Below are 57286 nucleotides of genomic sequence, written 5' to 3'. Positions count from 1 at the left end.
GCGCGGTGTAACGGTAAGTATCAATGTTGGCTGAGCGCGTCTTATAGGGAAAAGAGGACCACTAGGAAACCCCGCGCCGGGCACATCCGGGCGTTTTCCGGAACGAAAATACGCTTATCCGTCGGCTTCGAGTGCATCTGGGCCGAGTGGCGTCGTCGACTGGCCGTCAAAATCGCCGATCCCCTCCGACAAAGCGTAGCAGGCCAGACGTATTGATTTCGGTATTTCCACCGGCCTGCCGTCCCGATTGCCTTTTTCGTAATACTGGATCATTCGCTTTTTGAGGCCCAAACGTTCTGCCGCATCTTTCTGCTTCAGTCCGAGTGTACGTCTCCAATGGCGAAACTGTTGGGGTGTCATGCCCGACGCAGAGGCTCTTGTTTTGTTTTCGGCCATATTTCGATTGTTCCAAAGGCGATAGTTTCGCGTGAGCGCATTGCGTGCTGCACGCCGACCGACCTCAGAAAAATAACCTGGGCTGCACTTTGTCAATCAAGAAGTGCACAATGTGCTCTTTTTTGTCATCCAAACGATTTGTTCGCCCAAAAGAGGCCCAAAGCGGCACACATCGCCGCTGTTCAGCTGATTTCGCGCGCCTTGGTGAGTGCCATCTGCGCGTTCTACCGCAGCTGAGCGGTTTGGCGCTGCAGTCTTCTCCAAGGGAAGTTGCTGACAGGTACAACTTGCACCAACGTAAATTGGCCAAAAAATACCAATCTGTATTAAATTGCACCAGTAATCGCGCTAAAGAAGTGGCCGGGAATTTGATATATCACGGGTTGCCTCTGCCATTTGCTACTTACTTTTGCTGATTCGCCTAGATACCATCTAAAATTGATTTGGTGACCAAAACAAAAAAATATCTGCAGCCAAAGAAAACTAAGTAGTTTTTCCGTCTCTTCCTGCCGCGACGTAAGAAAGCGTGGACAGGATTTCGCTCACATAGAAAACGTGATTTATTCGTTTCAGATTATCGATAATTAATATTGGTGTAACTATCTAACTTTAGCCCCGTGATTAATGTTTGTTGGGGCCCTAGTCTTTCTATAATTGGTCACGTTTTGTTTTTTTGTAATCTGAATTCTATGTCAAAAATTACAAATAATTCTGATTTTTACCTAGATTTTAACTGTCGAACAGGTGTATTAGTCTAGCTTGTAAGTCGTGGCCACCAGAAGGCTGGGGCTTCGTGCCGTGTGCAATGGCAATAATCGAGCGTCCGTTGTTGATGCGCTAGTGGGACCTGACGTACCGGAGGTGGGACCGGTAAATCAGGGGTGCTGCAAGCAAAGGCCGAACTCGAAACAGAAGAAAAAGATCGGGCTAAATATTATGAACAATGTCGCTACCACCATGGTCATTGTTCCGGACATAGCCGGTCCGGACAACGAACTGGTACTTGAAGATCGCTCCCTCGCGATCTCAGAAATGTCTGAGCGCTTCAACGTAACGCTCAGAACCTTGCGCTTCTACGAAGAAAAAGGGCTCTTGAACCCTGTTCGCAAAGGCGCACGCCGCTTCTACGGCACCCGGGATGTCTCCAGGATGCGCGTAATTGCCCAGGCGAAGAAAATCGGGCTGACGCTCGCCGAGATCAGGCGCGTGATCAAGCTGGTCGAGAGCAGTGCGAGCAAGCAGGATCAGTTCCGCGAATTGCAGGAAATCTGCAAGGGACAGCAGGAAATCCTCGTAGAGCAGAAACAGATGCTCGATGAGCAGGTTGCTGAAGTCGAGCAGATCCTGTCCGCTTTCGACGAACTGATCGCCTAAGCGCCGACGCAAAAAACCGCACCCCCGATTCGTGATATGGACCGGGGGTGTTGGTGTCTGTGTGTCCGTGAAATCAAAACATGACCAGGCGTGAGCCGGTCCGGCATCCACTCACTTGCCGAATCTTTCCGTCACCGAGTTTTGCCGTCATCGCGCCGTGCTGAAACCTTCCGTCCGGCGGTGAGCAGACAGCGTCAGGCTGACCTTGAGGCCTGCATCATATCCGTGAAACGCTTGAACAGATAGTGACTGTCGCGCGGTCCCGGAGACGCTTCGGGGTGGTACTGAACGGAGAAGACCGGCTTGTCCTTGATGGCCAGTCCGCAGTTGGATCCGTCGAACAGCGAGACATGGGTCTGTTGCACATTCTCCGGTAGGCTCTCGGCATCCACCGCGAAACCGTGGTTCATCGAGGTGATTTCCACTTTGCCTGTCGTATGGTCAAAGACCGGGTGATTGGCTCCGTGGTGGCCCTGGTGCATCTTGACGGTGTTGCCGCCAAGTGCCAGCGCCAGCATCTGGTGGCCAAGGCAGATGCCGAATGTCGGCACGCCCTTGTCAACGACTTCCCGGATCATGGCGACCGAGTATTCGCCCGTCGCTTCAGGATCCCCCGGACCATTCGACAAGAACACGCCATCCGGTTCATGGGCCAGCACATCGCTTGCAGTCGCGGTTGCCGGCAGAACGGTCACATTGCAGCCGGCTTCGGAAAGAAGGCGCAGAATGTTCCGCTTGATGCCGAAGTCTATCGCGACGACCTTGTAGTCGCCGCCGCTTGCCTCGCCGAAGCCTTCATCCCATTTCCATGTTGTCTGCGACCACGGATGGGATTGTGTTGTCGATGCGTCTTTTGCGAGATCCATGCCGACCAGCCCCGGCCACTCTGCCGCTGCCGTCTTGAGCGCCGGCAAATCGAAACGACCGTCGGGCGCATGCGCGATGACCCCGTTCGGAACGCCTTTCTCGCGGATCAGCGCCGTCAGGGCGCGGGTGTCGACACCGCAAATTCCGATCAGGTTGCGCGATTTCAGCCATGCATCGAGATGCCGGGCCGATCTGTAGTTCGCCGGATCCGTGATCGAGGCCGCCAGCACAACACCGCGAATTCCGCTTGATGCGGCCATGTTGACCGTTTCAATGTCCTCGTCATTCGCGCCGACATTTCCTATATGCGGAAATGTGAACGTGATGATCTGACCCGAATAAGAAGGGTCGGTCAGGATCTCCTGATAACCGGTCATCGCGGTGTTAAAGCAAATCTCACCAACGGCTTGGCCGGTGGCACCGAGACCCTGCCCCTCAATCACGCTGCCGTCCGAAAGCACAAGCAGGGCGGTCGCCGGGGTCTCAGACCATGCGTCTGCAGTCGTCATGTCTTGTATCCAAAGTCTGTTGGTGACATCATGCGCTGCAGGATAGGCGTCTGTGGCAGGCAAAGTTGCATGCAAATAGCCGTCTGCATCAAGCGCGGGACTCTATGGGAAGCGACCGGGATCGTCAATATTGATCCTTTGAAAAAAGATCGTTAAAATTCAATAGCTTGACTGAGCGTTGTGGAAGGGCGTCAATCCGCCCGAGGGCTCAGTGCGGCAGGGATAGGGTGAACCATGCGCGACGAATTGCGCGAAAGAATCGGTTCTGCGCTCAAATTGGCGCAGGAAGACGGCGACAAGCGCAGATGCGCAACACTTCGCCTGATCCAGACAGCCGTCAAGGACAGAGAAGCGGCCGCACGCGACAACGGCAAGGACGGTGTCGGTGAGACCCAAGTCATCGAGATCCTTCAGAAAATGATCCGTCAACGCGAGACATCGGCCGAGGAGTTCGAGACCAGCGGGCAGCTCGATCTTGCGGAGCAGGAACGGGTCGAGCAGCAGATCATCCGTGAATTTCTGCCCGTTCAACTGAGCGATGAGGAAATCCGGTCGCTGTGCGAGGAGACCGTCAAGGATATCGACGCGCACGGCCTGCGGGATATCGGGCGCTGCATGAGCGAACTGAAAAGCCGCTACCCGGGCAAGATGGATTTCGTTCAGGCTTCGTGCTTCGTGAAGGAAATGCTGCGAAGCGAGGCGAACGGATACCACGCGTCCAAGGGCGGAGACGATGTCGCCGAAAACTGACGGGTTCGCCGTTCACCGGAAAACCTGTTCCCGAAACGGGTCGGTTTTCAAACGGCCATCAACAGGTTTGCCGAATATGGGCACTTCAGTGCAGTGGCACTGGCGCTGCCGGTAAACTCATTCTATCTTTGCTGACCGGTCCGGCGGTGGTTCAAGCAACCGCCGGGTTTGTCTTGCCACACAGTTGATCCTTCGTTCTGCTCATGCGATTTGAACCGCGTCTTCTCGATGAAATCCGTGCCCGGCTGACGCTCTCGGACATAGTCGCAAGGCGCGTAACCTGGGATCGCCGCAAAACACAGCCCGGCAAGGGTGATTATTGGGCCTGCTGCCCGTTCCACCAGGAAAAGAGCCCGAGCTTTCACGTCGATGACCGGCGCAACCGTTACAAGTGTTTCGGCTGTGGTGCCTCGGGCGATCATTTCACGTTTGTGTGCGAGACCGAGGGACTGAGTTTTCCAGAATCCGTTGAACGTCTGGCGGAGCAGGCCGGTGTCGCTTTGCCGGCGCCGGACCCCCAGGCGGCGAAACGCGAAAAGAAGCGGGCCGGGCTCGCCGATATCTGCGAGATGGCGGCACAGTTCTTCCAGAGCGAATATGCCGGGCCGCGCGGTGAACAGGCCAGAGCCTATACCGCGAAGCGGGGGCTGATGCCTCAAACGCTCAGGGAATTCCGCTTCGGCTATGCACCGGACAGCCGGAATGCGCTGAAGTCGTACCTTGCCGACAGGGACGTTCCGGAAACCGCGATGGTGGAAGCCGGGCTGGTAATCCGCCCGGATGACGGACGTCCGGGCTATGACCGGTTTCGTGGACGCCTGATGATCCCGATCCAGGACGACAGGGGCCGAGTGGTGGCGTTCGGCGGGCGAACGCTGTTGCCGGACGGCCAGCCGAAATATCTCAACTCTCCGGAAACACCCCTGTTTCACAAGGGCGTCATGCTGTTCAACGCGCATCGCGCGCGTGAGCCGGCCTTCAAGACCGGGGAAGCGGTTGTGGTGGAGGGGTATCTGGATGCCATTGCGCTCTGGCAGGCGGGGATACAGCATGTCGTTGCTTCCCTCGGCACGGCATTCACTGAGGATCAGGTTGTCCGGCTGTGGAAGTTTGCGCCCGAGCCGGTGATCTGTTTCGACGGCGATGCCGCCGGCGTTTCCGCCGCGCATCGCGCGATCGACCGGATCTTTCCGGTCCTGCGAAGCGGATATTCCTTTCAGTTCAGTTTTCTTCCCGACGGCATGGATCCTGATGACCTGGTCAAGGAAAAGGGGCTGGACGGGTTTCGGCAGGAAGTCGGTAAGGCGCAGGCCCTATTCGATGCCGTCTGGGAACGCGAGATTTCGGCTTCGCGGATTGACACACCTGAACGCAAGGCCGCGCTGGAAAAGCGCTTCGACGACCTGATCGGCACCATTCGCGATGAACGCGTCAGGCGGCGCTATCAGCTCGACCTCAAGTTCAAGCTGTCGAACCTGTTTTTCGAGCAGGCGAGACAGAACCGCCGGGACGGAAAGAAGACATCCGACAATCCCTCAGGACTTGGTCTTGCGCGAGAGCGGGTCGCCACCAGCAACGCCTTTGGCACGGAACGCCTGGTGCTCGGTATTTGCATGCGGTTTCCGCATTTGCTTGACCGGAATTTCGAGCGCTTTTCCGGGCTGCCTTTTACCAACGATCTGCACCTTCAGTTGCGCGATGTTCTTTGCAGGATTGTCGATGACCTCGAGGCAGCTCCGATCGCGCAACTGACAAGTTCGTTCGACGAACCCTTGCGCGAGATCATGAACGAAATGATGCTGGAGACGATCGGCCTGCAGGAACAGCGCAAAGCGGAATTCTCGGTACTGAACCACCGGTTCCCGCTTCTGAAATCCAATCCGCCCGAAGATTTCGTGGAGGCGGCCTACCTGCATTTTCTGGATCAGCTCGAACTCAATGCGCTTGAAGAGGAACTCTCCGGCGAACTGGCCAACGCGGACGAGCAACTGGACGAAAATTCCTGGGCACGTATTCAGGCGCTGACACAGGACCTGAGCCGGAGACGCGAGGAGTGCGCGCGCGACGAGGCGGATCTTGCCGAGCGGGCGAAGAAGATCAGGACGTCGCCCCCTGTCGCTGCTGCACAATAGCGGCTTTGGCCGAAGCGGCCGATACGTGCGCAGATGTGTCGGACCAGAAGTGAAAGCACGGTCTGAATTTTCCGAATTCGGCTCCAAACGTGTGTGAGACGCCAAAAAATTGCATTTTCCGATTGACCGGTGACGAATCACACTTGCGAATCGTGCGCGCCGAGCTAAATAGGGGTTTTGCAGCATTCGAGCGCCGGAGCCCAAGCCTGCTCGCGGTCAATAGTCTAAAAACGCTGCAGACCCGTTTGAAAACCGCTTCGGCATGCGTACGTGCGCGTGCCTCAACAAAAGGCTGTGTGCTTCGTTGATAACAAGAAATGTCAATGTCGAAATGCGCACGGTTAATTGGGACTTAAGGGACACGGTTTACAAATCTGACAAGACTGATTCCTTCGGACGCCGCCGCACGAAAATGCCGGCGCGCAAAGGGCAGGTTGGTTTGAAGCCGGAAATAGAGCGCTGCGCGACCACCGCGGTCGCGAACTGGAGCACAATATGGTAGCCAAAGCGACGCAAGCAGACGAAAACCAGGAAGCAAGCACGGACGGTCCGGACGGCCCGCTTCTCGATTTGTCGGATGCCGCCGTCAAAAAGATGATCAAGGCCGCGAAGAAACGCGGCTACGTCACTTATGACGAGCTGAACGAGGTCCTGCCTTCCGAACAGGTCTCTTCGGAGAAGATCGAAGACACGATGTCGATGCTGTCCGACATGGGCATCAATGTGATCGATTCCGATGAAGCCGAGGATGGCCCGGAAGAAGTCGATGGCGGCGAACTGGCCACGACAACCACGACCGCCGTTGCAAAGACCACCACCACCAAGGAACCTGCAGACAGGACCGATGACCCGGTGCGCATGTATCTGCGCGAGATGGGGTCTGTCGAACTGTTGTCCCGCGAAGGCGAGATCGCGATTGCCAAGCGCATCGAGGCCGGCCGCGAGGCAATGATTGCAGGTCTTTGCGAAAGCCCGCTGACGTTCCAGGCCATTATCATCTGGCGCGACGAACTCAACGAAGCCCAGGTTCTCCTGCGCGACATTATCGACCTGGAAGCGACCTATGCCGGCCCGGATGCCAAGGCCGGACCGCAGGTGGCAAACGATGATGTCGCTCCGAGCGACTCCCGCGAAGAAAAGGCACCGGAAGGCGCTTCGGAAGATACGGAGAACGAAAACGCGGAAGGCGAGGGCGAGGAAGAGGACGACGACGAGTTCGAATCCAACGTTTCCCTCTCCGCGATGGAAGCGGAGCTGAAGCCCGGCGTCCTGGAAACGTTCGACAACATTGCCGACAACTACAAGAAACTGCGCCGCCTTCAGGATCAACTGGTCGAGAACAAACTGGCCAACAAGACCCTGTCGCCCAGCCAGGAGCGCCGCTACAAGAAGCTGAAAGAAGACATCATCGTCGATGTGAAGAGCCTGTCGCTCAATCAGAACCGCATCGATGCTCTCGTTGCCCAGCTCTATGACATCAACAAGCGGCTGATGGGTTACGAAGGCCGCCTGCTGCGTCTGGCCGACAGCTACAATGTCGACCGCACCGACTTCCTGAAACAGTACCAGGGTGCCGAACTTGATCCGAACTGGCTGCGCAAGGTCGCCAACCTGTCGACGCGCGGCTGGAAGAACTTCATCGCCAAGGAAAAAGAGACCGTCCGCGAGCTGCGTCAGGATATCCAGACGCTTGCAACCGAAACCGGTCTTGAGATCACCGAATTCCGCCGCATCGTCGCCATGGTGCAAAAGGGCGAGCGCGAAGCGCGCATCGCCAAGAAGGAAATGGTCGAGGCGAACCTGCGTCTCGTGATCTCGATCGCCAAGAAATACACCAATCGCGGCCTGCAATTCCTGGATCTCATTCAGGAAGGCAATATCGGCCTGATGAAGGCGGTCGACAAATTCGAGTACCGGCGCGGTTACAAGTTCTCCACCTACGCGACTTGGTGGATCCGACAGGCCATCACCCGGTCCATCGCGGACCAGGCACGGACGATCCGTATTCCGGTGCACATGATCGAGACGATTAACAAGATCGTCCGGACGTCGCGCCAGATGCTGCATGAGATCGGCCGTGAACCGACCCCGGAAGAGCTGGCCGAAAAGCTGCAGATGCCGCTGGAAAAGGTGCGCAAGGTTCTGAAGATCGCCAAGGAGCCGATCTCGCTCGAAACGCCGATCGGTGACGAGGAAGATTCGCATCTCGGCGATTTCATTGAAGACAAGAACGCCGTGCTGCCGATCGACGCGGCGATCCAGTCGAACCTGCGTGAAACGACCACACGCGTTCTGGCTTCGCTGACGCCGCGCGAGGAGCGTGTCCTCAGAATGCGCTTCGGCATCGGCATGAATACGGACCACACGCTGGAAGAAGTCGGTCAGCAGTTCTCGGTGACCCGCGAACGTATCCGCCAGATCGAGGCAAAGGCGCTGCGCAAGCTCAAGCACCCGAGCCGGTCCCGCAAACTGCGTTCCTTCCTGGACAGCTAAGACGCTGCGCAGTTCGAGATATTTGCGAAAACCCGGCTTCGATGCCGGGTTTTTTGTTTACGATCTGGAACTCATTTGAAGAAATGGTGATTGCGGAAACTCGGTCGAGGGCTCTTTTTTGGCCATAATCGCAGATATGAACCGTCCGATGATCGAGGCGGCCAAAGAAGACCGGCAGACTTTTACCTGGGGGCTTGCGACTTCGCTCGTCCTTCACGGGGCGCTTGCGCTTGTCCTTCTGGGGGGCATTTCCGGCTATGTGACGGAACCCGGCCAGGAGCCTGTCGAGGTGGAAATCATCACGTTGCCTGCCCCAGCGGAAGAGGACGCCGCGGCAGAAGAACAAGCCGAAGATCAGCCCCAGAGCGAAGAACAACCGGAAGAGCAAGACGAGCAGGAGGAAAATCTCCCGCCTGAACCGGCACCCGAGCAAGAGGAAACCGAAGAAGAGACAGAAGAGCCGCCGCCCGAACCGGCTCCCGCGCCTGAAGAGGAAGAAACCGCGGACACCCCGCCGCCTCCCTCCATTCAGGAAGCGGTTCAGGAATTTGCCGAGGAAGACCCCGAACCGCAGGACACCGAGCTTCAGCCTCTTCAGGAACCCGTCGAGGAAGAAGTCGCGGAGACGGAAGAGACGCAGGAAACCGAAGAGACGGAGCCATTGGACGAGGCCGAGCAGATCGCCGACGCCGGAACGGAAGACAGCGATGTTGCAGAGGACGTTGCCGAGGAAGTGGCGGAAGAGGTGAATGAGGACGTGGTGACGTCCGAGCCGGCTGACGAACCCGCCATTGAAGAAGACCTTGCCGAGACCGATACGGCCGAGGCAGATGCTCCGGACGAAGAGTTGCCAGAACAAGACGTGCCTGAAGAAGAGATCGTGGCAACGGAGGAAACCACGCCGGACACACCCTTGGAGACCGAGGTTGCCGACGACTTCGATCCGCTCGCAGGTCCGGTCAGTGAAACGGAAACGGATGTCACGCCCGAACCGCAGCCGAAACCGGTGGAACTGGCCGAGGCCGGAACGGAGGCTGAGGTGAATGTCGGCGATGCGGACGAGATTGCGCCCGATGATTTCGGCACGGTTGGGCCGATTGTCAGCGCAGCGCCGCCAGCGCCCAAACCGGCGCGGCAGGTCGCCCGTGCCACGCCGTCCGCTTCGTCGTCGGCGTCATCTTCTGCCGGAACCGTGCGCCGTCCGGGCCACATCCAGGCGCGGCAGATCTATTCCGCCAACAATCCGCGCATCACCTCGAGAATGCGGGGCCTCACGGAAGGAGAACGGTTGAGCCTGCTCTGCATGACCGAGCTGGATGCACAGCTTACCGCTGTCAGCCCGGTGCCGCCGGAAGCGCTGCCGCGTGCACGCGCAAGAGGGGGAACGGTGCTGGAATACCAACGCGTTGCGTTTCGCAGCCTCGGGCGCTGGTTTGATATCGCTTTCCGGTGTGAGACGAACGCAGGCGTGACGCGGGTCGAAAGGTTCAGCTTCAAGATTGGAGAAGAGATCCCCCGGTCTCAGTGGCTCGCTCGCGGACTGTCCCAGTTTTAGTTCTGTCCCATATCGTAGACAGCGATGTTGCCGAGGGGGCCGGTCATCAGCGTCTTTTGCGACGCATATGGAAAAGGACTGAATGCGGGGCGAGTGCCCTGGTCGGTTGGCATCGCCTTGATCAGGTCGCTCGTTCCCTCGACGCCCAGGAAGTACCCTACACGGAACCAGGCACTCATCTGGATAACACCTTTTGCTTCAGGTATCCGATCGCGATCAGTATAGGGTGACCACGGAAAAACGGGCTGTACTTGCCGTACGGTCTTTTCTACCGAGAATCCCGGTTTGATTGCAGTTACAAAAGGAATGTTTACGTATTCGACCAGCGTGCCTTTTGGCACAGCAACGATCTGGCGGCTCAGAACAAGCTGCCCCTGTTCCAGAGATGCATAACACGCATCAACCAGGGGGAAAACCGCTCCATCGAATTGGTCGTGGAGAACGTCGAACAAATAGAGGGTGCTATCGGAGGTGTTGGTGACCTGGTAGGTCAACATCATGAAGATGCCGTCCTGGCGCATTTGCGCGGACAGAGTCATGTCACCGTTCTGATTTGTGATTGCCGACATTGCGTCTGCCTTTTCGTCGATAATGCAGGCGAGGCTGGCTGTCGTCAGTCCTGCCATGAAATTGCGCCGATTAATAGTATGGGCGTTGGGGCTGCTTGGGGTCCCACTCGTCCCTGATCTTGTTCTCGCTATAGGGTTCGTTGTCGTGGGGCGGAAATCCAACGGTCCTTGCTTCTTCCTTGATAACCTGAGTCTTTTTTGTCGGATCGGAGGGATCTGCCTGTCCATCATTGTCCACCTCAGTAAAATCCAATTCGCCGTTTGCAGCGTGCGAGGAGTGGATCAGCTCATGGGCAAGGCCAATTTCGGGTGGCCGGGTCATCCAGGGCTCATCCGGTCCAAGCGTGGTTGTATTTGGATTGTAGTGCACAGTCGTATCACAACCGGACCCGGGTTTACCGCTGGCATCCAATCCGCCGTTGGCATCAAAGTCGGTGACTTCGTTTCCACCGGTCGTCTCTACGATCGTGATCGTCTTGCCGGAAGTGTGGAGATCGTTGAGAAGCTTGTTTCCTGACGGGGTCTGGGCGATTTTTGCGAGTGCCTGTACGGTTTTCTCTCTAAAATCCTCGGTCCCTTCAACGACAATGGACGGCCCGACATTGGTTTTGCCAACTGGTCCGGGTCCAACTGCGCCTGCTCCGCCGCCACCGCCACCGCCACCGCCTCCGCCGGCCTGCATTCCAATCAGAACTCGGGGATAGCCGGTTACGAGTGTACCGGCTTTGAGGGTCAGGTCGGTCATGCGTGCCGCCGGAAGGCCTTCCACGAGAACATTGAATGCACCGCTCATGATCGGGTCTCCGCCGATCGGCGGTGGGGGGCCAAGGCAAAGGCACAAGTCCGTCATACGCGCCTGGGGCGACTTGCCGGTCCAGACGGTCCAGGCGCACTTCCAGACGATCGGCAATGGAACACCGAAGCAACTCGGGCAGGAATGCGTGTCAACTAACAGGCGGGATGCAGGAAACTTCATCGTCAAACCAGCTCTTTAAAAAATCATGCCGAAAGTGTCAGCTGATTGCCGGTTTTCGTCAATGTCGCTACGTCACACTTTGCCGGAATTCCTTGCCAGAAAGCCCACAGGTACGGATGACGTGAGCCAGACGCCGTTTTCTGTCCGGTAAAAGAGGTGCCCCTCGGCGACCATTCTTTCGGCATCGACCAGCAGGACAACAGGCTTGCCGTGCCTTTTGCCAACCTTGAGTGCCGTATCGGGATTGCCGGACAGATGCACATGATGACGCCGCATCGGTTTCAATCCTTCGTCCAGGATCGAAGAGAGAAAGCGTTCCGCAGTTCCGTGAAATAGCGTGTGCGGCGGGGTGACGGGTGCCAATTCAAGGTCGATCTGAACGGAGTGCCCTTGTCGCGCTCGAATTGAACTGCCGTCTTGAGAAAGTTCAAAGCGTTGCTTGTCGTTTGAAGCGACGACCTGGCCGAGCCGGGCGGCGTTGCAAGACATGCCCTTCGTTTCGAGTGCTTTCAAAACAGCGCCGACATCTGCCCAACCCGTTTCGGACAGAACCAGGCCGGCGTCCTGCGGACAATGCCTCAGCCAGAACGACAGCTGTTTGGAGATTTTTGTGGTGTTTTGCATTTTAGGTATTTTTTCGTGCCGCCCCGGCCTTGAGCCGGGGTCTCAAGAAACATTGTAAACTGGCCCCAGTTCTAGACCGAGGCGGTGTAAAAAAAGAAATCGGCGCGGGTTGCCCCGCGCCGACCGATGTTACGCCGCGCTGTCGTCGCGCAGCTTGACAAGATCGTTCATCAAGCCTCCGGTTCCGTTGTGGACCGTCAGTCGATCCACTTTTGCGGCGATCGATTCCAGCGCTTCCAGTTCCTTCAGCCGCAGCATGACCGGATTTTCCGCCATGACCTTGGCCGTGTTCAGAAGTGAACGGGTTGCGTTGGTTTCTTCCCGGCGCCGGATCACGTTGGCTTCGGCCTCTTTTTCAGCCGTAACAACCTTGTTGAGGATCTCACGCATTTCGCCCGGCAGGATCACATCCTTCAGGACGATATCGTGGATCTCCAGACCGATCGCAGCCATGTCCGACTGGATCCGGGCGGTTGCCTCCGCGTTGACCTCGCCCTTGCGCTCGAGGATCTGATCCAGCTTCAGCGCGCCGAGTTGCTTCCGGAACACCACCTGGAGCGCCCGGTGCAGCGTGTCGGTGAAGTCCTTGACGTCCTGCGCAGCCTTGACCGGGTCAACGACGCGAAATTCCGCTGACAGGTTGATCCGGATCGTGACACGGTCAAGCGTCAGGAGTTCCTGTCCCGTAACGTCGAGGCTCTGCCGTTTCAGGTCGATAAGCTTCTGGGTCAGCGACCGTCCGGCCTTCCAGAACGCGTGCACACCTGCCTTGAGCGTCCGGGTCAGGATGCCGTCGACAAAGAACAGGGCAACGTTTCCCTCGCTCACCCGAACGATTTCAAACTGTTGCGTCTGCTTTGCATCGCCCAGCCTGCGCATCAGTTTCTGCGGCAGTTCCGGCTGTTCCTGCGTGTCGATCAATTCCCAGGTCCACGGTCCTGCAGCCGTCCAAAGAACAAGCCGTTCATCAGGACCCAGAACCTTGTGGATCTGTCCGTCCCGTTCGACAATCGCAACCTCGGCGGACCGGGTCCGCACGACGGTCAGGTGCTTTTCGGCCACGTCAGGGAGCTTATCGAAAAGTGCCTTCTCATAACCGGACCTGAACTCGGGCGATGCCAGTGACTGCCGTTCCACCACGAGCGTACCACGGCCGTTTTTCAGACTGTGTTCGCCCGGTTCGAGGATGCCCTGGATCTCACCTCTGACGAGGTGAACCGCTCGTTCGTTTTCGGAAATCACAACGCGGGTTCGCCCGCGAATTTTGTCGAGAATAGTCATCATTTCGATACTCCTTCCATGGCTCTAAGGCACTTGGCTGTCCTTTCATGTTGATGTCTGGTTTGCGGTTGGTGGTTTCCGGAACGTCCATCGGGCGATCCGGGGCGAAGAACTGAACAGGTCTGGAGACCTGAAGAGAGCACGAGGGCTCCCACCGGGTTTCCGGCCAGAGGGCCTTGCGGCGGTGAGGCGGGTAGCACCCCTTCGAAAAGGAGCACGTCCGGCAAAATCGCAGCGCAGCCATCGACGGCAACCGGGCGAGGGCGCCTGGCGTCGGCAATCCGCGCGCCATGTCCGAAGACAGGGCTACGCCTCCTGCGTCCGCAAGATCCCTTCAGATCCCTTTTTAAAAACAGCACCTGAAGCTGTCGCCCCAATGGGGCAGTTACCGGGAGTCGAACCCGAACCCACAGGGTTTGCCGGTTGGAGTGGGAATCGAACCCACGACAGTCGGGGTGAAACCCGATGCTCTAACCAAACTGAGCTATCCGTGGTACACATGACAGGACTTGAACCTGTGACCGTCGGGCAACATGCCCGATGCTCTACCTGCTGAGCTACACGCGCTGGCGACCGATATTCCAGAGCAGCATCCGTACATGAATGCGGCAGAGCCGGATCACGCGGGTGGCAAAGATAGCCGAACCATTGATATCTGCACCGGACAATTCATCGGTGGCGGGTTGATACGGCAAGTCGCTGTCAGGTTGCAAGTGGTAATTGTACGACGTTTCGCATATGATGTAATTGTGTCACTATATGTTGCTTTTTCGCAACAATCTGAATTATCTCCAGAGGCTTAGGGTACGGACCCATAAATGAAGTCAATTTGGTTTGGATCGTTTTGACCAACTGCAAGGAGCGAAAGCGCAGGAAATGTGGTTCATTTTCAAGCCTTTCGCGACGTTGAAGATGGCCAAAACGGCCAAATCCGAAGGACGGCAAAATGGCTGTATCTCGCAGCGTCACCGCGCTTGACCGGGCATAAAGCCCGCTCTGCACACGCTTCCTCACGAGATTTTGCCATTTCTGCCGCCAAATCGGCGTCATTTATGGGTCCGTACCCTAGGTGATGGACCCATAAATGAGGCCGAAATGGTTTGAGGTGGCTTGCTTCTCGTCAAGGAGCGGAAGCGCAGGAAATGCGGCGCATTTTCAAGCCTTTCGCAACGCCGAAGAGGCGCAAGCCGGTCAAATCCGAAGGACATGGAAATGGCATCACCCCGTGGCGTCAGCGTGCTTGACCGGGCAGGAAGCCCGCTCCGCACACTCTTCCTGACGTGATTTCGCCATTTCGCATGCCATTTCAGTCTCATTTATGGGTCCATCACCTAGCCCCCCGATAGGGGGCAGCGCGCTTCAGGCTGACAAGCCTTTGTAAAGAACGGGCGGTCATATCCCTTGCGTGGCGTTCGCACCGCAGGCAAACTCGCCGGTGAGTTGCAATCCAATTTGTGCGAGACGACATGCCGAACAAGCAATCCCGCTTTCTGATCGATACTTACTTCGCCGCTTTCAATGCCGGTGATACCAAGAAGATGGAGAGCCTCGTCGCCGAAGATCTCATTCACGACGTCAATCAGGGGGAGCGACGCGTCGGCAAGGACAAGTTCTGGTCCTTCAACGTGCACATGACGCGCTGCTACAAGGAACGGCTCTCTGATATTGTTCTCTTCGTCAACGAAGAAGGCGACCGCGCAGCAGCCGAGTTTATCGTGCACGGCACCTACATTGCGACCGATGAGGGGCTGCCGCCTGCCAACGGACAGACCTACGATCTTCCGGCGGGGAGCTTCTTTGAGATCCGGGACGGAAAGATCGCGCGCATCACCACCTACTACAATCTCCAGAACTGGATTGATCAGGTTGAGGGGCCGGGCGAGACCGGCACCGGCGAAGACGCCAGTGCCAGCTGAGCTTCCCTTTGTTGCCTACTCCCTGATCTCGATTGTGAGGTTGGTCAGACCGGCAAGCCGCCAGACCCGATCATCCTCGATCATTTCGACGCGCGCCTGCAGATCAAGATCTTTCAAATGCAGGTAGCCCCAGTGCTGGCCAACGGCTTCGGCGGACCATTGCGCAAGCGCTGAAAACCCGCGGCCGGCGTCGAGCGGGCGTATCTCGGTGATTTTGACGTCACGAATGTCGCCGACACGGGCCGTCATGCCCCCCGGCAATTCGATGCGGTTGGCCCGCTCAAGTTCGATTGAAACGATTTGCGCCAATCCTTCAGCCACGAATTTCGAGAGCTCGGCGTCAAATTCCTTGTCCTTGATCTCGTAGAACGCGGCGTTGGCATTCTCAAAGACGGACCGGATCGCGTTTTGGGCTTCATTTTCGCCCGGCAAGTTGGCAAACGGATTGGGAAGGGTTGCAATGAAACGGTCGGTTGTTGCGGCAGCTCCCGTGGCGAAGATGAGGGCCGCGGCAAAGCCGATGAACCTCGCCCATTTACTCGCCTTGAGAGCGAATGCGGCCGCGTTCAATGCGAAAACGGCAAGCACGATCGTGAGCAGGGGAAGCTTCATGGCCCTCTGATCGGTGACCGGAACCGTGGCAACGCCGGGTTCCTCATATCGCAACAGACGGTTCGTCCAGGTGTGAGACGGGTAGGTGACACCGAACTCGGAGGGAAACGGACCGACAGGATCTATCGAGGTTACCGGCACGGTTTCAATCCGGTCGCTGAAGAGTTGCCAGATCGTGGTGACTTCCTCAGGCATTTGTCCAACCGGGTAGGACAGGGTCACGCCGAGCACTGCGGTTGCCGGGTCCAGGGTCCGGTCATCGCCTATGACCTGAACGCCGGCGAGGGTAAGATCCAGAAATTCCGAGAAGACGGTCGCCGGTTCAGCCGGGGTGCCGTCTATGATAACAGGGTTCTTGTCTTCGAAAAAACGGCTGGCTGCCTCCAGAATGCGGCTTCGCCCGTCCTCGGTAATTCTTGCGTTTCCGTCAATGTTCACGCCGGCCCAGTCTTGCAGGTCCTGCAGTCTCAGCATGACTTCGTGCCTGACTTCCCGCGGTTCGACATAGATAAACGACATGATGGGCCAACGGTGATGGCGCGTCAGGCTCGGGTTCTCGAAAGCGGAATACCAGGGATCCTCCCAATTGATCATGAGCGTCGCCGGGCCGGTGAGCCTCCGGAAATCGATGACGGGCACGCCTTTCTGGAAGACGATAAAACCGATGTCGAGCGCGGCACGACCGCTGTCATCCAGGGGTGGAATGAAGGTGAGTGTGTTCGGTCTTTGCTCAAAGAAATAGTCGATTTCGGCGTGAAGCACCCGGCTGTTGTCGGGCGGTTCGGGCGCTTTTTGGCGCGTCAGCGGGTGGACGACCCCGTTCACCGGAGACGACCGGTCCTTTCGCGCCCGGGGTTCGGAAAAGCGCCATGTCGCAGTCAGCGCGTCTGCGCTGTCTGCAACTATCTGGAACTTGTCCCGGGCGAAGCGCTCCATCCTTTGTTCGATCGGCTCCGGTTCGATCCCCCGCTCGCGCCGCATGTCGTCACTCAGCAATTCATCCATCATGTCCAGGCTGTCTTCGGACAGCTGAAGAACAAGATGGACCCGATCTTCGCGCACCGTGATTTCAGCGATATTCGGCAGTTTTTCCGCGCTTGTCAGGTTGATCCAGTCCGCACTTGCCTGGCCGCCGCCGAAAAGCGCTATCCAGAACACAGTCAACAAGGCGGCAACAGGAAGGCGTGTGGCCGATCGGGGCAGGTGGACCGTGACACCGTTCATCCATGCACAGGTCATTTCGGCGATCCGTTTTGTGATGCGCAGACCGCCGGCGTGAACGAGACAAGAGGGCTGGTCATTGAAACAAATTTCTTAAAACCAAATACCCATAATAAAATCAATGCCATAAATGCCTCCCCAGGCATGCTTGCCACCCTCGGCCTCTACCCGGTTTTCAGGTAAAAGCCCTGACCTCTGTCTGCCCCTCTGGCTCTGTTGTTTATTGCAGTCCGATCAGTCTCTGCCATTGTGTCAATCCTGAAACCAGGATCTGGACCAGTAAAAAAGATCAAAATGCTTATTCCGTCCGAAGCAATATTGAACGGTATTATCGATTCCGGTCCGGCGTCAATTTCCCGATGAAAATCTCTGAGGTGCACTCGCCATTAAGGTCCGCTTCAAAGGGAACCGCGCGATACGCCGCGCGCAGCCAATGAGTTGCTGAAAAGGCCGACCGTAAAGCGGCTCGTGGTCGTGCGTGCGGCACCACGGACACAGGCTGTTGACTGGGCAAATCCCGATCGCGTCCCCAAGTAACAGCAAAGGGTGTGTCCAAGGAGCAGGGTCATGGCAAAAAATGCATTGATTGTTGGTGCCGGGTCGGGGCTGAGCGCTTCGCTTGCACGTGTCTATTCGCAAGCAGGCTATCGGGTCTTCCTGGCGGCGCGCAATCCGGACAAGCTGGACGACCTGTGCCGGGAGACCGGTGCAAGGGCCTATGCGTGCGATGCCACGAGCCAGGCCGGGGTCAAGCGCCTGTTTGACGCGCTTGACGCCGACGAGGCAACTCCGGACGTTGTCGTCTACAATCCAAGCGGCCGGACCAAGGGTCCGATTGAGCAACTCGATCCTGAGAAAGTGCGCGCCGCCCTCGACGTCACCGCGTGGGGGGCCTTTCTTGTCGCCCACGAAGCGGCGAAACGCATGGTTCCGAACCAAGCAGGCACGTTGCTGTTCACCGGCGCATCCGCCGGCATCAAGGGGTTCCCGCAATCAGCGGCTTTCGCGATGGGGAAATTTGCGCTCAGAGGGCTCTGTCAGTCACTGTCCCGGGAACTTCATCCGAAGAACATCCACGTGGTGCATTTCGTTATCGACGGGGCCATTCACAGTGCCGAACGCGGTGCTCCCTACAACGATCCGGAAAAGACGCTGGATCCTGACGCGATCGCGAAGACATATCTGGAGATGACGCGCCAGCATCGCAGCATCTGGACAAACGAGATCGAACTGCGCCCGCATGTGGAGCGATTTTAAGTGACAGACCCATGAACGAGAGTGGAATGGCATGCGAAATGGCGAAATCCCGTCAGGAAGGGTGCGTGGAGCGGGCTTCTTGCCCGGTCAAGCGCGCTGACGCCACGGGGTGAAGCCGTTTTCATGTCCTTCGGATTTGACCGGCTTGCGCCTCCTCCGCGTTGCGAAAGGCTTGAAAATGAATCCCGTTTCCTGCGCTTGCCGATCCTTGACGAGCAGCAAGCCGCCTCAAACCCTTTCCGCCTCATTCATGGGCCGATCACCCAGGTCTGATCCGGTCAGATCAGCAGCCACTGCCCGGAAGGCAACACGCCCTGACTGTCGCGTTGTTTTTGCAGCAGTCTTCCAGAAGGTAACGCATCAAGGCCCCAACGGTCGCGAAGTCGATCCGGTAGGTGATCTGCCGTGCGTGCCGTGTTGAGGTCACCAGGCCCGCGTCCGACATGTTGGACAGGTGAAACGATGTTCTGGAAGGCGTTGCGCCGACAGTCTCTGCAATCTCGCCGGCGGTCAGACCGTCGCTGCCTGCTTCGACAAGCCGTTTGAGAATGCGCAGACGCGTTGCGCTGGAGATCGACGCGAAGGCAGCCAGGGCACCTGTTTCATTCATATTTCAAACTTTCTTGAAATGAGTCCTGATTTCTGTTTAGACTGTATTTCAACAAAACTTGAAATGAAAGGTTGCCGCCATGACACCCCAATCGCTGCTGGACGGATTGCAGAAAATGCCCGCCGATCTGCCACTGATCTTTCAGACCGGGGAGGGGACAATCGGCGCGGGCTATCATGTCACGGAATTCAAACTTGCGAAGGTCGGCAGTATTGACTGTGGTGGACGCCTCGCCTCCTGGACGGAGGCCGCATTGCAGTTGCTCGATGGCCAAGGTGGCAGTCATATGAAGGTTGGAAAGTTCAACAGTATTCTTGAACAGAGCATAGCGAGGCTGACCGGGCTTGGCGAAAGCCCGCTGCAGGTTGAGTTTGCACACGAGAACCAGGGAATGCGGATCTACGACCTGGCTGCGCCGGAGCTGCGCGGCCGTGCGGTTGCTGTTCGGCTGCGCGACGTGCGTGCCCACTGCAAACCGGCGCTTGAGCATGTCGCCGCAACAGACAACAGTGGTTGCTGCGGTTCTTCCGCGTCAGGCTGCTGCAACTGAGCACACCGGGTATCAGGCGCTGGTCCACACGGGCGCCTTGCCGATCTTTTCCAGGAGGAAGTCGATAAAGACCCTGACTTTTCCAGTCAGCACATTCGATTTCGGATAGACGAACCACAGCACGGACCGGTCGTCGACTTCATAGTCGGGCAGGACCCTGACCAACGATCCGGCTTTCAGCTCAGCATGAGTGTTCCAGAGGGAATTCATGGAAATGCCAGCGCCTGAGACGGTCGCGAGTTTCAAAGAGCGGCCGTCGTCCATGACCAGACGGCTCCCGGCGGCGCGCGGGTCAAACTGTCCGATTGTGCCGGCGGGACCGATCAATGGTTTCGGAGTGAGGTCCTGAAAGGCGATGATCTGATGATTGACGAGATCGGAGGGCTTTGACGGGCTTCCGTGACGGCGCAGATAGTCCGGTGACGCACACAGAATGCGGGTGTCGTCAGCGAGTTTGCGGAATTTCAGGCTGCTGTCTTCAACGGCGGAGTTGCGCAGCGCCAGATCGTAACTGCCTTCAATCAGGTCGAAGCGCGTGTCGGATAGCTTGAGATCGAGCTTGATTTCGGGATATCTCGCCAGGAATTCGGGCAGCAGCGGAATGATGTAGAGCTGCGCGAAGGTGCTTGATGCCGCGAAGCGAAGCAGGCCGCTCACCTGTGGACTGGAGAGACCCAGGGCAGCCCTTGCGGCGTCTTCCTGGGCCAGGATCTCCCGCGCGAAGGGCAGAAACTCGGCACCTTCGACAGACAATGCCACCTTTCGCGTCGAGCGGTGCATGAGATCAGAACCGAGACTTTGCTCCAGCTTCGCCAACCGGTTGCTGGCAACGGCGGGCGGCATGCCAAGTTCGCGCCCGGCCGCGCTTATGTTCAGTTTTTCCGCGGCCAGAACGAAGAGCCGCAAGCTGTCTGTGTCCATTTGATTATATCCAAAATCCGAATTATGTACTTAGAAATTACCTGTTTATACCAAAATTCAAGATCTTTATGTGTTTGCCGAGGTTGCGGAGCCCGCAGCCACTGCAAACAGAGGATCAATTGAGATGGCGTATTACTCCGTGCTCGCCGTGACACCGACGGCGGAAGACTGGATCCCCGGCTATATCGGCCCGGCAAACCGGCTGGTCGCTCAGCATGGCGGCAAATACCTGGCGCGCACCGCGTCGCATGAACAGATGGAGGGTGCCGCAGACGAGGCGGCGCTGCGGATCGTGATCGAGTGGCCGTCCAGGGAAGCTGCGGTCAATTTCATGAATGATGCGGAATATGCTCCTTTCCTGAAAGCCCGGACCGAAGGGTCGAACAGCTTTCACTTCCTGATCGAAGGCAAGGACGACCTGGCCTGAGGACAGGTGTGGCGTGAAACCGTTCCGCGACGGTGCGGGACGGTTGCGATAGAGTTGAAATGAAGGTCGAAGCAGTTCGTTGAATACAAGACTTCGAACGCAGCGAGGGCAAAAAATGCTCAATCGTTTGGACAGGACCGGGTTTGAACAGATCAACCGGTCATACAACACGGTCTTCAAGCCCAACCGGCTGTCTCTCGGACTGGTCGTGCCGCTTGAAAACTACGGCATGGGTGCGGTTCCCGGGATGAACTGGCATCTGGAGCGCGTGCAACTTGCCGAACAACTCGGGTTTTCGTCCGTCTGGCTGCGCGACGTGCCTTTCAACGTGCCTTCCTTCGGTGATGCCGGGCAGATGTTCGATCCGTTCGTCTATCTTGGATATCTCGCGGCGGGAACCGAGCGGATCGCTCTGGGCGTTGCCAGCATCATTTTGCCGCTGCGCCATCCGGCGCATGTTGCAAAGGCGGCAGCCAGCGCGGACGCGCTTTCGGGCGGCCGGCTCCTTCTTGGGGTTGCCTCCGGAGACCGGCCGGAAGAATACCCAGCGCTCAACATGTCGTTCGGCGACAGGGGGGCACGCTTTAGGGAAAGTTTCGCCTATATCCGGCAGATGGCCGCCACCCGTCCGCAATTCACGAACATGCATGGCACACCTGAACCCGGCATGGACATGCTGCCGAAGCCGGTGGCGGGGAAAGTGCCGATGCTGATCACCGGTGGCAGCCAGCAAGCCCCGGACTGGATCGCGGCGAACGGCGACGGCTGGATGACCTATCCGCGCAACATGCAGGCGCAGCAACAGGTAATCGGCGACTACAGGCAGAATACCAGGGCGCTTGAGGCGTTTGACAAGCCGGTCATGCAACCGCTCTATATCGACCTTGCTGCCGCGGCGGATGCCGACCCGCAACCGATCCATCTCGGCTTCCGGCTGGGTGTCAATCATCTGCGCACCTACCTGAAAACGCTTGAATCGATCGGCGTCAACCATGTCGCCCTCAATCTGCGTTTCAATCAGGCCGATATCGAAACAACCCTGAAACGGCTTTCCGACGAAATCGTTGCCGACTTCACACATTAAGGTGGACCATGATGAGCAAGACAATTCTGGTGACAGGATCGACCGACGGGATCGGACTTGAAACGGCCAAGGCACTGCACGAGCAAGGACATACCGTACTTCTGCACGGGCGCTCCGCGCAAAAGCTTGCCGCCGCCCGGGAGGCTGTCACGGCAACTGCCGGCGGGGGCGAGGTGGATGTTTACCAGGCGGACTTTTCACGGCTTGGCGATGTTGCGCGGCTGGCCGATGAGGTTGCTGCAAAGCACGCAAAGGTCGATGTGCTGATCAACAATGCAGGCATCCTTCGCACGGCTAACGAAGTCACGGAAGATGGCCTCGATATCCGTTTCGTGGTCAACCTCCTGGCGCCCGTATTGCTGACAAGACGCCTTCTGCCACTCACGAATGCCTCAAGCCGGGTGGTCAATCTGTCTTCGGCAGCCCAGGCGCCTGTCAATCTGCAAGCTCTTGCCGGCAAGGTGCGCCTCTCCGCGATGGATGCCTATGCTCAAAGCAAACTTGCACTGACCATGTGGTCGCGGCACCTTGCCAGGCAGCTTGGCTCGGACGGGCCGGTGATCGTTGCCGTCAACCCGGGTTCCCTGCTCGCCAGCAAGATGGTGAAGGAAGGCTTCGGAGTGGCCGGAAACGATCTTTCCATCGGCGTCGATATCCTGCTGCGGGCAGCGCTTGCCGACGAATTCGCCTCTGCCAGCGGTCAATATTTCGACAATGACAGCGGCCGTTTCTCAAACCCTCATCCCGACGGCATGAATGACCGGAAGGCCGACGAACTGATGGACGCCGTTGACGCGATGGTGGAGGTCTGACCGCAATCGCCGGTCCGGACGTTGTATCCGCTACGCAGCCTGTTGCCGCGCACGCGCCGAAAAACACGCGTGGCCCGGGCGCGGGTATTTACACTTTTCGCCAGGCTTCCTGAATCAGGTATTGATTGACTTTTTCAAGTATACATCTGATGACTGATACAGTTTTTTGCATCAGTAAAAATGACAATTTTCCAAAAAACCTCAAGAAATATGATTTCTTTGATTGTTAATGCCGGCAGTAATGATAAATTAGTTTTAAATTAAGTACGCCATCAAAGGAGAGGAGTTTGTCGTATGGCGTTGTGGTTTCTGCCAGATCAGGCAATAGAAAAGAACTCCAACTTCTCTCTCTTCACATCGAGTGACATTGAAGACTGTCTGGATTTCTTGCAGAAGCCCGACAGCTCCATAAGCATTTCTCAGCTGGGTGAGGGGCAGTGCAGTTCCAAGGTGCAAATGCTCGACTTCGGCGGTCTGCTGGTGATGATCGAAGACCACAGTCATGTGATGGAAATTGACGGCAATATCCCAGCCGGCTCTTTCCTGTTCGCTTTCGGTCTGGGGCCGCAGTCCTCACTTTTTGTCGACGGAACGAATCTGGGGGACGACACATTACGTGTTTCGCCTCCCTGTGCGGACTGTTTTGAGGTTTTTCGGCCCGGCGGCGCGACCGCCTTGTTTGCCATCGACCAGGACGTGCTCCTGAGCCATGAAGCTCTGATTCCGGAGGTCGCTGACTGGCTGGCAACGCGTGGCCGCCGAACCGAGTTCATAAGGTCGGCAAGGCTGACCACACGTTTGCGGCAGGATATGGAAGTCCTTATCCAATGCGCCAGCGCATTGAAGCGACAGGCTTATCTGGATGCGTTGGGGGATCTCGCGATTTCGGGTCTTGCCAACGCGCTTTCATTCGAGTGGCTCGCCCCACCCACTCCGGACTTTCTGACCAGCTCCCGCTCGTTCGAGCGCTTTGTTTCCGCTCGTGAAACGCTCAAGTCGCAAATGCAGTCCAGTCTGCATTCCGATGCCCTTGCGTCGCTGTCGACAAAGAGCTCCAGGCGAACCCTTGAAATCGCGTTCAAGTCCAATGTGAACATGGGTCCGGCAGCATATGCCCGGGTTATCAGGCTGAACAGCGCAAGACAGAAACTCCTCGACGGTGATCGTTTGAATGACAGTATCGGCGATATCGCGGCCGAAGAAGGTTTCTGGGAATGGAGCCGGTTCAGCAAGTACTATCACAAGCTGTTCGGCGAACTGCCATCGCAGACGCGCGGAACCAGGTTTCCCAAGGGCGGTAGGCCGCTGCCGTTGCGCAGGTAGAGCGGTTTGTTCCAGTCAATCGCAGCACGCCGCGCATGTTGCTGGCGTCGCTTCACGGAAGCGAATTGATACCAGGCATGTGCCACCTTTTCTCCCAAGCTCGTAGCCCTTGACACGTCGATTAAAACTATATAACTAGAAATATAGTTATATTGGAGATATGGAATGGACCTGGAAGAAGTTGCGCAAGGGTTTGCTGCGCTTGGCTCGGAGGCCCGTCTGCAGGTGGTGCTGACGCTGGTCAAGGCGGGACCGAGCGGTTTGACCGTCGGCGATATCCAGAGCCGGACCGGCATGGCTGCTTCCACGCTCGCGCATCACCTGAAGTTTCTTTCTTCAGCAGGCCTCGTTCTCCAGGAAAAGGATGGCCGGTCGGTTGTCAATCGTGCGGCGTTCGATCATCTGGAAGGTCTTGCCGGGTACATATTGAAAGAATGCTGTGTGGACGAAGGCGCCCGTTAGCGCCTGCGACAGGGATAAGGCAGATGTCGGATACGATCGATCGCATTGAGCTTGACCAGGGTAACGAGGCAACGCGTTGCTGCGGGCCGACAGCCGACGGCAGCGCTGCGCAAAAACCAAAATGGAGCTGGACGTCATTTCCCGGCCGGAACGCTCTTTTGTCAACATGGACGATCGTGATCGGCGGCCCGCTTCTGGTTCTGCTGCTGGACCAGGTGCAATTCGTTCCTTTCGTGAGTTTTGCAGTCAAAGCGTTCCTCGGAACATTGCCCTATATTGCTTTTGCAGTTGCGTTGATCGCGTGGCTGAAAGCGGCAGGAGCCGAAGCCTACGTCGCCCGTGCCTTCGAGGGGCGCGAGACGCAGGCCATCGTGCTGGCTGCCCTCTTTGGCGGGTTGGCGCCTTTCTGCTCGTGCGAAGTCATTCCGTTCATCGCCGGGCTGTTGGCCGTCGGTGCGCCGCTGTCCGCTATCATGGCCTTCTGGCTGTCTTCGCCGCTGATCGATCCGCCGACACTGTTGATCACGGCTGGCGCACTCGGCTGGTCCTTCGCCATAGGCAAGGCGATATTCGCCGTCGCGCTCGGGCTTTTCGGCGGGTTCCTCGTCTCCATGCTGCTGAAGACGGGCGCTTTCTCAAACCCGGTCAAGATCGGTTCTTCCGCAAACGGGTGCGGATGCGGTGCATCTCCGTTGACTGGCAAACCTGTCTGGAAATTCTGGAGCGAGGCTGAGCGTACCCGGAAGTTTGGCGCTGAACTCAAGGCAAATGCGTTCTTCCTGGTGAAGTGGCTGGCGCTGGCCTATGTGCTGGAAGCCGCGCTTGTCACCTATGTCCCGGCCAATCTGATCGCAGGTGTTGTCGGCGGCGAGGGTATCGGCTCAATCGCAATTTCCGCGCTGGTCGGCATGCCGGCTTACCTGAACAGCTATGTCGCGCCGCCTCTGCTGGCGGGCCTCATGGAACAGGGCATGAGCGCGGGAGCGGCCATGGCCTTCATGATCGCCGGCGCGGTCAGCTCGATCCCCGCCATGGCGGCTGTGTGGTCCCTTGTGAAGCCGCAGGTTTTTGCAACCTATCTCGGGCTCGGCTTTGCCGGAGCGGTCCTGTCCGGCCTGATTTTCCAGCTCGCAATCTGAGGACTGCTCGATGAACACGCATGTATCGGTCACTGTCGCCCCACATGAAGGCGCGAGCCGGAAACTGCTTGTTCCCGTCGGCCTGCCGACCCCGCACCAGATGCCGGTTCACTTCGCAGTCGCAGGCGGCAACTACACCCTGACCGGCGAGACAACGACAGGCCAGATCGTGGCGGTCGTTGTTCCGGAACCGGGGCAGCAGGTCGAGGTTCGCTACAGATATAGGGAAGGCGGCCCCGGCTACCCGGACAGCATCTTCACGCCACACCGGAACAGGTTCACGCGCGCAGCCGAGGCGCTTGTGTTTGATGCGATCAACATCGCCGAGACGCAGACGGACGGTCACGCCGCGATCCAGGCGCTGGTGAACTCCTGCGCCGAAAAGTTCCGCTACGGGCATGCGGACGTTCGCTTCAACGACGGCTGCGACGAGGTACCTTACCTTTCCTGCGGGCTGACCGAAGGGTCCTGTGTCGACATCAACACCTACCTGATTGCATCGCTGCGTGCCGCCGGCTTTGACGCAGGCTACCTGACCGGCTACTTCTTTCCGCAGGAAAAGAACGGATGCTGCGACGATGCGCATTGCTGGGTCGTTACCCGGCACAATGGTGTCGTTCTGGAATGGGATATCGCCCATCACCTGAAGATGGGAACGCGCGAGGTCTGTTGCGGCCTCAATCCGAAACCCGGAGACCGTGTGGCCCTTGCCCATTCCATGGGTCTCAGTTTTCCCGCGCTCGGGATCGAGTGCGAGAAACTGGTCAGTGAACCAGGGTGGGTGTCAGACGATGGCCGTCTTCAGCCTGCCAGGCTCACGATCAGCCGTGTGATCGACAAAGACGCCGAAGCCGCTTAAGGGTTTGACCGCTTATTTACGCTTGCGGCTGAACACCATTTTCTGGCTGGCAAGTTTGTCCTGTGGTCCCGTCCAGGCATAGGCAAGGAGGGCGGGTTCAAGCTTTGACACCGTGATCCGGTGCGTGTGCTCGGGCGGGTTGAAGATCATGGAGCCGGGCGCGTAAACACCCTGATGGTTTTCCGAAACGGCTCCCGAAAGACAGATATAGCTCTCCGAGATGCCGCTGTGCGCGTGGGATGGATAGACGCATCCGGGTGCGAACAGCACAAGGCCAAGGATGACTTCGGTCGTCAGGACCGGACCGTTCGGGCCACACAGCTCCGCATAGGCATAGCTCTTGCTGAGCCCGCGCGGCACTTTCTCGTATCCGTATTGCCAGGCAAGTTGCCCCTGGACGCTCTCAATCGCGCGGATCAACGGTGCCGTCCGTTCAAGCCTGCCTTCGTCCAGCGCCCTTTTCAGATGCGCCGTGACCGGTTTTTGGGCAGGCTCACCGAAGTCGATGACCGTCTTTGACCTGCTGACGCGGCTGATGGCTTCGCGCACGGACCGCTGATGCGACCGGATCTTGTCGCTGCCACCGGAAGACAGAAAGCGGTAGGCTTCATAGAATTCGCGCAGCAGATAGCCCCAGTCCGGGTAATTGGACAGATAATCCTCCGGCGGGCTGATCTCGCCGTTTGCCTTGTCTTCCTCTAGCACGCTGTTGCCTCGTTGCTGAATTCCGGATCCTGCGCGGGACATAGCACCCATGCGGTGGAAATCAACAAGCAGTTTCCGCGCCAATTGGCGCAATGCAGCGACAGGAAATTCAGGGCAATCGCGCGCAGCGGCAGAAACAAGGATGCGCGGTGCGCCGCGCATCCTGCTGCTGCTTCAGCCGGCCCTCACAAAGGCTTGTAGGCAACAACGTCTATTTCGATCTTTGCGTCGACCATCAGTTGTGACTTCACCGTCGAGCGGGCGGGAGCGCCGTTCGGAAAGTAACTCGCGTAGATCTTGTTGAAGGTCCAGAAGTCCCGCGTGTCGTCCAGCCAGACATTGACCTTGGCGACATCCTCGAGCGTGCAGCCTGCCTTTGCCAGAACGGCGACAACATTGTCCATAGTCCGTCTCGTCTGGGCTTCGATCCCGCCGGGCTCAATCTCGCCGTTTTCCTTCATTGCCACCTGGCCAGAGATGAACACGAAGTCGCCGGCCCTGACAGCGGGTGAAAAGGGCAGGTTCTGTCCGCCGGCTCCGGTTCGTTCCACGCCGATGCGTTCGATAGGCATATAAATCTCCGTTGTTGAGGGGTTCGAATAGACGACTGAAATTCAGGTTCGACCAGGCGCCGGGATCACCACACCTGGCCGCGCGCCGCAACAGGCATTGGCCCGATGAGATCCGGCCCGCGCACGCCCTCGACCCTGTCCAGCATGTTGGCGACCACGCAGGCGTGATTGGGCACGATCCGCAGTCTTTCACCGACGGTCAGATTGATCGGACCATCGGAGACGATACGCCCGTGTTCCTCGCTGAGCTGATCGATTGCCAGATCATCGCGGCCAAGCACGTGGCCGTGGCCTACCTGACCGAAGAGATCCGTGGTCAAAACTTTCGACCCGGAGTCGACGATTGCATGGTTCGGGGAAGGAACGGAGACGACGGTTGCCAGCACCGTGAGCGCGCAATCCTGCCAGGTGCAGGCCCCGTGGGCGACCAGCGAACGGTCGTTGTAGACATAGGTGCCGATCCGGTGTTCCGTGACTGGCCCCTGGCCGTGGGTTTGCCACATGTCGGGCGAGCCGCCGGAAGAAACCACCTTCACCTCAAGTCCTTGGGCTTCGATCAGGGTTTTGGCCTCGTTCAGCCAGATCTCGGCCTCGTTCATCCGGCCAACCGGAGGGAATGTCATCAGTCCGCCGAATTCAAGCCCCGGCAGACTGTTGATCAGGCGGGCAATCTCTTGAGCGGCAGCCGGAGAAGCAACACCGCAGCGGTCGGCGCCGGTGTTGCATTCGACAAGCACGGTCAGCGGTCTTGCTGCATCAGCGAACGCCCTGCTCAGACCCTTGGCGACGGTTTCATTATCGGCGACGACAGAAAGCCGGACTTTCTCGGACAACGCGCGCAGGCGTGCCGTCTTGGTGTCTCCCAGAATGTTGTAGGTGATCAGGACATCATCGATGCCGCCCTCGGCGATCATCACCTCGGCTTCGCTGACCTTCTGGCAGGTGATGCCGACGGCACCCTGCGCGACCTGGTATTTTGCCAGGCGCGGCAGTTTGTGCGTCTTGATGTGCGGTCGCAACCTCAAGCCGTTGCCGTCGCAATGGGCCTGGTACCTGCGGATATTGGCCTCGGCTATGTCCAGGTCCACCAGGACGCAAGGTGTGTCGAGGGTCGGGAAAATCATGCGAGTTCCTCGTGATGGGGATTGTCTACCATCGGCCATATCTCGCGTTTCAAACGGGTGTAGGCGGTCCGGCGCGGGTCGCTAGGATAAGGCCCTTCGACGGCAGCATAAAGAATTTCTCCCGCGATCGGTGCAAAAGCCCCGTGGAAATGGTTCGTCGACTTGACGATGAGGATCCGTTTTGTCTCCAGATCGATGCCGAGATTTGTGAAGAGATCGGGCGAAAAAGCCTGGGCCCGGTTGGTATTGAGGACGATATCAAGATCCCCGATCCGGATCGCCGCACTGTTGCCGAGCGGCACGACGGAGGCACCGAAGCTCTGAACGGCATTTTCCACCAGCCGGGTCACGCGAACCCGTGCATCGATCGGCTGCCCGGCATGGGCCGAGGTCTTGCCGCCGAAACGGAGATCGAACGCGGCGCCTTCACCGGCGGCAAAACACAGCCGAACTGCCATCGGATCCCAGATCGTGCCGAGTGCGACGCCTTTCAGGCCGAGGTCAAGCACGTGTTGAAGCAGAATTGTCGAATCGCCGGCGACACCGCCGCCGGGGTTGTCCCAGACATCCGCGATGACAACCGGTGAACGGGGGCTTTTGTCTGCGCGGACCAGGGCGTCCACGGGTGGCAGAAACTCCGGCGCTGCCCGCCCGCGGAAACCGAAAAGTTCCATCCCGAGATCGCGCGCGAGCCGGTTGCCGCGTGCCTTGTCGTCATTTGTTGTCACGATGATCTTGGCCCCGAGATCGGGCGAGTCTCCAGCCATGAAACCGTGGATGACCGATGCGGAAAGGATTTCACCGGAGCGCTCGAGTGCGTTCAGCCTGTCGATGAAGCCCCGCATCGGCTGAAGGCTGGTTGGCAGAACGTCGATCATGCGGACATCGAAAACGCTTGTAACGGGCGTGATTTCGCCGCGCGCGGCCTTGAGTGTCAGATCGGCACAAGCCTCACCGGTCTCGACAAAATCCGTGTGCGGAAACTCCTTGAAGACGGTGACGATGTCGGCGTTTCGCGTCCGTTTTTCACTCAGGTGGCTATGCGGGTCAAAGGTCGCTCCGATCCGGCAGTCAGGGCCCGCGATCTCGCGTGCGGCCTCCAGGAGATCGCCCTCGCAGTCAACGCAGCCATCGGCGATCATGGCGCCGTGCAATCCGAAGACGACAGCGTCGAGCGGCAACGCTGCCTTTAGCTGGCCGAGAACCTCGGCGCGCAGGCGCTGCCATGTCGGGGCGCTCAACAGGCCGCCGGGCTCGGCCCACGTTGCGGTTCCTTCGATCAGCTCGACCTCGCCACGTGCGGCGCGCTTGCGCAACGCTGGGAACACGGCGCTGCACAGCGTCGGTGTTTCCGGGTGTTCGCCGGGCGGTGCATAGAAGCTCTGTTCAAAGTCCGAAAAGTCCGTTCTCAAGGGAGAAAAAGTGTTGGTCTCGGTCGCGACGGACGCACAAAAAACGCGCATGAAAACCCCGGTCAGAGTGAAAAGATGGCTAGGTGATGGACCCATAAATGAGGCCGAAATGGTTTGAGGCGGATTGCTTCTCGTCAAGGAGCGGAAGCGCAGGAAATGCGGCGTATTTTCAAGCCTTTCGCAACGCGGAGGAGGCGCAATCCGGTCAAATCCGAAGGACATGGAAATGGCTTCACCCCGTGGCGTTAGCGTGCTTGACCGGGCAGGAAGCCCGCTCCGCGCACCCTTCCTAACGGGATTTCGCCATTTCGCATGCCATTTCAGTCTCATTTATGGGTCCATCACCTAGGGGAGCCGGAGCTCCCCAAGCCAGGGAGGACCTTAGGTCATACTCTACGTCAGTTCAGGTAGCTGCTGCCGTTGGCAGCTTCCACTTCGCTTTTGAAGAGCGTGAGCAGTTCGGTCGCCTTGGCATCGAGGTTCTCGGCGACATGGGTCTCGAAAGCAGGCTGTGTCGCACCCGCCATGGCCTTGCGCTGATCGTCCGTCAGGGCGGTCACCTCGATCTTGTCCATGAGACCCGCAAGGCCCCGGTCGGACGCCTCGATGATGCGCGAGAGGCCACGGCTGGCAGCAACGCAGTTTTCTGCCGCAACGCGCAAGGTGTCCTGCTCCGCCTCGCTCAGGCCTTCAAAAAACGCGCGGTTGACCATGAAGGTATAGGGCGAGAACAGGTGGTTGGTCAGCGTCATGTACTTCTGGACCTCGGCGAAATTCGCGAAGGAAATGATCGGCACGGGGTTCATCTGTCCGTCGATCACGCCGGTCTGAAGGCCGGAATAAACCTCGCCCCAGCTCAGCGGATAGGCTTCCGCGCCCAGTGCCTGGACGATCTTCTGGTGCGAAGGCAGCGTCATTGTGCGGATGCGGATGCCGTTGAAGTCGTCGAGATCCGCGATTGGCCGCTGGGAATTGGTTACGGCGAAGAAGCCGCCCGTGTCCGGAAAGCCGAGCACGACGACATCGCCGAGCGTTTCCTCGATGTCTGCCGCCAGCGCTTCACCGAAGGGGCCGTCGAAAACGGAATAGGTGGATGCGTTGTTGGCGAAGGCGAAGGGAAGGTTCAGAACGTCGATGCGCGGATAGTAGCTGGCAAGCGCACCTGTTGACGTCAGGGTTGCCTGGATGACCCCGTTGCGCACCTGGTCGACATGCTCGGCGGCAGACCCGAGCTGGTTGGAGCCGAAGACCTCGACGGTCACGCTGCCATTGGTGTCGGCGGCAACGATGTTGGAGAACACCGCCGTGCAGGCGTGGGCCGGGTTTTCGAACGGGTCGGTCTTGTTGTCATGACCGAAGCGGATGACACCGCCCTCGGCCAGTGCGGTGGTTGCGGTCAGTGCGAGCACGGCGCCTGCAACGAACCCCTTCTTCAAAGTCTTCATGATTACCTCCTCAGTTGAAGACGTGGTCTATTGGGCAAATCCGAAGGCGCGCGGCAGAAACAGCGCCGCGTCCTCCCAGAATGCGAACAGGAACAGGATGGTGATTTCGGCGATCAGGAACGGCATCAGCTTGACCGCGATCCGCTCCAGCTTTTCCCCGGTGACGGAGGACAGGACGAACAGGCAGGCCCCGACCGGCGGTGTCATCAGGGAGATGTTCAGTGCCAGGACGAAAATGATGCCCGCATGGATCGGCTCCAGCCCGATCTGCTCGGTAAGCGGCACAAGAACGGGAGCCAGAATGATCAGGATGGCGGTGATGTCCATCACCATGCCCACGATCAGCAGGATCCCGATGATGATGGCGATGACCGCATAGGGATTTTCGGAGATGCCGAGGACCGTTCCGGCCAGCATCTGCGGAATGCGCTCAAAGCTCATCCACCAGCCGAGAATGCCGGCAAAGGCGATGATCACGAAAATGACGCCGGTAATCCGCGCCGTGCGCACGAGCATGGAATAGAAGTCGCGCATGTTCAGCGTCCGATAGACGAAGATCCCGATGAAAAGGGCATAGGCGACCGCGATCGATGCCGCTTCCGTCGGCGTGACGACGCCGCCGAGTATGCCGCCCAGAATGATGATCGGCATCAGGAGTGCGGTCAGCGACGACACGAACGTGTCCCAGACCTCGCGCAAGGTGGCGCCCCGGGCCGCCTTGGGAAGGTTCTCGCGTTTTCCGCCAATGACGATGACGCCCATGCAGACCAGACAGATGACGAGGCCGGGCAGGATGCCGGCCGCGAACAGGCCGCCAATGGAAACGCCCATGAGCGATCCGTAGACGACCATGAGACCAGATGGGGGAATGGTCGGGCCGATGATCGAACCTGCCGCGGTGACGGCGCAGGCGTAATCGCGTGAATAGCCTTCCTTTTCCATCGCCGGGACCAGCGTCCGGCCAAAGGCGGCGGCGTCTGCGGTTGCCGACCCGGTCAAACCTGCAAAGAAGACGGAGGCGAGCATGTTGGTATGGGCGAGGCCGCCGCGAAAGCGGCCGACCAGAACCTGCGCAAGTTTCACCAGCCGGTCAGTGATGCCGATACCGTTCATGATCTCGCCGGCCAGAATGAAGAATGGCATGGCGAGGAACGGAAAGATGTTCAGGCCATTGAAGATCTTGCTTGGCCCGATGGCCAGGAAGTTCGGCCCGCCGCCCATGTCGATCAGTCCGACGACGCCGGCAAGTCCGATGGCAAAACCGATCGGCATGCCGAACAGGATCAGGAGCACAAAAGTAACGGCGACAATCATGCCCGTGCCTCCGCAGATACGTCGAGCTGAAGACCCTGATCGCGCAAAAGGACCAGGACGAGCTGCACGATGGCAAGGAAGGCGGAGGCGGGAACGGCCCAGAAAAACGGTTCCAGTGTCGCGCCGAAGATCATGGCCTGCCGGGATGCGCCGCTCTGGGCAAAGCCGACACCGAACCAGAGCACATAGGCAAAAAGAGCGATCGCCAGCAGGTCGATCACGATGAGCACGCCGCGCCGCACAGTGAAAGGCAGCTTCATCAGGAAGGATGTCAGGCCGATATGCTCGCGGCGGGCGATGCCGGACGAGACCGCCAGCAGCGCTGCCCAGATCATCAGGTAGCGGGCGAGCGTTTCCGGCCAGGGCAATTGCCAGTGAAACCAGTAGCGGTCGATGACGCCGATCCAGACATCGATGACAAGCGCCAGCATCAGGACTGCGACGACCGCTTCGATCAGCCGGTTCAGCCTTCTGCCGATTCTTTCTGCCAGGATTTTCAAGTTCGCCCCTCCCGCATGAAACTCCGTTAGATAATTTCGCGGGATTGGGGAGTGAGTCAAGGTATTTTTGTCACTTAATTACAAAATTACCGTCTTCAACCAGTAAATAGGTGCGTTTATTGACCAAATTTTGTAACCGAGTTACAGAATGAGGGCGAGGTATCATGCAGGCACGATTGAAAATAGACGAGGGACTGGGACACGCGGCTGTCGACGTGATTTCCAATCTGAAGAAATCCGAGGGCCAGCTCTCGACCAGGGAACAGAAGGTTGCCGATTTCGTTTCAGCCAATCTGGAGCGCATCAGCGCCATGACGATTGCAGAAGTGGCGAAGGCGTGTGACGTCAGCACACCGACCGTGGTGCGGTTCTGTCGGACGATGGGTTGCGACGGGTTCCGCGAATTCAAGATCCGGCTGGCGCAGAACCTAGCGGTCAGCCTTCAATATCTCGATGTCGGCGATCGGCCGGAATCGGAGACGGTTTCCGGATTTCTCGATCAGGTGATCGGCGCTCTTTCCGCGTCCCTGAATGTCATGCGCAAACAACTCGACGGGGAGGTGTTCGAGACGGCAAAAGATCATATCGCCAAGGCGCGTACCGTGCTTGTCGGCGGCGTCGGCGGGGGCTCTTCCATGCTGGCGCAGGAGGCGTCCAACAGGCTGTTCCGTCTCGGCGTTGCGACAGTGGCGGTCTCTGACAGCTATCTCCTGCAGATGCGGGCGGCGACCCTTTCCAAGTCCGATGTCATCCTGCTGATCTCCTCCAGCGGTGAGGCGGATGAAATCGTCAGTGCCGCAGAAATCGCGGCGGGCTACGGTGCGGCCACACTGGCGATCACCAGGTCGGGCAGCACACTTGCGCGATCCGTCGATTGCGCCTTGCAGATCGATCTTCCGGAAGACCCGGATATCTACAAACCAACGGCATCGCGCTACGCCTATCTGGTCATCATCGACGCTCTTGCCATGGCGGTTGCCCAGCTGCGTTCCGACCACACAACGGAGAACCTGCGCCGTATCCGGGCTTCCCTCACGGCCTATCACGGGCGCACCGGACCACAGCCCCTGGGGGATTAGGCGAAGCTGCCGAACAGAGTCCGGTATTCAGCGCAAAACATTGATCTCAATGGGGAATGCCCGTCGTCCGCACTTAAAGCGCAACATGAACAGAACTTGCCCGTTCATGTGCTTTGTGAGCGGCTTAAACAAGTGATTCAAGATGTCGGCAAGCACATAACCGGTATGCGGACCAAGCGATAAATCGCCGCTTGCTTCCATGGCCGCGCCGGGTAATCTGCGGTACCAAACCGCAGGACTTCTTTCATGACAATACTCGTTGTCGGAGCCGGCATCTCCGGTCTTTCCACTGCCTGGGCGCTGACCAAGCGCGGTGTCCCGGTCACACTGCTCGAGCAGGGACCGATCCCGAACCCGCTCTCCGCGTCGGGCGACCAGCACCGGATCATTCGCCGCGCCTATGGCGGGCAGGGCGGGTATCAACGGCGGATCGGTGACGCCTATTCGGCGTGGGACGAGATGTGGGAAGACCTGGGCGAAAAGCATCTGGTGGACACCGGCTTCATGGTGATGTCCCAGTCCGAAGACGATGGCGGCGAAGACTACCGGAAGGGTCTCGTCGAAGGTGGCTATCCGTTTGAGGATCTGACGCCTGAAGAAACCGCTGCGCGGTTTCCCTTCGTTGATCCGGAAACGATCCGCTACGGGCTTGTCAGCGACGAAGGTGGCGTTCTCCTGTGCCAGAAAATCGCTTCGGATCTGCGCGACTGGTTGCGGGCACAGGGTGCGGATGTGCGTGAGAATGCGGAAGTCGCCGCCGTCGATGCCGCTGCCGGGTCCGTGACCCTTGCAGGCGGCGAGGGTCTGACAGGTGATCATGTGATCGTCACCGCAGGCGCCTGGACACTCGGTCTCTTTCCAAGGCTGGCAAAAAACCTGACGACCTATCGCACGGCCGTGGTCTATCTCACGCCTCCAGATGATCTTGCAGAGGCATGGGAGCGTTCACCCGCGATTCTTGATCCCGGTGGTCCCGTTGACGGCTACATTCTTCCTCCCGTCGCCGGGACCGGCCTCAAGTTCGGTGCCGGCATTCACAAATACAAGGCGCCGCCGAACCAGGATCGGGTGCCGAAAGCGGGAGAGGGGGAAACATTGCGCAACCACTTCTCACCACCGTTTTCACGGATCGAGGAATACCGTGTCGACGATGTTGTGACCTGCGCCTACACGTTCACGGCTGACGAGCACTTCTTCGCTGCGAGCGAGGACAAGGTAACCATCGTGTCGGCCTGTTCCGGACATGGATACAAGTTCGGCGCCGTCGTCGGACAAAAACTGGCTGAGGGTATTGTCTCGGGGCAGATGGCTTCGGCGCAGACGTGGCTGGAAGCGCGGGACTAGACGTGCAGCAGACGGGTCGGGGCCGCGAAGGGATCCAGTCCCTGATGCATCGTGTGTACTTGCCGCTGTCGTGGCTCCGGCCATGCCGGCCAGGTCTCCGGAGCCGATCCGTAAGCACAAATACGTGTTGATTATTTTTAGCTGAGAAAATAGTTTGCCAACTGATGGTTCTCGCAGAATGAAAACGGCTGCGAGATGAAAAGGGAACACGGTGAGGAAGAGCCTGAAGGGCGCTAAATCCGTGACTGCCCCCGCAACTGTGAGCGGTGAGCAACCCCGATGAACGCCACTGGGCCATGTTACACGAAGGCTCGGGAAGGTACGGGAAAGCTTGGACCCGCGAGTCAGGAGACCTGCCATCGCAACCTTAACTTATCCGGGCGGGGTGTCCCGGTGGGAGACGTCCATGCGCAAAACGGTTCCACCGTTCAAAGATATGGTTCTGCCAGATCCCCGTCCATACGGAGGGGGCGATGCGCCAAACCACTCGACCATCCCGATTGCGGGGACATCACGCCAGGGCTAGTTTCACGGCCCCGCTGACTTCAGTTGCCGCATCACGTCCGGGAGCGGGCTGATGGCGCGGCACATTTCCAGTGGCGAAATACCGAGGAGCCGGCTTTCCTGCCTGACCGAGATGAGCGTTGCGGCTCTCGCCGCAGGTGCGCTCGCATTTTCCGGCCTTCTCTGGCTTCTGATCTGGGCGGTGCTGTGATGGCGGCCGTCCTGGAACTCCGCAATCTGTCCCTGGGCTATCCGGACCTTACGCTGTTCAAGCATTTGTCGCTGGACATGAAGGCGGGAACGACGCTGGCGGTGCTTGGAGCAAACGGTTCGGGCAAGAGCACATTCGTCAAGATGCTGCTTGGCCTGATGGACCCGCTTGCCGGACGCCTTCACTGGCCCTCCGGCCGACCGGGTGAGATCGGCTACCTGGCGCAGTTGACGGAGTTTGACAGGCGGTTTCCGATCCGTGTTCGCGATCTCGTTGCAATGGGGGCCTGGCGCGGGTTTGACCTGTGGTCGGGTCTTGGCCGGGGCGGACGCAATCGCGTGGCGGCGGCTTTGGAAGAAGCCGGCATTCCCGATCTGGCGGACCGTTCGCTGCACACACTCTCAGGCGGGCAACTTCAACGGGCTCTCTTCGCCCGCGTCATATTGCAGGACGCCCCCCTGATCCTGCTGGATGAACCTTTTGCCGCGGTCGACCAGAGCACCGAGGCACATCTTCTGTCGATCATCAAGCGCTGGCGCGAGGAAAACCGCGCTGTGGTGCTGGTCGTTCATGACCTGTCCTCGGTTCTTGATCACTGCAGCCATGCGCTTCTGCTCGGCAACGGAGCGGCGACACATGGCTCCGTGGCGGAAGTCCTGACACCGGATCTGCTCGTGGCCCACGGGTACCTGTCGCAGAGCCAGGCGTCCTGGATGTTCAGAGGTTCCATTGAACAGAAGGGGCAGGCCCATGCTTGAGCTGTTCGCCGAGATGTGGAGCTTTGCCTTCATGCGACGCGCGTTCGTTGCGACGACCGTGCTGTCGGCTTCCGTTGCACCCATCGGGGCCTTTCTCGTGCTTCGCCGTCTGTCGCTGGCCGGCGAGGCGATGGCCCACGCGATCACGCCGGGGATCGTGATCGGGTTCGTCGCTGCGGGATTGTCGGTCATGTCGTTGCTCATCGGCGGGCTGGTTGCAGGCGTCGGCGTTGCCATTCTGACGGCCCTGCTTGCGCGCAAGACGATCCTGCGCAGTGACGCCAGCCTCGCCTCGCTCTATCTCATTGCCCTGGCCGCCGGTATCTTCATTCTGTCCGCAGCCGGGTCGGCAGTGCCGCTCAAGAGCTTCCTGTTCGGGTCGATCCTCGGGATCGACGACGCTTCCATGATGCTGGTCGGCGGCGTTGCAGCGGTGACACTTGTCGCCTTTGCCTTTCTCCTTCGGCCGCTCATCGTCAGTACCTGCGATCCCATATTTTTCGAATCCCAGACACGGCGGCCATGGCTCGTAGATCAGGGCTTCATGCTGCTTCTGGTTCTGAACCTGCTTGCCGCGTTCAAAACGCTCGGGACATTGATGGCCGTCGGCCTGATGATCCTGCCTGCGACCGCGGCGCGCTATTGGGCAAGTACGATTACAGGTCAGCTTGTGCTCGGATTTCTGTTTGCGCTTGCAAGCTGTTGGATCGGTCTGACCCTGTCGTATTTTTTCCCCGAGACACCGTCCGGTCCGGCGATCGTCCTGGTTGCCGGCGGCTTCTTTCTGATTTCGGCCCTGTTCGGGCCGCTCGGCTTCGGCGGCCGGTTGCGCAAACCGTCGCCGGGAGCAAAACCTTCTGTCGAACAATCCTATGCTGAAGAGAGGATCCAATGACCTTTTTGAAAACCCTGGCCGCAGGTCTGATGGCCTCATCGCTGATGGCAGCTGCATTGCCGGCCGCTGCGCATGAAGACGTCAAGATCGTCGCCAGTTTCTCGATCCTCGGGGATATGGTGGAACAAGTGGTCGGCGACCATGCCGAAGTCACAACCATCGTCGGACCGGATGCGGATGCGCATGTTTATCAGCCGTCGGTTGCCGATGCCCGCGCCGTTGCCGAAGCCGACATCATCTTCGTCAACGGCCTCGGCTTCGAGACCTGGTCCGACACGCTGATTTCGGAATCCGGCACCGAAGCCACCGTGCACATTGCCACCGAAGGCGTGACGCCGGTCATGGTGGACGGAGAGACCGACCCGCACGCCTGGAACTCCCTGTCGAACGGTGTGATCTATGTCCGCAACGTCGCCGATGCCATGTCCAGGGCCATTCCGGATCACGCCGACGACTTCAAGGCAAATGCCGAGGCTTACATCGCAAAGCTGGAAGCACTCGACAAGGAAACCCGCACGCGCCTGGCGGCGCTGCCGGAAGATCGCCGCACGGTCGTGACTGCCCACGATGCCTTCGGATACCTTGCCGACGCCTATGGGCTGACCTTCCTTGCTCCGGTCGGTATCGACACGGAAGCGGAGCCGTCCGCCCGTGATCTCGCCGCTCTCATCGCGCAGCTCAAGGAGCAGGGTGCGGCCGCATTGTTCGTGGAGAACATCACCAGCCCCGCGCTCGTGCAGCAGATCTCGGACGAGACGGGAATCGAGATCGGTGGCCGTCTTTACTCCGACGCCCTGTCAGAGCGCGGCGGACCTGCCACCAGCTACCTTGCCATGTTCCAGCATAATCTCGGCACGTTGCTGGACGCGCTCGGAAACAACAACAGCTGACGCTTCGCCGGAGTGGCGCTGCGTGCGCCGCTCCGGCCTGTTACCTGGACGAGCCCGGCCAGCGGGACTGTCCGAACAGGATCGGAAGCTCCAGCATCCGCCCGCCGCCGGAGCGCGTGTCAGGCGGTTTGGTGCTTCCGCCCGGAGGGTCCATCGCGCCGGCGGCGGCACGGACCTCTGCCGGTCCGGCCGCCTTGCCCATAGCGAGCTCATCGGCAATCCAGCGCGCCACCTGCGGTGCGGAAACGCTGGTGCCGGGCATCGCGACAAAGGAACCGCTCGCGGACCCGGCGCTCAACACACCCGGCATGACGATACTGTCATTACTTTGGGCGGACGCGTCCGGTCCGGTCTTGGCGGGGTTGTTGGTCGGTCCGGAAGCCGAATAAAGCGCGATCGGGCAGTCTTCTCTCGGGTCCGTATTGACGAAGCCGGAAATGACGACCGTCCTGTCACCGCTGGCAAAACCGCTCAACGTGCCGGCGCGCCGGACCAGCGCAGATGTCGCGAGCGGGTCATATCCCAGACGCCCGCCGATCAACGGCCGGTCTAGCGGATTGATTGGCAGACCCGGTTCGAAGAACTCAGCATAGAGCGGATCATCGAAATAGGACTGCCGTCCGAACACGGGATACCCGGGCAGCGTTTCGTCCCGAATGACCCAGGCTCTCGCGCCAACGTCACCGGATTTTTCCGGTGCTTCCAGGTGCATCTTCCACAAGCCTGACGGCGCGAACGGACCGACATCTTCCGGGCTGTCGGTCGCATAGAGCAACACGCCGAAATGACCGCGCTTGAACGGACCGACATTGGCGCCAAGGAAATAGACCAGCCCAAGCCTTTCGCCCTCTTCATTCAGCAACTCCTGCCAGGCAACAGGGTGGTGCGAGGGGACTTCAACCGGTTCGATCCCTCCCGGCCCGTCAACTGTCAGGGTGACGTAGTCATCGGCAACCGCTCCTTTCTCGTCCAGCCAGATCTGCAGGGCCGACAGACTGCGATCAGAGGGCTGGACGCGCCAGTCAAGCGACTTCTCGCGGGTGTGGCCGCTGTCGATTTCTATGCGCGCGTGGCAACGGCTTTCGTTTCCATTTCCGGCAGGTAGAACAAATTCGCATTTGATCTTGTCGTGTGACGCCTTGCTCAGAGCGCCGCCGATTTTCTTCTCGATGGCGCCGGTGCCGTCATGCGGGCCGGCGTAGTTCCCGAAACTGAAATTGATGACAAGCGGAGGGCGGACACCCTTGCGGCCCTTGATGCTGATCCGCTTATGACGGTCGAGAATGAAGAACAAGGCCTGTTCCAGCCAGGTCGCGAAGAGGCTGCCCGAGGGATCCTGAACATCCGACGTGCGCAGGTTGACCGCGATAATCGGCCGCTTTTCGGCGTCTGCGGGATCCGTTCCATCAGAGGGAAACCCTGCGGCCAGTCCCATAACGTGCGTTCCGTGCGACAGCCGGTGCGCGATCGGCGTGTGCCGGCGTTTGGACCAGTCAATCGCGCCTATGGATTGATAGAAGGCGGCGTCGTCGAGGACACCGTTATGCATGTTGCCGCCAAGTTGCTGGGTCAGTCCGTTCCCGGTCCAGACATTGCCGACCGTCGCCGGTTCAACATGTGGGGAGGGCGGCAAATCATCTGAGGGAACACCATCCATGTTCCAGAAGAACGCGACCCTGGATGTGCCGGCAGCAGCATCAAGCCCACGAAAGAGCTCGTGCCCGACAGCGATGCCATTGTCGATGACGGCCATGACAACCGAGCCTTCCGGCACCTCGAATTCCGTTGGTTGCGCGATGATGAAGGGGTCCGACTGGATGACGATGTCGTCCGGTCGAAAGGCGGGCCCGACTTCGAACCAGGCTATCCCGGTCTGGTTTGCCCGGGGGTCGAGCACATAGCGGTTGACCCGGTTCAGATAGTTCCGGCGCGCGTAGAAGGTGACAGTCTCCGGCGCCGCGACTTTCCGAAAGTCTTGCGAGTATTCCGGCGGTATCAGAAGAAAGTCTCCCGGGTCGTCTCCCAGCCCGAGGTGTCTGGCAAACTCCCAGATATCCAGAAGCGTATAGTTTTCATTCGTCTTCGGGTCGATCGCGGGTTGCACCACGATCAACCACCAGATGTCGTCCGCATCGGTTTTCAGATCCACCGAGATTGCGCGGCTCAGGGTGTTCAAGCGAAAGTCCGCTTCCGGATTGAGGACAATGTCGCCACTGCCAAATTCGTGCCAGGTAAAGACCATGGCAGCCTCCATCTCGTTCGGAATTTATCAAAAAAGGGTTGTCTTACCATTCCGCCTTGGCTTTGGTCCAAAGCCAGCCGAGGGGCAGAGACGGCGCGTCCGGAGCGGAATTCTGGAAGCCTGCTTCAGTCACCCAGGCAACGCCGGCCTTCAGCCCCGGCGGCGTGGAGGCAAAGTCGTAATATTGCCGCCAGTCGAAATCGAGGCCTTCCGCGGACCCGGACGCGTCCTTGAACAACGTTCCGTCGAACTTCCATCCCTTGTCCGGCGCAATCTGCATGGATCTTTTGACGAAATACTCGCCAAGATTAAGCCCGAGGACGGCTCCGGCTGCACTGTCGACCGGAAAATGGACACCTGCCACGGTCCGGTTGATCGCTATGCGCGCTGCCTGGCGCATCATCATCTCGCCCCAGAGCCCGCCGGAATAGGGCTCTGTTCCCGTATCCTGAAGCAACCGCCAGAGCACCTGCGCCATGCAGAAGGCTTCGGTGGCATGTCCACTCGGCAGGCTGCCATGGGTCGGTGTCCAGATCATCGGCTGGATCTGCGGAGACCATTCGACCGGACGTTTGCAGCCGAGCGCATATTTGACGCGCATTTCAACGTAGTTCGCGAGCCAGAGAGACATGCCCAGCAATTCCACGGTGAACGGCGTCCGGGCCGGATCGACAAAGGCGATGGAACGCAGGAACTCAAGAGGCGTTGCCAGCTGGGAGATGATTTCACCCGCCCGGTCGGCACGCAAGTCCGCGTAATTGGCGATCATCGTCAGCTGATCGGCAAAAATCTCCTGCGTCGGACGTTTCATCTCCATGAGCAGCTGGTACTTGGTTTCCGACGTGCCGTATTCGGTTTGCAAGTGATAGACATTCGCATCGCCGCCATCGAACTTGAAGCCGACGCGCGATCCGAGTTCCAGTGCAAAGATGCTTGAGCGCACACCCGCCGAAAGCCGTTCGAGATAAGCGGTGCTTTCCTGGCTTCCCGCATCGACATCACCTGGCGCAACAGGCTCAAAGCTGCCGGCAATGCCGTCGCGATTGGTGATCAGGGCCTGGACCAGCAGCGGCGGGTTCGCCGATGCGGATCCAAGGCTGCCAAGGCTTCCAAGGCTTCCCAGGCTGCCAAGGCTGCCCAAACTGCCGAGGCTTCCCAAACTCCCCAGACTTCCAAGGCTCCCGAGGCTTCCAAGACTTCCCAGGCTTCCTTCGGGTCCAAACCCTCCTGAATTCGCCATGCTGCGCTCCTTTCACCAATGCTGTTCAAAGGCATGTCCGCTAGTCCGGCACCCCCAGCTCCTTCAGAGAGCGGGCAAACGCCCGCCCCATCTCAAAATCCGCTGCAGGCGATGACTTCCGCCACCAGCTGATTGTAAAATTCGGTTGTTTTTTCAGAAGTTTGGCGAGTGTCTTTCTGGCGTCCTCGTGCTTGCCCAATCGCCATTCCGCGACGGCCTTGACGCGCAAGGTGGAGGTATGGGACCGGTTCAACCGCAGCGAACTGGCGGCCAGTTCCAGGGCGCGCTGATTGTCCTTGTTCGCAAGACTGGCACCGGCTGCCATGGCCTGAAAGAAAAACCGGTTCGGGTCGAGCGGCGCCAGATGCAGCGCTTGTTCCGCATCCTGAGCTGCCTTGGCTCCTTCTCCCCGAAAGGTATAAAGCCCGGCCCGCAATGCGCGTCCGGTGGCATCGTTCGGTGTCAGCTCGAGTGCACTGTCGAACAGTTCCTCCGCCTCATCCAGATCATGCAAGAGATTGTTTCGCACGAAGCCCTCGGCGACCAGGGCCGCCGAGTTCTGCGGGTCAATGTCCAGCGCTCGCTCGGTACAATCCAGCGCAAGCTTCGCCTCAAGGGCCGGATCGTCCGCCCAGCCCTGCTGGACCTTGAGAACATGCCAGCGTGCCTTCCAGGCAAGGGCGGAGGGGGCATGCGGCACGCGCTCGATCAATCCGTCGAGCAGTTCCCTTGCCAGCTCGAAGTCCTGCCTGGACAACCGGTTCATCAGCGCGATGGCCCCGAACAGGATCGCGTAACCCTCAAGCGTGGGAAGAGGGGCGGAGAGGGCGCGCTTCATCTCCCGGTTCAAAAGAGCGCCGTGCATCCTGTTGGCAAGGTCGCTGAATATGGTGTTGCGCTGAAGAAGCTCGGATGTATCGAACTCCAGACGTTCCGACAAAACGACCAGACCGGTGCGGGTCTCGATCAGTTCCAGGTCCAGAATTGTCTGGTCAGGCGACTGCCGGAAGGACCCGGTCACGATAAAGTCCGCGCTCAGTTTTGTGCGGATGTCCTCCAGTTCCAGAGCCTTTGCCCGGAAGCTTGCCGTCGACAGATTGGAGATCACACTGAGCGCGGGAGACTTTGCCAGTGCGCCGACCAGATCTTCGGTGATCAGGTTCGACCAGACCATCGTTTCCTGGGACACCGAGGGAGATACGAGCGGCAGAACGGCGATTGTCGGCTGAAGATCCTTTGCAGCGATCTTGGGCGTCACGCTTTGTGCTTCATCGCGGTTGCGCAACACGTAGGCGCTGACCGGCCGCGGCAGGTTCTTCAGGTGCAACTCACCGATATCTTCAAATTCCGCATCAGGGTCGCTGGCCAGTTCGTTGCGGATGGCCGCGCTGGTCACGATCTGCCCCGCACGCGACGCGGCCGACAACCGGGCGGCGGTGTTGACGTGCTGGCCATAGAGGTCCTGATCGGCGCTGTGCAGGATCTCTCCGATATCAAGACCGATGCGCAGTTCGATGCGCCGGTCGGGGGCGAGGTTCTCGTTGACCTTTTCAATCGAGGCCTGAATTTCCAGCGCCGTGCGCGCCGCATCGCCGGCATCGTCGAATTCCGCCAGCAAGCCGTCGCCCATGCGTTTGACCAGACGGCCCTGTCCCGACTCCGCCAGCTTGCGTTCAAGACTGTCCACGAAGCCGACCCAGCGGAGAACCGTGCCTTCCTCATCCACCTCAAACAGGCGCACTGAATCAACAACGTCAGCGAACAGAACCGCTCTGTTCACCCGCAAAAGCCCCGTACCGAGCGTAAAAATGTCCTTGTACGAGGTCGAGATCATTGCGAGAGGTCCCGCAAATCCGTGTTCGAGTAAAAACAGTCGTACATTGCTGAAACCTTTGGCTAAGCGCTAAGCCATGGGCGGATTTACAGCGTCCAAGTTAGTTTTGATATTCAGCAGCTTAAGCGCGTAAAAATTTTCTGCAATACTTATAATATTAAATATGAAAATACTGATATGTGATCGAGGATTCCTCTTCGGAACTCAGTCCCATTTACTCATGTTTCATTGTGAAAATCCATCCGCAATTATGCAGATATTGTACGGAATTCACTGATTGTCAAATCTGTCATCGGGACCGCCACGCCAGGTGAGGCGAAGTGAGGCCAGGTTTCGTACAAGACTGTAGAGCCGGTTCAGCGATTGAACCACCGCGATGCCCCACAGCAGGTTCCCGCCGCATTGCTCCCGTTTTTACCCTTGCGGAAGATCTAAGTATACAAAGCTTTTACGTGTGTATCGGGTTGTATTTTCAGGCGAATACTGAGATGTAAATCACACTTTTTCTGAATTCCTGACGTTCGTCTCTTTCTACTGTTTTATCCAAATGCCCCGGACACATATCCAAAGGTAGCCCGGTTGGGTGTGCGCGCGGCGTGTTTTCAGAACCGCACGTACGAGGCCGTTTATCAGAATTCATACAGTTCCAGATTTCATAGGGATGTTGTTATGAGGGGCTATCTGTTTGTCGTGGTCGGTGCATGGGTTATCGCAATTACCTACGGCGTGCGCTTTGCCTTCGGGCAGTTTCTTCCGTCTATCCAGAACGAATTCCGGCTCGATCATGACGACACGGCCCTGCTTGCCTGCAGTGTCTACGCAGGAACATGTGCCGCGCTGCTCGTTGCGGCCTATCTGACGGAAAGATGGGGTGCGCGCGTCACCGTGATTGCGGCGATGGCGTTCGCGGCACTGGGGGCGATGACCGTCAGCCTTGCGCAGTCACAGGCCTACCTGCTCGCCTCGCTTTCGTTTATCGGTATCGGGTCCGGGCTGTCGATGCCGCCGCTCGTCGCCGGTGTCAGCGTTGCCTGCGGCCGTTACAAGGAACGCGCGGTCAGCATCATCAATGCGGGAACAGGCGTCGGCATCGTCGCTGCAAGCATCACGGCGCTGCAGTTTGCCAATACCTGGCGCGAGTGTTTTCTGGTGTTCGCACTTGTTTCCGTCGCGCTGTCTCTGGCCGCACTTTTCGCTGTGCCGAAACGGCCGGCCGTTGCTACGTGTCCCGGTTCTCTTGTGCGAATTTTCAAGTCACCCGGTCTGCATCAGGCTGCGTCGAGCGCCCTGCTTTTCGGCATGGTCAGCGCCGCGATCTGGACCGGAGGGGGCCTCAGCCTCGTCGGCCTCGCCGACTGGAGCGCTCCGGAAATCAGCCTGTTCTGGATCGCTCTCGGCATTGCCGGCCTGTTGGGTGGATTGTGCGGGGATCTCGTTGCGAAACTGTCGCTTGCCGAGATGCATTCGATCTCCTTTGTCGGCCTCGGAGCGTCCGCACTTGTGCTGACAATGGCGGAACACTCCGCAACGCTTGCCTTTATTGCCGCCGGCCTGTTCGGGGTTTTCTACATGACGGGAACCGCCATGTACCTTATCTGGGCCGGGCGGATTTCGCGGACCCATGCACCGACTGTTGTTGCGGTCCTGTTCTTCATGCTGCCGGTCGGTCAAATCATTGGCTCGGCGATGTTCGGGCAACTGACCAGCCATTTCGATTTCGACCACGTCCTGGTCGTCTTCACGCTGATGTCGAGCTGCTTCATCCTTATCCAGGTGGTTTCCAAGATCGACCTGCCGACGGCATACAGTCCAGGCGATGCCGAAGCGGTACCTGTTGATCCCACACCTGTATCAAAGGCGAGTGTGGATCACCGGATCCGATCCCTTTAAGAAGCGCGTCATGGGTGTCTGACACGCGCCTTGGTTCGTAAGGTTCCGTTGGTACTTCAAGCTGTGACCCGAACCGCGTGTCTTGAAGCCGTCACACGACCCGGATCACGCCAGCGCCTTCCGCCTGACAGGCAAGCAGCCAGGACCGGGTTTGCAGGCGAATGTGCGATCTCAGGCAAATTAAACCTTGGCATAGTGTACCGTTTTGGCCCGGCTGGGCCAGAGAGTACATGATGGGATACGTCTCTTGGGTTGCAAGTATATATTTTTGCAATCAAAGATGAAGCGCCTTGTTGTGCCGCCTTCTTTTAAGAATTTCTGATCACAAGATTTTGTTCATTATAATTTTATCCAATATTAACTGACGTGTGCAAACTCTCAATGCGAATTTTCAGAAGACTAAACTCACTGACTTCTTCTGACGCAGACCTATTGACTTGGCTCTGGGGGGAGCTTGCACAATGTCTGATACGCCTAACAGTGCCCACAAAAATCGTGTTTCTGCGGGCTTCTTCGACCGCCTTCGAATCCGAACACGCATCAATCTATTGGTTCTGCTGTCGATCTTTGCCGTTTCGGCACTCGGCATCACCTACATCGCGGGAAGGGCGGGTACGCAAGCTTCCCTTGAAAGCAAAAACCAGTATGCGACCTTGTACAGACTTGGTCAGGCCGTTGAAATCGGTGCGTTGCAGATGCGGCGCAGCGAAAAGGACTTTCTTCTGCGCAGAGATACCAAGTACATCGACAAATACGACAAGGCCGTCAAGACCGTGGACAGCGCGCTGGAGCAAATGTCGCAGCTCGAAGCCGCGGGCGTTGCCTCCGAGAGCATCCAGAACCTGAAGTCCGATGTCGCGCGTCACAGCCAGCAATTTCATGCGGTTTCCGATCTGCACATCAAGATCGGACTGAACGAGAAGGAAGGGCTTGAAGGCGACCTTCGCAAGGCTGTTCACAATGTCGAAGAGCTCCTGAAAACTGCCGAAATGGACGCCCTGACGGTGAAAATGCTGATGATGCGCCGTCATGAGAAGGATTTCATGATGCGTGGCGCGGAGAAATACGTTGCCCGGATCGACAAGCGGCGCGAGGAATTCGATGCAATTCTCAATGACGCGACGCTCTCTGCTGAACTGACATCCGAACTTTCAACGCTCATGGACGGTTACCAGACAGGCTTCAAGGCCTATGCGGAAACGGCGATGATCCTCCAGCCCGAAACGAAGCAGTTGAGCAAGATTTTTGCCGAGATGCAGCCGGACTTTGCCAAAATCCGGGAGGTCACGACTGAGGGGCAGGACGTTGCCAATGCGAATTTCGAATCCACGATCAGCAACACCGACAAGACCTTCCTGTTTGCAAGCATCAGCATTCTGGCCGTGGGTATTTTTCTCGGATTGCTTATCGGAAGAAGCATCTCCCGCCCGATCAACCAGCTGAACGACACGATGAAGGCGCTGGCGGACGGCAATATCGAGACCGACGTTCCCATGCTTGGCTTCAAAACCGAGTTTGGCGAAATGGCGGAGACCGTCCAGTTCTTCAAGAACGCCTCTGTTGAACGTGCGGCACTCCTGGGCGAAACCAAGCTCGAACAGGAGGTGCGTGCCGGCCGTCAAACGAAGGTGGACGGCCTCATCGGTGAGTTCCGGGAAACCGTTCGGAGCGTGCTCGACGCGGTCAATTCGGAGAACCGGGAGATGGAAGCATCCGCCGGCAGCCTTTCCTCGATCGCATCCCAGACGACGGCGCAGGCGGACAGCGTTTCGAATGCGTCCCTCGATGCCTCCAAAAATGTCGAAGCCGTTGCAATGGCCGCGGAAACCCTGTCCACCTCGATCAGCGAGATTTCGCGTCAGGTCGGCCAGACCCGGAGTATCGTGGAGCAGGCGACCGGTGCCACCATCGAGACTGATGCGAAGATTGCCGGCCTCGCGGATTCAGCTGACAAGATCGGTGAAGTGATCCTTCTCATCCAGGGCATCGCGGAACAGACGAATCTGCTTGCCCTGAACGCGACGATCGAAGCCGCGCGTGCTGGAGAGGCCGGAAAAGGCTTCGCCGTGGTGGCGTCGGAAGTGAAAGAGCTTGCAACCCAGACCGCCAAGGCAACGGAAGCGATTTCGACCCAGATCACCGATATCCAGAAAGAGACCGAAAGCTCCGTGGATGCCATTCGCGGCATTGCGGAGACGATGAGGGAAGTGTCCTCGGCCACCGAAACGATTTCCGCAGCCGTGGAGGAACAGGGAAGCTCGACCGCTGAAATTTCGGAAAATGTCCGCTCTGCGGCAGCAGGATCCAATGGGGTTTCGGAGAATATTGTCGGTGTGCGGCAGGCCGCAGATGAAAGCCAGAGCACGGCAGAACGCGTGCTTTCAGCGGCGAAAGGTGTCTCCAACAACACCGAACAGCTTCGCCAGGTAATCGACGAGTTCCTCGACAGCGTTGCGGCTGCTTAACGAAAAAGCGCATTCGGTTCGCCTGTGCGACTTGTCTGCTGCCTGTTGCCCGGAGCCCAAAGCCAGTCCCTCCGGGCAACAGCGCGTCTGCACAATGGAGGTCAATCCTCTCAGGCCCTGGTGCGGCCTTCTTCGACAGCATCCAGAATGAAGCGGGGCAGGGCGAATGCAGCAGCGTGCACGTCAGGTGTGTAATACCTGGTCTGGAAACCGGCCGCACTAAAGCGCTCTTCCAGCACGGTTGCCGCCTGCCTGCGCAGATCGGCATTGTCGGTCGCCCAGCCCAGCGTCATGTGACCGCCGAAATAGGTCGGGATTGCCGCGATATACGCAGCCGCATCCTTGAAGATGCGGGAGAAACGCTCGATGCTCGTCACCAGTTCGTCGCGCTGCAGGAACGGCACACCGTTCTGCGTTACCAGGACACCGCCGGGTGTCAGCATGCTGTGAACGTTTCGGTAGAACTCTTCGGAAAAGAGAACGGCACCGGGGCCATGCGGATCGGTGCTGTCGACGATGACGACGTCGAATGTGCGATCGGTCTCAGCGGCAAATTTCATGCCGTCGGCAATGACCAGTTCAAAACGCGGATCTTCGACGACACCGGTATTGAAATCCGCGAAGTGTTCCTTGGAGAACTCCACCACCGAGGCATCGATTTCCACCTGAACCAGCTTCTCGACCGTCCGGTGCTTGAGAACTTCCTCGGCGAGGCCGCAATCGCCGCCGCCGACAATGAGGACGTTCCTTGCCGCGCCGTGGGCGATGATCGGCACGTGGGACATCATCTCGTGATAGATGAACTCGTCCGCCGTGGTGACCTGGGTCACCCCGTCCAGCATCAGGATCTTGCCGAAGACCGGGTTGGAAAAGAGCACCAGGTCCTGGTGCTCCGTCTTTTCCTGGTAGAGGATCCGGTCGCAGCCGTAGCTGACCTGAACCCCCGGATAAAGGGTTTCGTTGAAGACCAGTCCGTCGCTCATTCGGCCGCTTCCAGCGTGTGCGGTTTCGACAGCTGGTTGGCAACCTCGCGCCCGCGCAGCAATTCGGAGACCGCGGTCTTGCCCGGATTGAAGGCGTTGCGCAAAACGTCGACGCATTTTTCAGGCTTGGCATCGCCGCACATGAAAACGTCGAACGCCGCGTAACCCGCCTCGGGCCAGGTGTGGACGGAAATGTGGCTTTCCGCCAGCACGGCGACACCTGACACGCCGGTCGGTTCGAACGGGTGCAGGTGGATGTGCAAGAGGGTCGCGCCTGCTTCGTTGACACAGGCGCGCAGAGCCTGTTCGACATGGGGCAGATCGTCGAGCCTCTCGGCGTCGTAAAGATCAATAATCAGATGCGCACCAGCGCAGTGGACCCCTTCCTTCTGAATGAAGTGATCCAGGCGGTCATCGGCAAAGATGCCGGCGGCCGCATTAGAAACGTTTTCTTCCCTCTGGGTGGTGCTTCTTGGCTCGGCAACGCTGATTGCGTCTTCTGCTACACGAGCCTCCAAGTCCATCCCCAGTTCGAAGAGGGCGTTGCTTTCCATATCGCTCTCCCAAACCAGCAGATGTCCCCGGTGTAATTTCCGGAGCGCACTCCTTACAGAAAAGAGTGTTTAATCTCAATGGGAAATCTGCAAAATTCTGGAGCCGATGTTGCGATGCAAACAGGATCGCTCCGGGCTGGTCCGATCGGTGCTGAAAATCATGCCGTTGTTTGAGAGGGTTAGGTGTGCCGGTCGAGATAAGAACTTTAACAGGCGAAGACCTGAAAAATGCACTCGGGGACCTCGCCCGGCTGCGGATATCCGTTTTTCACGACTGGCCGTATCTTTATGACGGTTCCATGGAGTACGAGGCGAAATACCTGCAGCGCTATGCGGAGACCGAGGGCGCCCTGATCGTGGGCGCCTATGACGGTGCACAGCTGGTGGGCGCTGCCACCGGCGAGCCGCTCGGCGATGAATACGAGGCGTTCCAGCAGCCGCTGCGGGAGCGCGGCTATGATCCGGAGAAGATCTTCTATCTTGCCGAATCCGTGCTTGATCCGGCCTATCGCGGCCAGGGCATCGGTCATCGCTTTTTCGACGAGCGCGAGGCCCATGCGAAGAAACTGGGCTTCGGCGAGGCTGTCTTCTGCGGTGTCATCCGGCCGGACGATCATCCGATGCGGCCGGCAGCTTACCGGCCGCTGGACCCGTTCTGGCGCAAGCGCGGCTACAAGAAACTGGACGGTGTGATCGTTACATTTCCCTGGCAGGATATCGGTGACGCGTCAGAGACCGAAAAGCCGATGCAGGTCTGGTACCGGAAGTTCTGACCCGGTCCCCCGCATGCGGGACCGGGAAGCCAGGTATGGGTGCGCTACTTCAGCGCCCACTGGATCGTGACGTTGGCGCCGATGGTTTCCTCACCGGCCTCGATCGGCACGGACTCGGGGCTGGCGGCCATCACGGCACTCGCGCGCATCATCTGCGGGCGCGGCACCTGCGTGCCGGTTTCCGATATCGACAGGATCTCGCCGAGTTCAACGCCGGCGGCGCTTGCAAAGACTTCCGCCTTGTGGCGTGCGGCCTCGACGGCCTTCTTGCGCGCTTCGTCGAGCTTCTCGGCCGGGTCGCTTACGTCGAAACGGATGCCGTCGACGGAATTCGCGCCGCTGTCGACAACCAGGGACAGGATATCGCCGAGTTTGGCGATGTCGCGGATATTGACCTCGACCCCGTTGCGGACCTCGTAGCCGATAATGTTCGGCTGGCGGTTGGACCCGTCCGTGATGCGCTCATAGCGCGGATAGATGCCGAAGCCGCGCGTCTGGATATCCTTTGCCTCGATACCGGCATTCTTGATGGCATCGATCACCTTGGCGATCGCCGCCGAGTTTTCCGACAGCGCATCGGCTGCCGTCTTGCCGGTGGTGGCGACATTGGTGGTGATCACCGCCATGTCGGGGGCAACGGTAACCGTGCCCCGGCCGTCCATGGTGATGGTGCCACTGGACGGCACCGTCTCCTGCGCGGAAGACGGGATCGCGGTTGAAAGCGCCAGTGCAAGCCCCACCGCGAGGGCGAAGCCATGCACGAAAGCCAGTCTTTTGCCGCGCAGCACGGCGATAAAACCTGTCATTGAAAAATCCTTTCAGGCTGTATTTCACGTGTGCGTGAACATGGGTGGCCATTGCGGCACGGATAAGGCTCGCCGGTTCAGCTTCCGTTCATTTTCAAAGGCTTGGTTCAGGGTGCCACGGAATTCAGACCGATCCCGTACCCTTCTGCTTTTCAAAGCCGACCTCACCGGTCTCCGATAGCAGGACGGCAATCGGGCGCGAACTTTCGAAGCGCGCGCAGACAATGACGATCATCACGGTGAGGGGCACACACAGGACCATACCGACAATGCCCCAGATCGCGCCCCAGAAGGCCAGCGAGAGCATGATGACAAGGCCCGAGAGGTTGAGGTTCGAGCCCATCAGCTTGGGCTCCACAAGATTGCCGATGGCGAACTGAATGAGACCGAGACCGGTGGCGATCGCGAAGAAGGGGCCGAGCGTGTCGTAATAGACAACGGCAAGCAGGCTCGGGAAAATAACCCCGATCAGCGAGCCGATCGTCGGAATGTAGTTCAACAGGAAGGCGATGAAGCCGAAAAGAGCCGCGTAAGGCAGGCCGATCAGGATCAGGACGAGGCTGGTCAGGGCACCGGTCGCGACCGAGACCGCGGTCTTGATCGAAAAGTAATGCATTATCGAGCGGTTGATTTCCGCACGGATCGCGAAGGCGGACTGCGCACGCTCGGGCGTTGCGAACAGGCGTTCGAACTTGCGGTCGAAGGTGGACTGCTCCAGCACCAGAAAGAGGACATAGATGAAGACAAGGCTGGCGGAGCCCGCCAGCGTCGTGACCAGGCTCGCGCCTGCCGTCACCATGCGCGGGACGACGCTGTCCGGCAGGAGGTCTTTCAGTTCGATCGGATCGTTCAGGTCGAAATGGGACGAGAACTGGTCGAAGATTTCCTCAAGGCGCCGCTGGTAGGTGGGCGCGTCCTGGGCGAGCTGGGCAAGATTGACGGTGACGATGTCGAGCACGACGGTACTGGCGGCGAAGATGGCCAGAAGGGCGAAGGTGAAAGCGACGAACCCGGGCAGGCGCCAGGGTCCGATCGGGATCTTCTGGAACGCGTGGGCGAGCGAGTTGATCATGTACCAGACGATGAGCGCGATCACGAAGGGCAGCAGCAGCGAACGTCCGACGACCAGCAGCCAGCCGATCATGCAGATGAGAAGGACCGTCAGGGTTGCGGTCAGAAGGGGACTTCGCATGTCGGCTCCGGCTTTTGGTCCATCGGCGGGCGTGTCAGATACGGTGTCAGTTTAGACCTCAAGCCTTAAGGGAACGGAACCATTTTCTTGGTGATCCGATGGAGCGCATGGCGCGGTGCCGTCCGCGCCGATCCCGGGGCTTCGGCTAAGTTCTGCCTCAACACCCGCGAGCGGCCGCAATGCCCGGTCTTTCCAGGACCTTTTTCGGTTTGACCATGCAAAGCACTTGCCCAGCCGGTTCGCCATGGTATAGGGACTGTGTGCCCGGCAACCGGCTTACCGATTACCGGGCCGTGGGCCTGTAGCTCAATTGGTTAGAGCCGTCCGCTCATAACGGATTGGTTGGGGGTTCGAGTCCCTCCGGGCCCACCATTTTTTCCTCATTTGGTTTCCGGTCAGCGCGATTGGCAGGTTCGCCCGCGCCGGTGCGGGATTGCGCTCTTGAGGGACCCATTGTGATTAACGCATGAGTTGTGGCACCTCTGCGGGAAGGTTAAGGCAGGGGCCGGAAACGTGCTGGATGACGCCGAATCGTGGGTGTGTTTCGGGCTGAAAAATGGGCATTTTTGAAGCTTCCCCTGCGTCATTTTCTACCGATCCGACAGCGAGGTTGCAATCCATTATTTTCTTTATAACTTATTGAATTAGATTAATTTTTTTCTGCGTTGCAATCTCGCAAAAAAGGAAATTCAAGCCGGAATTTTTAGCCTTGCGTTAGGTCAGGTTGTTCGGTAGTTTTCGCGATGTGTGCAATATCAAGGTTAATTAATCCAATTTTGTAAGTGGGGGTTGTGATGAAACTTGCTACCTTGGCCGCTGCAATTGTCTTTTCAGTCAGTGCAACGGCCGCTCAAGCGGCTCCGGTCTACTTCAACGGACCGACCGACTATAACGTCGACGGGGATGTCTACACCGATGGTGTGGTCAATGTCACCGTGGACGGCGGAACTTTCAACAACGCGGGCTCAATCTGCCTGAGCTGCGGCATTGCCGGTCAATACAGCACCGGGCTCGGCGTCTACAGCCACAGGGGCGACAGCCACCAGGTTGACGGCCGCAACAGAAACGACATCGTCAAGTTCACCTTCGATCATGAAGTCATTCTCGAAGCCGTCACGTTCTCCTACGTAGACAGCAACGACGAATTTTCGTTCGCGACGGTCGATGGCGGACCGTTGGGTGTGATTGCGCGTAACGTGAACATCCCGGGAACCGGGTTTGCGACCTACACGTTCAACAGCATCTGGCAGGGCACGATGTTCGGCATCGGTGCCTGGGACAAGAACGACAACTTCAAAATCAAGGCGCTTCACTACAGCAAGGTGAACGTGGTTCCGCTTCCGGCATCCGTTCTCCTGCTCGGCACCGCGCTTGGATTTGCCGGCTTCGCAAGCCGCCGCCGCAAGAAGGCCTGATAACAGGACCCGATAACAAGATTTCGGCGGCTGGTCCGCCGGGTCTGCACACAATCGGATGTTTCACCAGCCTTTGAGACATCCTTCGGGTCGTAAAATTCAAGGGCGCACGCGTCTGTGCGTTCTGGAACGACTTTCCAGCCCCGCTGATTTTCGGCGGGGCTTTTTTGCGCCGCCAGTTTCAATCGCAACGCGAAAACGGGACCGGGCTCAGGCTCCAGCGCGGCGGAAAGGCCGGGTGTCGCTGCCTGTGTCTTCATGCCCCTTGCCGCACAGGGCCGGCACGTGTCTGAACCTTGCTTCCAGGAAATCCGTAAAGGCGCGCACGCGGGCCGGGGGCAGGCGCGACGGCGGGCGGACGGCGAAGACCTGCCAGAAGGGCGAGACGGAATGGCCCTCCAGAACCTGAACAAGCGTTCCGTTGGTCAGGTGATCGGAAATCTCCCAGATGCATTTGCGCGCAATGCCGAGACCGGAAAGCGCGGCTTCGGTGATCGCCTCGGCGCTTGTGCTTGAGAAATTGCCGTTGGTCCTGACATCGTGAATTGTGCCGTCAGGCGCGGCCAGAGACCAGGTGCGCATGTCCTCGCGCGCCAGACAGTTGTGTTTTTTGAGATCGTCCAGGGTGTTGGGGACACCATGCCGTTCCAAATAGCCGGGCGCAGCGACCAGGCATCTCGGACTTACGGCCAGCTTGCGCGCCTTGAGCGTCGAGGGCGCAAGCGCACCGATGCGGATCGCCATGTCGAACCCCTGTTCCACGATATCGATGACGCTGTCGCTCATGGCAAGCTGAAGCGAAACGCCGGGGTGGTTCTGGAGGAATTCCGTCACATGCGGGGCAATGTGCAGGCGGCCGAAGGACGCTGAACAGGCGATCCTGAGCTCCCCCTTGATGTCCCTGGGGTCCGGCCTGATGTCCGCAAGCGCTTCTTCGACATCGCCCAGAATGCGCTTGGCATGGGCAAGGAAAATCTCGCCATCCGTCGACAGGGACACGGCCCGGGTGGTCCGGTGCAACAGCTGCGTTCCGATCGTTGCCTCCAGCGCCTGCAGACGCTGGGTCGCGGCGGTCGCGGACAGGCCGAACTCCGCTCCCGCCTTGCCGATCGCGCCGAGTGCCGCCACGCGCACAAACAATTCCAGGGACTTCAGATCAAGGGGCATTATTTTGTTTTTTCAAATAGTAATTTTGAGGACCCGCCGATTATTAGCGAAATGCGGAACATATTTAAAGCGGGAGACAGAAAAGCGCCGCGTGCGCTGCGCCAGAACCCGGGAGTTTCAAGATGCGCTTCTCCAGCCTCCTCGTCGCTTCATCCGCCGTCATCGCGCTTGTTGCAGTTGCCGCTGCTTCCCAGAACCCGGAACCATCCGGGGGGGTGGAGGTGGTGCCGAGCGCAGACGTTGCCTTCCAGCCGCTGAACCCGGCGCGCGGCGATGCCGGCCCGCAGGCGGGCGTCTTGTGGGGCGATATCCGCGAGGACGTGCCGACCGGCACCATCATCCGGTTCAAGCCGGGCTTCAGCTCGCCGCCGCATATCCACATCATCACCTACCGTGCGGTCGTCATCAGCGGGGCCGTTCACAATGACGACCCGGCCGCAGAACCCATGTGGATGGGGCCGGGTTCGTTCTGGACCCAGCCCGCCGGGGCAACGCACATCACGGCCGCGCGCGAAGATGCCGGCCTGTCGAGCGCCTTCCTGGAGATCCAGGAGGGTCCGTATCTCGTCCAGCCCAGGGACCGGGCCTTCGCCAATGGCGAATTTCCGGTGAATGTCGCGGCCGGCAATATCGTCTGGATCGACGCGGAGGATGTCGCCTGGGTCGACGCACCGGGGGCAACTGAAGGCGCGGACCAGCCGAAGATGGCGTTCCTGTGGGGCGCGCCGGCGGAGGCTGAAAAGAACGGAACTTTCCTGAAACTTCCGGCTGGCTTTAAGGGAACGATAACCGGGGGCGATGCCTGGCTGCGCGCCGTTGTCATCAGCGGGACCGCCACCCATCAGGCTCCCGGCCTGTCTGAGGCCACACCGCTCGATCCGGGCAGCTATTTCGGCTCCAGGCGGGCAACAGTGCACGCGGTCACCTGCACCGGCGCGGAGCCTTGCATCTTTTACATGAGCGCCGTGGGAAAATACGAGGTCTCGCGCTCCTGAGGGAGGCGGGGCGCATTGCGGAATGTGATGCAGCGCAGGCGGTGACATGGGAGTTCAGGATGGCCTCTGACCATCGCCAACTGCCTGGAAAGCCTGACCCGCCACACTGGCACGGATATCGTTGTCAGCAATGACCTTATCGAGGCCGTCAGGGCATGCAGTGCGGACCCGCACGCGATTGCACCGGGCCTTCAAAACGTCGGAACGTTTGACATCCGCGGGCGGCGGGAGCAGGTAGCGGTCTGGACGTTGGGGGGC

The 57286-nt window shown here is 58.8% G+C and carries 51 protein-coding genes, 3 tRNA genes and 1 riboswitch; of the genes, 27 read left to right on the top strand and 27 right to left on the bottom strand.

Annotation, left to right across the window (positions count from 1 at the left end; translation table 11 throughout):
• Positions 1-114: 114 nt before the first annotated feature.
• A complete protein-coding gene (locus RBB49_RS25030) occupies positions 115-396 on the bottom strand; it encodes a helix-turn-helix transcriptional regulator (protein ID WP_306145646.1) in 282 nt (93 codons plus the stop codon).
• Between the two features lie 936 nt (positions 397-1332).
• Here RBB49_RS25030 and RBB49_RS25025 point away from each other — a divergent pair.
• A complete protein-coding gene (locus tag RBB49_RS25025; protein ID WP_306145645.1) occupies positions 1333-1770 on the top strand; it encodes a MerR family transcriptional regulator in 438 nt (145 codons plus the stop codon).
• 194 nt (positions 1771-1964) lie between these two features.
• Here RBB49_RS25025 and carA read toward each other — a convergent pair whose 3' ends face one another.
• A complete protein-coding gene (gene carA / locus RBB49_RS25020; protein ID WP_306145644.1) occupies positions 1965-3146 on the bottom strand; it encodes a glutamine-hydrolyzing carbamoyl-phosphate synthase small subunit in 1182 nt (393 codons plus the stop codon).
• Positions 3147-3392: 246 nt separating this feature from the next.
• On the opposite strand from carA, the gene RBB49_RS25015 reads away from it, so the two are divergent.
• The 4 genes from RBB49_RS25015 to RBB49_RS25000 all read left to right on the top strand — a co-directional run bounded on the left by RBB49_RS25015 (position 3393) and on the right by RBB49_RS25000 (position 10076).
• A complete protein-coding gene (locus RBB49_RS25015) occupies positions 3393-3896 on the top strand; it encodes a GatB/YqeY domain-containing protein (protein ID WP_306145705.1) in 504 nt (167 codons plus the stop codon).
• 203 nt (positions 3897-4099) lie between these two features.
• Positions 4100-6028: a DNA primase gene (gene dnaG, locus RBB49_RS25010; protein ID WP_306145643.1), complete on the top strand. Its 1929-nt coding sequence runs from the start codon at positions 4100-4102 to the stop codon at positions 6026-6028.
• Positions 6029-6523: 495 nt separating this feature from the next.
• Entirely contained in the window at positions 6524-8521 is a 1998-nt protein-coding gene (gene rpoD / locus RBB49_RS25005) for an RNA polymerase sigma factor RpoD (protein ID WP_306145642.1), read from the top strand.
• Positions 8522-8639: 118 nt separating this feature from the next.
• Complete coding sequence (locus RBB49_RS25000) at positions 8640-10076, top strand: DUF930 domain-containing protein (protein WP_306145641.1); 1437 nt, start codon at positions 8640-8642, stop codon at positions 10074-10076.
• On the opposite strand, the gene RBB49_RS24995 is transcribed toward RBB49_RS25000, so the two are convergent.
• The 7 genes from RBB49_RS24995 to RBB49_RS24965 all read right to left on the bottom strand — a co-directional run bounded on the left by RBB49_RS24995 (position 10073) and on the right by RBB49_RS24965 (position 14576).
• Positions 10073-10702 (bottom strand): hypothetical protein, encoded by a 630-nt coding sequence (locus tag RBB49_RS24995; RefSeq protein ID WP_306145640.1) that lies wholly within the window; start codon positions 10700-10702, stop codon positions 10073-10075. The genes RBB49_RS25000 and RBB49_RS24995 overlap by 4 nt on opposite strands.
• Before the next feature lie 13 nt (positions 10703-10715).
• Entirely contained in the window at positions 10716-11621 is a 906-nt protein-coding gene (locus RBB49_RS24990) for a M91 family zinc metallopeptidase (RefSeq protein WP_306145639.1), read from the bottom strand.
• Between the two features lie 72 nt (positions 11622-11693).
• Complete coding sequence (locus tag RBB49_RS24985) at positions 11694-12245, bottom strand: RNA 2'-phosphotransferase (protein ID WP_306145638.1); 552 nt, start codon at positions 12243-12245, stop codon at positions 11694-11696.
• Between the two features lie 129 nt (positions 12246-12374).
• Entirely contained in the window at positions 12375-13526 is a 1152-nt protein-coding gene (locus tag RBB49_RS24980; RefSeq protein ID WP_306145637.1) for a slipin family protein, read from the bottom strand.
• A 423-nt stretch (positions 13527-13949) separates the two neighbouring features.
• Positions 13950-14016: transfer RNA gene (locus RBB49_RS24975), tRNA-OTHER, on the bottom strand.
• A 1-nt stretch (position 14017) separates the two neighbouring features.
• Positions 14018-14093 (bottom strand) — tRNA-Thr (locus RBB49_RS24970).
• A gap of 135 nt (positions 14094-14228) precedes the next feature.
• The gene (locus tag RBB49_RS24965) at positions 14229-14576 is read right to left on the bottom strand and encodes a hypothetical protein (protein ID WP_306145636.1); all 348 of its coding nucleotides are present in this window, start codon (positions 14574-14576) and stop codon (positions 14229-14231) included.
• Between the two features lie 416 nt (positions 14577-14992).
• Here RBB49_RS24965 and RBB49_RS24960 point away from each other — a divergent pair, with 416 nt between their 5' ends.
• The gene (locus tag RBB49_RS24960) at positions 14993-15442 is read left to right on the top strand and encodes a ketosteroid isomerase-related protein (protein WP_306145635.1); all 450 of its coding nucleotides are present in this window, start codon (positions 14993-14995) and stop codon (positions 15440-15442) included.
• Positions 15443-15457: 15 nt separating this feature from the next.
• On the opposite strand, the gene RBB49_RS24955 is transcribed toward RBB49_RS24960, so the two are convergent.
• Positions 15458-17293 carry a hypothetical protein gene (locus RBB49_RS24955; RefSeq protein WP_306145634.1) on the bottom strand — a complete coding sequence of 612 codons (1836 nt, stop codon included), beginning with the start codon at positions 17291-17293 and terminating at the stop codon, positions 15458-15460.
• Between the two features lie 549 nt (positions 17294-17842).
• Here RBB49_RS24955 and RBB49_RS24950 point away from each other — a divergent pair.
• A complete protein-coding gene (locus RBB49_RS24950) occupies positions 17843-18532 on the top strand; it encodes an SDR family NAD(P)-dependent oxidoreductase (protein WP_306145633.1) in 690 nt (229 codons plus the stop codon).
• 283 nt (positions 18533-18815) lie between these two features.
• Here RBB49_RS24950 and RBB49_RS24945 read toward each other — a convergent pair whose 3' ends face one another.
• Positions 18816-19142 carry a helix-turn-helix transcriptional regulator gene (locus RBB49_RS24945; RefSeq protein ID WP_306145632.1) on the bottom strand — a complete coding sequence of 109 codons (327 nt, stop codon included), beginning with the start codon at positions 19140-19142 and terminating at the stop codon, positions 18816-18818.
• 79 nt (positions 19143-19221) lie between these two features.
• Here RBB49_RS24945 and RBB49_RS24940 point away from each other — a divergent pair, with 79 nt between their 5' ends.
• Complete coding sequence (locus tag RBB49_RS24940) at positions 19222-19692, top strand: DUF6428 family protein (RefSeq protein WP_306145631.1); 471 nt, start codon at positions 19222-19224, stop codon at positions 19690-19692.
• 12 nt (positions 19693-19704) lie between these two features.
• Here the strand turns inward: RBB49_RS24940 and RBB49_RS24935 are convergent, their stop codons facing one another.
• Positions 19705-20613 (bottom strand): LysR family transcriptional regulator, encoded by a 909-nt coding sequence (locus RBB49_RS24935; RefSeq protein ID WP_306145630.1) that lies wholly within the window; start codon positions 20611-20613, stop codon positions 19705-19707.
• 124 nt (positions 20614-20737) lie between these two features.
• Between RBB49_RS24935 and RBB49_RS24930 the strand changes: the two genes are divergently transcribed.
• From RBB49_RS24930 to RBB49_RS24900, 7 genes are all read left to right on the top strand, one after another.
• Positions 20738-21040: a DUF1330 domain-containing protein gene (locus tag RBB49_RS24930; RefSeq protein ID WP_306145629.1), complete on the top strand. Its 303-nt coding sequence runs from the start codon at positions 20738-20740 to the stop codon at positions 21038-21040.
• Positions 21041-21155: 115 nt separating this feature from the next.
• Entirely contained in the window at positions 21156-22124 is a 969-nt protein-coding gene (locus RBB49_RS24925; protein WP_306145628.1) for an LLM class oxidoreductase, read from the top strand.
• Between the two features lie 11 nt (positions 22125-22135).
• Entirely contained in the window at positions 22136-22936 is an 801-nt protein-coding gene (locus RBB49_RS24920; RefSeq protein ID WP_306145627.1) for an SDR family NAD(P)-dependent oxidoreductase, read from the top strand.
• Between the two features lie 294 nt (positions 22937-23230).
• Positions 23231-24259: an AraC family transcriptional regulator gene (locus tag RBB49_RS24915; protein WP_306145626.1), complete on the top strand. Its 1029-nt coding sequence runs from the start codon at positions 23231-23233 to the stop codon at positions 24257-24259.
• 165 nt (positions 24260-24424) lie between these two features.
• Complete coding sequence (locus RBB49_RS24910; protein WP_306145625.1) at positions 24425-24721, top strand: helix-turn-helix transcriptional regulator; 297 nt, start codon at positions 24425-24427, stop codon at positions 24719-24721.
• Positions 24722-24744: 23 nt separating this feature from the next.
• On the top strand, positions 24745-25860 hold the full coding sequence (locus RBB49_RS24905; RefSeq protein ID WP_306145624.1) for a permease: 1116 nt from the start codon (positions 24745-24747) through the stop codon (positions 25858-25860).
• Positions 25861-25870: 10 nt separating this feature from the next.
• Entirely contained in the window at positions 25871-26719 is an 849-nt protein-coding gene (locus RBB49_RS24900) for a transglutaminase family protein (RefSeq protein WP_306145623.1), read from the top strand.
• A 12-nt stretch (positions 26720-26731) separates the two neighbouring features.
• Here the strand turns inward: RBB49_RS24900 and RBB49_RS24895 are convergent, their stop codons facing one another.
• The 7 genes from RBB49_RS24895 to RBB49_RS24865 all read right to left on the bottom strand — a co-directional run bounded on the left by RBB49_RS24895 (position 26732) and on the right by RBB49_RS24865 (position 33791).
• The gene (locus RBB49_RS24895) at positions 26732-27424 is read right to left on the bottom strand and encodes a dimethylsulfonioproprionate lyase family protein (RefSeq protein ID WP_306145622.1); all 693 of its coding nucleotides are present in this window, start codon (positions 27422-27424) and stop codon (positions 26732-26734) included.
• A 185-nt stretch (positions 27425-27609) separates the two neighbouring features.
• Positions 27610-27996 carry a RidA family protein gene (locus RBB49_RS24890; RefSeq protein WP_306145621.1) on the bottom strand — a complete coding sequence of 129 codons (387 nt, stop codon included), beginning with the start codon at positions 27994-27996 and terminating at the stop codon, positions 27610-27612.
• 65 nt (positions 27997-28061) lie between these two features.
• The gene (locus RBB49_RS24885; RefSeq protein ID WP_306145620.1) at positions 28062-29120 is read right to left on the bottom strand and encodes a D-TA family PLP-dependent enzyme; all 1059 of its coding nucleotides are present in this window, start codon (positions 29118-29120) and stop codon (positions 28062-28064) included.
• The gene (locus RBB49_RS24880; RefSeq protein ID WP_306145619.1) at positions 29117-30583 is read right to left on the bottom strand and encodes a M81 family metallopeptidase; all 1467 of its coding nucleotides are present in this window, start codon (positions 30581-30583) and stop codon (positions 29117-29119) included. The genes RBB49_RS24885 and RBB49_RS24880 overlap by 4 nt, the downstream gene beginning before the upstream one ends.
• A gap of 347 nt (positions 30584-30930) precedes the next feature.
• A complete protein-coding gene (locus RBB49_RS24875; protein ID WP_306145618.1) occupies positions 30931-31977 on the bottom strand; it encodes a DctP family TRAP transporter solute-binding subunit in 1047 nt (348 codons plus the stop codon).
• Positions 31978-32004: 27 nt separating this feature from the next.
• Positions 32005-33291 (bottom strand): TRAP transporter large permease, encoded by a 1287-nt coding sequence (locus RBB49_RS24870; protein ID WP_306145617.1) that lies wholly within the window; start codon positions 33289-33291, stop codon positions 32005-32007.
• Positions 33288-33791: a TRAP transporter small permease gene (locus RBB49_RS24865; RefSeq protein WP_306145616.1), complete on the bottom strand. Its 504-nt coding sequence runs from the start codon at positions 33789-33791 to the stop codon at positions 33288-33290. Before RBB49_RS24865 ends, RBB49_RS24870 begins: the two co-directional genes overlap by 4 nt.
• Before the next feature lie 164 nt (positions 33792-33955).
• Here RBB49_RS24865 and RBB49_RS24860 point away from each other — a divergent pair, with 164 nt between their 5' ends.
• The 6 genes from RBB49_RS24860 (at position 33956) to RBB49_RS24835 (ending at position 39472) form a co-directional block, all read left to right on the top strand.
• Positions 33956-34870, top strand: coding sequence for a MurR/RpiR family transcriptional regulator (locus tag RBB49_RS24860; RefSeq protein WP_306145615.1), 915 nt, complete (start codon positions 33956-33958; stop codon positions 34868-34870).
• A gap of 246 nt (positions 34871-35116) precedes the next feature.
• Entirely contained in the window at positions 35117-36214 is a 1098-nt protein-coding gene (locus tag RBB49_RS24855; RefSeq protein WP_306145614.1) for an FAD-binding oxidoreductase, read from the top strand.
• A gap of 148 nt (positions 36215-36362) precedes the next feature.
• Positions 36363-36590, top strand: a riboswitch (cobalamin riboswitch).
• A gap of 201 nt (positions 36591-36791) precedes the next feature.
• A complete protein-coding gene (locus RBB49_RS24850; protein WP_306145613.1) occupies positions 36792-36929 on the top strand; it encodes a hypothetical protein in 138 nt (45 codons plus the stop codon).
• Positions 36929-37687: a metal ABC transporter ATP-binding protein gene (locus RBB49_RS24845; protein WP_306145612.1), complete on the top strand. Its 759-nt coding sequence runs from the start codon at positions 36929-36931 to the stop codon at positions 37685-37687. The genes RBB49_RS24850 and RBB49_RS24845 overlap by 1 nt, the downstream gene beginning before the upstream one ends.
• On the top strand, positions 37680-38582 hold the full coding sequence (locus RBB49_RS24840; protein WP_306145611.1) for a metal ABC transporter permease: 903 nt from the start codon (positions 37680-37682) through the stop codon (positions 38580-38582). Before RBB49_RS24845 ends, RBB49_RS24840 begins: the two co-directional genes overlap by 8 nt.
• Positions 38579-39472, top strand: coding sequence for a metal ABC transporter solute-binding protein, Zn/Mn family (locus tag RBB49_RS24835; RefSeq protein ID WP_306145610.1), 894 nt, complete (start codon positions 38579-38581; stop codon positions 39470-39472). Before RBB49_RS24840 ends, RBB49_RS24835 begins: the two co-directional genes overlap by 4 nt.
• Before the next feature lie 40 nt (positions 39473-39512).
• Here the strand turns inward: RBB49_RS24835 and RBB49_RS24830 are convergent, their stop codons facing one another.
• From RBB49_RS24830 to RBB49_RS24820, 3 genes are read right to left on the bottom strand one after another with little or no spacing between them, the layout of a single operon-like run.
• Complete coding sequence (locus tag RBB49_RS24830) at positions 39513-41714, bottom strand: S8 family serine peptidase (RefSeq protein ID WP_306145609.1); 2202 nt, start codon at positions 41712-41714, stop codon at positions 39513-39515.
• Positions 41715-41757: 43 nt separating this feature from the next.
• On the bottom strand, positions 41758-42954 hold the full coding sequence (locus tag RBB49_RS24825) for a phosphatase PAP2 family protein (protein ID WP_306145608.1): 1197 nt from the start codon (positions 42952-42954) through the stop codon (positions 41758-41760).
• 40 nt (positions 42955-42994) lie between these two features.
• Positions 42995-44788, bottom strand: coding sequence for an adenylate/guanylate cyclase domain-containing protein (locus RBB49_RS24820; RefSeq protein WP_306145607.1), 1794 nt, complete (start codon positions 44786-44788; stop codon positions 42995-42997).
• A 669-nt stretch (positions 44789-45457) separates the two neighbouring features.
• Here RBB49_RS24820 and RBB49_RS24815 point away from each other — a divergent pair.
• Positions 45458-46678, top strand: coding sequence for an MFS transporter (locus RBB49_RS24815; RefSeq protein WP_306145606.1), 1221 nt, complete (start codon positions 45458-45460; stop codon positions 46676-46678).
• Between the two features lie 461 nt (positions 46679-47139).
• Positions 47140-49143 (top strand): methyl-accepting chemotaxis protein, encoded by a 2004-nt coding sequence (locus tag RBB49_RS24810; protein ID WP_306145605.1) that lies wholly within the window; start codon positions 47140-47142, stop codon positions 49141-49143.
• 110 nt (positions 49144-49253) lie between these two features.
• Here the strand turns inward: RBB49_RS24810 and speE are convergent, their stop codons facing one another.
• Positions 49254-50126, bottom strand: a complete 873-nt coding sequence (gene speE, locus RBB49_RS24805) for a polyamine aminopropyltransferase (RefSeq protein WP_306145604.1) — start codon at positions 50124-50126, stop codon at positions 49254-49256.
• Complete coding sequence (gene speD, locus RBB49_RS24800) at positions 50123-50680, bottom strand: adenosylmethionine decarboxylase (RefSeq protein WP_306145603.1); 558 nt, start codon at positions 50678-50680, stop codon at positions 50123-50125. The genes speE and speD overlap by 4 nt, the downstream gene beginning before the upstream one ends.
• 185 nt (positions 50681-50865) lie before the next feature.
• On the opposite strand from speD, the gene RBB49_RS24795 reads away from it, so the two are divergent.
• The gene (locus RBB49_RS24795; RefSeq protein WP_306145602.1) at positions 50866-51453 is read left to right on the top strand and encodes a GNAT family N-acetyltransferase; all 588 of its coding nucleotides are present in this window, start codon (positions 50866-50868) and stop codon (positions 51451-51453) included.
• 44 nt (positions 51454-51497) lie between these two features.
• Here RBB49_RS24795 and RBB49_RS24790 read toward each other — a convergent pair whose 3' ends face one another.
• Both RBB49_RS24790 and RBB49_RS24785 read right to left on the bottom strand, forming a co-directional pair.
• On the bottom strand, positions 51498-52259 hold the full coding sequence (locus RBB49_RS24790) for an SIMPL domain-containing protein (protein WP_306145601.1): 762 nt from the start codon (positions 52257-52259) through the stop codon (positions 51498-51500).
• A gap of 124 nt (positions 52260-52383) precedes the next feature.
• A complete protein-coding gene (locus tag RBB49_RS24785) occupies positions 52384-53451 on the bottom strand; it encodes an AI-2E family transporter (RefSeq protein ID WP_306145600.1) in 1068 nt (355 codons plus the stop codon).
• Between the two features lie 295 nt (positions 53452-53746).
• On the opposite strand from RBB49_RS24785, the gene RBB49_RS24780 reads away from it, so the two are divergent.
• Both RBB49_RS24780 and RBB49_RS24775 read left to right on the top strand, forming a co-directional pair.
• A tRNA-Ile gene (locus tag RBB49_RS24780) sits at positions 53747-53823 on the top strand.
• A gap of 422 nt (positions 53824-54245) precedes the next feature.
• Positions 54246-54866: a VPLPA-CTERM sorting domain-containing protein gene (locus RBB49_RS24775; RefSeq protein WP_306145599.1), complete on the top strand. Its 621-nt coding sequence runs from the start codon at positions 54246-54248 to the stop codon at positions 54864-54866.
• 210 nt (positions 54867-55076) lie between these two features.
• Here RBB49_RS24775 and RBB49_RS24770 read toward each other — a convergent pair whose 3' ends face one another.
• Positions 55077-56033, bottom strand: coding sequence for a LysR family transcriptional regulator (locus RBB49_RS24770; protein WP_306145598.1), 957 nt, complete (start codon positions 56031-56033; stop codon positions 55077-55079).
• A 122-nt stretch (positions 56034-56155) separates the two neighbouring features.
• On the opposite strand from RBB49_RS24770, the gene RBB49_RS24765 reads away from it, so the two are divergent.
• Positions 56156-57028 carry a DUF4437 domain-containing protein gene (locus RBB49_RS24765; protein WP_306145597.1) on the top strand — a complete coding sequence of 291 codons (873 nt, stop codon included), beginning with the start codon at positions 56156-56158 and terminating at the stop codon, positions 57026-57028.
• Positions 57029-57286: the final 258 nt, after the last annotated feature.

It is taken from the genome of Roseibium sp. MMSF_3412 (assembly GCF_030733265.1).
Classification (GTDB): Bacteria; Pseudomonadota; Alphaproteobacteria; order Rhizobiales; family Stappiaceae; genus Roseibium.
The sequence above is the reverse complement of the archived record's forward strand: the minus strand, read 5'-3'. Positions and strand labels throughout refer to the sequence as shown.

Coding starts and splice junctions, on each gene's coding strand:
- RBB49_RS24880 (WP_306145619.1), bottom strand. CDS start 30,583: ATGCGCGTTTTTTGTGCGTCCGTCGCGACCGAGACCAACACTTTTTCT.
- RBB49_RS24810 (WP_306145605.1), top strand. CDS start 47,140: ATGTCTGATACGCCTAACAGTGCCCACAAAAATCGTGTTTCTGCGGGC.
- rpoD (WP_306145642.1), top strand. CDS start 6,524: ATGGTAGCCAAAGCGACGCAAGCAGACGAAAACCAGGAAGCAAGCACG.
- RBB49_RS24980 (WP_306145637.1), bottom strand. CDS start 13,526: ATGACTATTCTCGACAAAATTCGCGGGCGAACCCGCGTTGTGATTTCC.
- RBB49_RS24830 (WP_306145609.1), bottom strand. CDS start 41,714: ATGGTCTTTACCTGGCACGAATTTGGCAGTGGCGACATTGTCCTCAAT.
- RBB49_RS24900 (WP_306145623.1), top strand. CDS start 25,871: ATGAACACGCATGTATCGGTCACTGTCGCCCCACATGAAGGCGCGAGC.
- RBB49_RS24770 (WP_306145598.1), bottom strand. CDS start 56,033: ATGCCCCTTGATCTGAAGTCCCTGGAATTGTTTGTGCGCGTGGCGGCA.
- RBB49_RS24840 (WP_306145611.1), top strand. CDS start 37,680: ATGCTTGAGCTGTTCGCCGAGATGTGGAGCTTTGCCTTCATGCGACGC.
- RBB49_RS24905 (WP_306145624.1), top strand. CDS start 24,745: ATGTCGGATACGATCGATCGCATTGAGCTTGACCAGGGTAACGAGGCA.
- RBB49_RS24945 (WP_306145632.1), bottom strand. CDS start 19,142: ATGAATGAAACAGGTGCCCTGGCTGCCTTCGCGTCGATCTCCAGCGCA.
- RBB49_RS24850 (WP_306145613.1), top strand. CDS start 36,792: ATGGCGCGGCACATTTCCAGTGGCGAAATACCGAGGAGCCGGCTTTCC.
- RBB49_RS24915 (WP_306145626.1), top strand. CDS start 23,231: ATGGCGTTGTGGTTTCTGCCAGATCAGGCAATAGAAAAGAACTCCAAC.
- dnaG (WP_306145643.1), top strand. CDS start 4,100: ATGCGATTTGAACCGCGTCTTCTCGATGAAATCCGTGCCCGGCTGACG.
- RBB49_RS24995 (WP_306145640.1), bottom strand. CDS start 10,702: ATGGCAGGACTGACGACAGCCAGCCTCGCCTGCATTATCGACGAAAAG.
- RBB49_RS24825 (WP_306145608.1), bottom strand. CDS start 42,954: ATGGCGAATTCAGGAGGGTTTGGACCCGAAGGAAGCCTGGGAAGTCTT.
- RBB49_RS24935 (WP_306145630.1), bottom strand. CDS start 20,613: ATGGACACAGACAGCTTGCGGCTCTTCGTTCTGGCCGCGGAAAAACTG.
- RBB49_RS24965 (WP_306145636.1), bottom strand. CDS start 14,576: ATGACGCCGATTTGGCGGCAGAAATGGCAAAATCTCGTGAGGAAGCGT.
- RBB49_RS24885 (WP_306145620.1), bottom strand. CDS start 29,120: ATGATTTTCCCGACCCTCGACACACCTTGCGTCCTGGTGGACCTGGAC.
- RBB49_RS24875 (WP_306145618.1), bottom strand. CDS start 31,977: ATGAAGACTTTGAAGAAGGGGTTCGTTGCAGGCGCCGTGCTCGCACTG.
- RBB49_RS24940 (WP_306145631.1), top strand. CDS start 19,222: ATGACACCCCAATCGCTGCTGGACGGATTGCAGAAAATGCCCGCCGAT.
- RBB49_RS24955 (WP_306145634.1), bottom strand. CDS start 17,293: ATGACCTGTGCATGGATGAACGGTGTCACGGTCCACCTGCCCCGATCG.
- RBB49_RS24960 (WP_306145635.1), top strand. CDS start 14,993: ATGCCGAACAAGCAATCCCGCTTTCTGATCGATACTTACTTCGCCGCT.
- RBB49_RS24990 (WP_306145639.1), bottom strand. CDS start 11,621: ATGAAGTTTCCTGCATCCCGCCTGTTAGTTGACACGCATTCCTGCCCG.
- RBB49_RS24785 (WP_306145600.1), bottom strand. CDS start 53,451: ATGCGAAGTCCCCTTCTGACCGCAACCCTGACGGTCCTTCTCATCTGC.
- RBB49_RS25030 (WP_306145646.1), bottom strand. CDS start 396: ATGGCCGAAAACAAAACAAGAGCCTCTGCGTCGGGCATGACACCCCAA.
- carA (WP_306145644.1), bottom strand. CDS start 3,146: ATGACGACTGCAGACGCATGGTCTGAGACCCCGGCGACCGCCCTGCTT.
- RBB49_RS24820 (WP_306145607.1), bottom strand. CDS start 44,788: ATGATCTCGACCTCGTACAAGGACATTTTTACGCTCGGTACGGGGCTT.
- RBB49_RS24890 (WP_306145621.1), bottom strand. CDS start 27,996: ATGCCTATCGAACGCATCGGCGTGGAACGAACCGGAGCCGGCGGACAG.
- RBB49_RS24845 (WP_306145612.1), top strand. CDS start 36,929: ATGGCGGCCGTCCTGGAACTCCGCAATCTGTCCCTGGGCTATCCGGAC.
- RBB49_RS24985 (WP_306145638.1), bottom strand. CDS start 12,245: ATGCAAAACACCACAAAAATCTCCAAACAGCTGTCGTTCTGGCTGAGG.
- RBB49_RS24920 (WP_306145627.1), top strand. CDS start 22,136: ATGAGCAAGACAATTCTGGTGACAGGATCGACCGACGGGATCGGACTT.
- speD (WP_306145603.1), bottom strand. CDS start 50,680: ATGGAAAGCAACGCCCTCTTCGAACTGGGGATGGACTTGGAGGCTCGT.
- RBB49_RS24835 (WP_306145610.1), top strand. CDS start 38,579: ATGACCTTTTTGAAAACCCTGGCCGCAGGTCTGATGGCCTCATCGCTG.
- RBB49_RS24930 (WP_306145629.1), top strand. CDS start 20,738: ATGGCGTATTACTCCGTGCTCGCCGTGACACCGACGGCGGAAGACTGG.
- RBB49_RS24855 (WP_306145614.1), top strand. CDS start 35,117: ATGACAATACTCGTTGTCGGAGCCGGCATCTCCGGTCTTTCCACTGCC.
- RBB49_RS24860 (WP_306145615.1), top strand. CDS start 33,956: ATGCAGGCACGATTGAAAATAGACGAGGGACTGGGACACGCGGCTGTC.
- RBB49_RS24870 (WP_306145617.1), bottom strand. CDS start 33,291: ATGATTGTCGCCGTTACTTTTGTGCTCCTGATCCTGTTCGGCATGCCG.
- RBB49_RS24950 (WP_306145633.1), top strand. CDS start 17,843: ATGGCAAAAAATGCATTGATTGTTGGTGCCGGGTCGGGGCTGAGCGCT.
- RBB49_RS24790 (WP_306145601.1), bottom strand. CDS start 52,259: ATGACAGGTTTTATCGCCGTGCTGCGCGGCAAAAGACTGGCTTTCGTG.
- RBB49_RS24925 (WP_306145628.1), top strand. CDS start 21,156: ATGCTCAATCGTTTGGACAGGACCGGGTTTGAACAGATCAACCGGTCA.
- RBB49_RS25025 (WP_306145645.1), top strand. CDS start 1,333: ATGAACAATGTCGCTACCACCATGGTCATTGTTCCGGACATAGCCGGT.
- RBB49_RS24910 (WP_306145625.1), top strand. CDS start 24,425: ATGGACCTGGAAGAAGTTGCGCAAGGGTTTGCTGCGCTTGGCTCGGAG.
- RBB49_RS24765 (WP_306145597.1), top strand. CDS start 56,156: ATGCGCTTCTCCAGCCTCCTCGTCGCTTCATCCGCCGTCATCGCGCTT.
- speE (WP_306145604.1), bottom strand. CDS start 50,126: ATGAGCGACGGACTGGTCTTCAACGAAACCCTTTATCCGGGGGTTCAG.
- RBB49_RS24815 (WP_306145606.1), top strand. CDS start 45,458: ATGAGGGGCTATCTGTTTGTCGTGGTCGGTGCATGGGTTATCGCAATT.
- RBB49_RS24775 (WP_306145599.1), top strand. CDS start 54,246: ATGAAACTTGCTACCTTGGCCGCTGCAATTGTCTTTTCAGTCAGTGCA.